37 protein-coding genes (1 of these 37 running past the window's edge) are annotated in these 57,671 nt (G+C 37.8%); 25 read left to right on the top strand and 12 right to left on the bottom strand.

What is annotated here, in order from left to right:
- The 15 genes from ACYPZI_RS07030 to ACYPZI_RS06960 form a co-directional block, all read left to right on the top strand.
- Window positions 1-629 carry the end of an MFS transporter gene (locus ACYPZI_RS07030; protein WP_459600015.1) on the top strand. Its footprint begins 640 nt before the window's first position, so only the last 629 of its 1,269 coding nucleotides appear in the window; its start codon lies off the left edge, out of view; the stop codon is at window positions 627-629.
- A 95-nt stretch (window positions 630-724) separates the two neighbouring features.
- A complete protein-coding gene (locus tag ACYPZI_RS07025; RefSeq protein WP_459600013.1) occupies window positions 725-2,848 on the top strand; it encodes a Tex family protein in 2,124 nt (707 codons plus the stop codon).
- Between the two features lie 279 nt (window positions 2,849-3,127).
- Window positions 3,128-4,651, top strand: a complete 1,524-nt coding sequence (purH, locus tag ACYPZI_RS07020) for a bifunctional phosphoribosylaminoimidazolecarboxamide formyltransferase/IMP cyclohydrolase (RefSeq protein ID WP_459600011.1) — start codon at window positions 3,128-3,130, stop codon at window positions 4,649-4,651.
- Between the two features lie 42 nt (window positions 4,652-4,693).
- Window positions 4,694-5,719, top strand: a complete 1,026-nt coding sequence (locus ACYPZI_RS07015; protein ID WP_459600009.1) for a rod shape-determining protein — start codon at window positions 4,694-4,696, stop codon at window positions 5,717-5,719.
- Window positions 5,720-5,789: 70 nt separating this feature from the next.
- The gene (mreC, locus tag ACYPZI_RS07010) at window positions 5,790-6,647 is read left to right on the top strand and encodes a rod shape-determining protein MreC (RefSeq protein WP_459600007.1); all 858 of its coding nucleotides are present in this window, start codon (window positions 5,790-5,792) and stop codon (window positions 6,645-6,647) included.
- Entirely contained in the window at window positions 6,634-7,161 is a 528-nt protein-coding gene (gene mreD, locus ACYPZI_RS07005) for a rod shape-determining protein MreD (RefSeq protein WP_459600005.1), read from the top strand. Before mreC ends, mreD begins: the two co-directional genes overlap by 14 nt.
- Window positions 7,143-9,098, top strand: coding sequence for a penicillin-binding protein 2 (mrdA, locus tag ACYPZI_RS07000; RefSeq protein ID WP_459600003.1), 1,956 nt, complete (start codon window positions 7,143-7,145; stop codon window positions 9,096-9,098). The genes mreD and mrdA overlap by 19 nt, the downstream gene beginning before the upstream one ends.
- Window positions 9,099-9,103: 5 nt before the next feature.
- Entirely contained in the window at window positions 9,104-10,561 is a 1,458-nt protein-coding gene (gene rodA / locus ACYPZI_RS06995) for a rod shape-determining protein RodA (protein WP_459600001.1), read from the top strand.
- Between the two features lie 43 nt (window positions 10,562-10,604).
- A complete protein-coding gene (locus ACYPZI_RS06990; RefSeq protein ID WP_459599999.1) occupies window positions 10,605-11,369 on the top strand; it encodes an exodeoxyribonuclease III in 765 nt (254 codons plus the stop codon).
- A gap of 273 nt (window positions 11,370-11,642) precedes the next feature.
- On the top strand, window positions 11,643-12,404 hold the full coding sequence (sufC, locus tag ACYPZI_RS06985; RefSeq protein ID WP_459599997.1) for a Fe-S cluster assembly ATPase SufC: 762 nt from the start codon (window positions 11,643-11,645) through the stop codon (window positions 12,402-12,404).
- Entirely contained in the window at window positions 12,401-13,741 is a 1,341-nt protein-coding gene (gene sufD, locus ACYPZI_RS06980) for a Fe-S cluster assembly protein SufD (RefSeq protein ID WP_459599995.1), read from the top strand. Before sufC ends, sufD begins: the two co-directional genes overlap by 4 nt.
- 91 nt (window positions 13,742-13,832) lie before the next feature.
- Window positions 13,833-15,047 (top strand): aminotransferase class V-fold PLP-dependent enzyme, encoded by a 1,215-nt coding sequence (locus ACYPZI_RS06975; protein ID WP_459599993.1) that lies wholly within the window; start codon window positions 13,833-13,835, stop codon window positions 15,045-15,047.
- A gap of 84 nt (window positions 15,048-15,131) precedes the next feature.
- Window positions 15,132-15,986 carry an outer membrane protein assembly factor BamD gene (locus ACYPZI_RS06970; protein ID WP_459599991.1) on the top strand — a complete coding sequence of 285 codons (855 nt, stop codon included), beginning with the start codon at window positions 15,132-15,134 and terminating at the stop codon, window positions 15,984-15,986.
- A 21-nt stretch (window positions 15,987-16,007) separates the two neighbouring features.
- The gene (locus tag ACYPZI_RS06965) at window positions 16,008-16,340 is read left to right on the top strand and encodes a DNA-directed RNA polymerase subunit omega (RefSeq protein WP_459599989.1); all 333 of its coding nucleotides are present in this window, start codon (window positions 16,008-16,010) and stop codon (window positions 16,338-16,340) included.
- Window positions 16,340-16,795: a DUF4293 domain-containing protein gene (locus ACYPZI_RS06960; protein WP_459599987.1), complete on the top strand. Its 456-nt coding sequence runs from the start codon at window positions 16,340-16,342 to the stop codon at window positions 16,793-16,795. The genes ACYPZI_RS06965 and ACYPZI_RS06960 overlap by 1 nt, the downstream gene beginning before the upstream one ends.
- A gap of 71 nt (window positions 16,796-16,866) precedes the next feature.
- Here the strand turns inward: ACYPZI_RS06960 and ACYPZI_RS06955 are convergent, their stop codons facing one another.
- From ACYPZI_RS06955 to ACYPZI_RS06915, 9 genes are all read right to left on the bottom strand, one after another.
- Window positions 16,867-19,188, bottom strand: a complete 2,322-nt coding sequence (locus ACYPZI_RS06955; RefSeq protein ID WP_459599985.1) for a beta-galactosidase — start codon at window positions 19,186-19,188, stop codon at window positions 16,867-16,869.
- 35 nt (window positions 19,189-19,223) lie between these two features.
- Window positions 19,224-20,660, bottom strand: a complete 1,437-nt coding sequence (locus ACYPZI_RS06950; RefSeq protein ID WP_459599983.1) for an arylsulfatase — start codon at window positions 20,658-20,660, stop codon at window positions 19,224-19,226.
- Between the two features lie 35 nt (window positions 20,661-20,695).
- Window positions 20,696-21,550, bottom strand: coding sequence for a hypothetical protein (locus ACYPZI_RS06945; protein ID WP_459599981.1), 855 nt, complete (start codon window positions 21,548-21,550; stop codon window positions 20,696-20,698).
- 16 nt (window positions 21,551-21,566) lie between these two features.
- On the bottom strand, window positions 21,567-24,704 hold the full coding sequence (locus ACYPZI_RS06940; protein ID WP_459599979.1) for a LamG-like jellyroll fold domain-containing protein: 3,138 nt from the start codon (window positions 24,702-24,704) through the stop codon (window positions 21,567-21,569).
- Between the two features lie 85 nt (window positions 24,705-24,789).
- Window positions 24,790-27,270, bottom strand: a complete 2,481-nt coding sequence (locus tag ACYPZI_RS06935) for a hypothetical protein (protein ID WP_459599977.1) — start codon at window positions 27,268-27,270, stop codon at window positions 24,790-24,792.
- Between the two features lie 18 nt (window positions 27,271-27,288).
- Window positions 27,289-29,010 (bottom strand): right-handed parallel beta-helix repeat-containing protein, encoded by a 1,722-nt coding sequence (locus ACYPZI_RS06930; RefSeq protein ID WP_459599975.1) that lies wholly within the window; start codon window positions 29,008-29,010, stop codon window positions 27,289-27,291.
- Window positions 29,011-29,024: 14 nt separating this feature from the next.
- On the bottom strand, window positions 29,025-30,827 hold the full coding sequence (locus tag ACYPZI_RS06925; protein ID WP_459599973.1) for a right-handed parallel beta-helix repeat-containing protein: 1,803 nt from the start codon (window positions 30,825-30,827) through the stop codon (window positions 29,025-29,027).
- 42 nt (window positions 30,828-30,869) lie between these two features.
- A complete protein-coding gene (locus tag ACYPZI_RS06920) occupies window positions 30,870-32,387 on the bottom strand; it encodes a sulfatase family protein (protein ID WP_459599971.1) in 1,518 nt (505 codons plus the stop codon).
- Window positions 32,380-35,034 (bottom strand): glycoside hydrolase family 2 TIM barrel-domain containing protein, encoded by a 2,655-nt coding sequence (locus tag ACYPZI_RS06915; RefSeq protein WP_459599969.1) that lies wholly within the window; start codon window positions 35,032-35,034, stop codon window positions 32,380-32,382. The genes ACYPZI_RS06920 and ACYPZI_RS06915 overlap by 8 nt, the downstream gene beginning before the upstream one ends.
- Window positions 35,035-35,469: 435 nt before the next feature.
- On the opposite strand from ACYPZI_RS06915, the gene ACYPZI_RS06910 reads away from it, so the two are divergent.
- From ACYPZI_RS06910 to ACYPZI_RS06895, 4 genes are all read left to right on the top strand, one after another.
- Window positions 35,470-38,598 carry a SusC/RagA family TonB-linked outer membrane protein gene (locus ACYPZI_RS06910; protein ID WP_459599967.1) on the top strand — a complete coding sequence of 1,043 codons (3,129 nt, stop codon included), beginning with the start codon at window positions 35,470-35,472 and terminating at the stop codon, window positions 38,596-38,598.
- Between the two features lie 10 nt (window positions 38,599-38,608).
- Complete coding sequence (locus ACYPZI_RS06905) at window positions 38,609-40,438, top strand: RagB/SusD family nutrient uptake outer membrane protein (protein ID WP_459599965.1); 1,830 nt, start codon at window positions 38,609-38,611, stop codon at window positions 40,436-40,438.
- Window positions 40,439-40,471: 33 nt separating this feature from the next.
- On the top strand, window positions 40,472-41,530 hold the full coding sequence (locus ACYPZI_RS06900; RefSeq protein WP_459599963.1) for a DUF5013 domain-containing protein: 1,059 nt from the start codon (window positions 40,472-40,474) through the stop codon (window positions 41,528-41,530).
- Between the two features lie 242 nt (window positions 41,531-41,772).
- The gene (locus tag ACYPZI_RS06895) at window positions 41,773-45,852 is read left to right on the top strand and encodes a hybrid sensor histidine kinase/response regulator transcription factor (RefSeq protein ID WP_459599961.1); all 4,080 of its coding nucleotides are present in this window, start codon (window positions 41,773-41,775) and stop codon (window positions 45,850-45,852) included.
- A 411-nt stretch (window positions 45,853-46,263) separates the two neighbouring features.
- Here ACYPZI_RS06895 and ACYPZI_RS06890 read toward each other — a convergent pair whose 3' ends face one another.
- Entirely contained in the window at window positions 46,264-46,839 is a 576-nt protein-coding gene (locus tag ACYPZI_RS06890) for a superoxide dismutase (protein ID WP_459599959.1), read from the bottom strand.
- A 359-nt stretch (window positions 46,840-47,198) separates the two neighbouring features.
- Here ACYPZI_RS06890 and ACYPZI_RS06885 point away from each other — a divergent pair, with 359 nt between their 5' ends.
- The gene (locus ACYPZI_RS06885) at window positions 47,199-48,077 is read left to right on the top strand and encodes a helix-turn-helix domain-containing protein (RefSeq protein WP_459599957.1); all 879 of its coding nucleotides are present in this window, start codon (window positions 47,199-47,201) and stop codon (window positions 48,075-48,077) included.
- A 2-nt stretch (window positions 48,078-48,079) separates the two neighbouring features.
- Window positions 48,080-48,562 (top strand): hypothetical protein, encoded by a 483-nt coding sequence (locus ACYPZI_RS06880; RefSeq protein WP_459599955.1) that lies wholly within the window; start codon window positions 48,080-48,082, stop codon window positions 48,560-48,562.
- Between the two features lie 54 nt (window positions 48,563-48,616).
- Here the strand turns inward: ACYPZI_RS06880 and ACYPZI_RS06875 are convergent, their stop codons facing one another.
- Window positions 48,617-50,299, bottom strand: coding sequence for a peptide MFS transporter (locus tag ACYPZI_RS06875; RefSeq protein ID WP_459599953.1), 1,683 nt, complete (start codon window positions 50,297-50,299; stop codon window positions 48,617-48,619).
- A gap of 110 nt (window positions 50,300-50,409) precedes the next feature.
- Complete coding sequence (locus tag ACYPZI_RS06870; RefSeq protein WP_459599951.1) at window positions 50,410-52,263, bottom strand: DNA topoisomerase IV subunit B; 1,854 nt, start codon at window positions 52,261-52,263, stop codon at window positions 50,410-50,412.
- Window positions 52,264-52,401: 138 nt separating this feature from the next.
- Here ACYPZI_RS06870 and ACYPZI_RS06865 point away from each other — a divergent pair, with 138 nt between their 5' ends.
- From ACYPZI_RS06865 to ACYPZI_RS06850, 4 genes are all read left to right on the top strand, one after another.
- Window positions 52,402-53,190: a cysteine hydrolase family protein gene (locus ACYPZI_RS06865; protein ID WP_459599949.1), complete on the top strand. Its 789-nt coding sequence runs from the start codon at window positions 52,402-52,404 to the stop codon at window positions 53,188-53,190.
- A gap of 94 nt (window positions 53,191-53,284) precedes the next feature.
- Window positions 53,285-55,441: a S9 family peptidase gene (locus tag ACYPZI_RS06860; RefSeq protein ID WP_459599947.1), complete on the top strand. Its 2,157-nt coding sequence runs from the start codon at window positions 53,285-53,287 to the stop codon at window positions 55,439-55,441.
- 82 nt (window positions 55,442-55,523) lie between these two features.
- Complete coding sequence (locus ACYPZI_RS06855; protein ID WP_459599945.1) at window positions 55,524-56,084, top strand: 5-formyltetrahydrofolate cyclo-ligase; 561 nt, start codon at window positions 55,524-55,526, stop codon at window positions 56,082-56,084.
- Window positions 56,085-56,220: 136 nt separating this feature from the next.
- Window positions 56,221-57,366 (top strand): hypothetical protein, encoded by a 1,146-nt coding sequence (locus ACYPZI_RS06850; protein WP_459599943.1) that lies wholly within the window; start codon window positions 56,221-56,223, stop codon window positions 57,364-57,366.
- Window positions 57,367-57,671: the final 305 nt, after the last annotated feature.

The following is a 57,671-nucleotide window of genomic DNA, read 5'->3' as shown; positions in this document are numbered from 1 at the left end:
TGTCGTTTCGTCATTTTATATTAGGCGCTGTTGGTATTTTTGTTTATGTAGGTGTAGAGGTAGGTATTCCGAACTTCTTGATTCTACTTGGTACCGAAAGCTTAAAAATTGATGCTGCTACCGCGGGATCTATTGCGGGGACATATTGGTTTTTGATGCTTATAGGTCGTCTTGTTGGCGCATCTGTAGCAGCGAAAGTTTCCAGTAAGTCTATGCTTACGGTAGTTTCATTGATTGGTATGGTGTTGGTGTTAGCTGCGATACTATTGCCAAGTACTCCGGTGGAAATGCCTGTTTTTAAGAGCGATATTTCATTTGGGTTAGCCGAAGTTCCTCTAGGAGTGGTGTTACTTGTTCTTTGCGGATTATGTACTTCTATCATGTGGGGAGGTATCTTTAATCTTGCAGTTGAAGGTTTAGGTAAATACACGAAGATGGCGGCAGGTATTTTTATGGTAATGGTATGTGGTGGTGGAGTTCTTCCTCTATTGCAAGGTGCTGTCGCTGATATGGGAGAAGGTGGTAACTATTTTGCCAGTTATTGGGTTGTCTTCGTTGGATTGGCTTACCTATTGTTCTATGCTTTGGTTGGAAGCAAAAACGTTAATAAAGACATTCCTGTTGAATAATCGTTTCAATATCATATAAAGAAAAGCCTGCTGATTTTTAGCAGGCTTTTCTTTTCTTTAGCTTATCTTTGTTAGTCCAATTATAAAACTAAACTATGACGATTATATCTTTAATATCATCAGCTTTAAATATTCGTGAATCACAAATAGGAAAAACCATAGAACTATTGGACTCAGGAGCGACGATCCCGTTTATCAGCCGTTACCGGAAAGAGGTGACAGGAGGGTTGGACGAAGTTCAGATAGCGGCAATCAAAGAGCAAAACGATAAGCTGAATGAATTGGTAAAACGAAGGGAAACAATTCTTAAATCGATAGATGAGCAAGAAAAATTAACTCCGGAGTTGAAATCCAGAATTGAAAATTGCTGGAATGCCTCGGAACTTGAAGATATTTACCTCCCTTATAAACCAAAACGGCAGACCCGAGCCGAAATAGCCCGTAAAAAAGGTTTAGAACCATTGGCTAATATTATCATGTTACAGCATCCAATAGATGTAGAAGCAAAAGCCCGGGCATTTGTAAAAGGAGACGTAAAGAATGCAAAAGATGCTATTGCCGGAGCTTGTGACATTATAGCCGAGAAGATAAATGAGGATGAATATGCCCGTAATGTTATACGTAACATATTTCAACGGGAGGCTGTAATAACATCTAAAGTAGTTAAAGGAAAGGAGGAAGAAGGAGATAAATATCGAGATTATTTTGACTTTTCCGAACGTCTGAGCAAGGCCACTTCCCATCGTATTCTGGCAATACGGAGAGGGGAATCGGAGGGCGTTTTACGTGTAAATATTTCGCCGGACGAAGATGCTGCTCTGGAGCGGTTAGACAAGCGTTTTCTCAAAGGAGATAACGACAATGAGGCTACAAATTATGTCGCCGATGCTATAGAAGATGCTTATAAACGATTACTCAAGCCATCTATTGAAACAGAGTTTGGAAATCTGTCGAAAGAAAAAGCAGATGAAGAGGCGATCAGGGTGTTTGCTGAGAACCTGCGTCAGTTGCTACTGGCTCCACCGTTAGGACAAAAAAGGGTTTTAGGTATTGATCCCGGTTATCGTACCGGATGCAAACTGGTATGCCTTGACGCCGAAGGGAATCTTATACATAACGAGACTATTTATCCGCATCCGCCACAGAATGAAACGTCTAAAGCCGGAAGTAAGGTCGTGAAACTAGTGACGACGTATAATATAGATGCCATAGCAATAGGAAATGGAACGGCCAGTCGTGAAACCGAACGTTTTATAACCAATTTGCGATATGAAAAATTAGTTCAGGTTTTTGTTGTCAGTGAAAATGGAGCATCTATATATTCGGCATCGAAAACAGCACGGGAGGAGTTCCCGAATTACGATGTTACAGTGAGAGGGGCAGTTTCTATCGGGCGTCGTTTGGTAGATCCACTGGCAGAGTTGGTGAAAATAGATCCGAAATCAATAGGAGTAGGGCAATATCAGCATGATGTAGATCAGTCAAAATTAAAAAAATCACTTGATTTGACTGTTGAAAGTTGTGTTAATCTGGTTGGCGTAAATGTAAATACAGCGAGTAAACACTTATTGACTTATGTCTCCGGATTAGGTACTGTTTTAGCTCAAAATATAGTAGATTACCGCACTGCGAATGGTGCGTTTAAATCGCGGAAAGAGTTAATGAAAGTTCCTCGTATGGGAGAAAAAGCTTTTGAACAATGCGCTGGCTTTCTTCGTATAACAGATGCGGATAATCCATTAGATAATTCGGCTGTTCATCCTGAAAGTTACCATATTGTAGAGGCTATGGCCAAAGAAATGAAATGTTCGGTAAAAGATCTGATTGATAATAAAGATTTGAAGAAATCATTAAAGCTGGATAAATATGTTACAGATAAGGTTGGACTGCCTACCCTGAATGATATAATGGAAGAATTGGATAAGCCTGGCCGGGATCCACGAAAAGGAATTAAAGTTTTTGAATTTGATCCGAATATACGTACCATAGAAGACCTGAGAGAGGGAATGATTCTACCTGGTATTGTGACTAATATAACCAATTTTGGATGTTTTGTTGATGTCGGCATTAAAGAAAATGGCTTGGTACACATATCTGAATTGACAGACAGGTTTATCTCCGATCCTACAGAAGTTGTTTCACTGCATCAGCATGTTGAAGTGAAAGTTTTATCGGTGGATTTATCCAGAAAAAGGGTGCAATTATCGATGAAGTCATAAAGTATAAAGATTTACATTCTATTTTTCTGTTTAGTTTTAAAGCCTCTGGAAAAGGGGCGTTATTAGTTATTCATATTTAGTATTACAAAATTGGGAATCAGGTATTAATCGATATAAAAAATATCTATCGGTTTTATCTGTAAAACTAAAATTTCGAGGAAAAGTCAAGTCCCTTTAGAATGTGATATTTTAAAGGAATAAATAATATTAAAAACGGCCTGTTATAATAATAGTTTTTATAACTTTGTTCCTCAAAAAAAGTCGGATAATTAACACATCATGTCTTCAGAGAAAAGAATTAAAACAGCTTTGGTTTCAGTTTATCATAAAGATGGGCTAGATCATATTCTAACGAAATTAAATAGTTCCGGGGTTAAATTTATATCAACTGGCGGAACGCGGAGTTTTATTGAATCATTAGGCTTTCCCTGCGAAGCAGTGGAGGATGTAACAGGATACCCTTCTATCTTGGGTGGACGGGTTAAAACCCTTCATCCCAAAATATTTGGAGGGATTCTTTGTCGCCGGGAACTCCCTGAAGATGCAAAGCAGATAAAAGCATATGATATACACGAAATAGATTTGGTTATAGTAGATCTCTATCCTTTTGAGGAAACAGTCGCTTCAGGTGCAAGTGAAGAAGATATTATCGAAAAAATAGATATAGGAGGTATTTCTTTGATTCGTGCTGCTGCCAAAAACTTCAAAGATGTAATAATCGTTGCCTCCAAACAACAATATCAACCATTGATGAACCTGTTGGAGAAAAAAAATGGTGTATCGGATATTTCAGACAGAAAGTTTTTCGCAAAAGAAGCGTTTGCAGTTTCCTCTTCATATGATTCGGCCATATTTAACCATATGGACAATAATAACGGTTCTGCATTCCGTCATGCTGAAGATAATGCTATGACTCTTCGCTATGGCGAAAATCCACACCAAAAAGGCACTTTTTATGGCGACTTTGGATCGATGTTTGATCAATTGCATGGCCGTGAAATTTCTTACAATAATTTGCTGGATATTGAAGCTGCTGTAAGTTTAATTAGCGAATTTGATGAAACAACTGTAGCTATACTAAAACATAATAATGCTTGTGGTATTGCATCCAGACCAACGGTTGTTGATGCTTGGAAAGATGCTTTAGCGGGTGATCCGGTTTCGGCTTTTGGTGGTATTATTATCAGCAACGCCAAAATAGATAAAGTTGCAGCTGAAGAAATTAATTCTATCTTTTTTGAGATAGTAATTGCACCGGAATATGATAAAGAAGCTCTTGAAATATTGGAACAAAAGAAAAATCGTATTATCTTAGTGCAAAAACAACAATTAGTCGCTGATAAGCAATTTCGCTCATTGTTGAATGGTGTTTTAGTACAAGATAAGGATTTGAGTATACAGTCGGCAACTGATTTGAAATTAGTTACTAACAGGCCTTTGCAGGGCACAGAAGAAGAAGATCTGCTCTTTGCAAATAAATTGGTAAAACATACAAAATCAAATGCTATTATCTTTGTTAAAAATAAGCAGTTGTGTGCGGGTGGTACAGGTCAGACATCCCGGGTGGATGCATTGAAACAAGCCATAGAGAAAGCAAATGAATTTGGCTTTGATCTTAAAGGAGCGGTTATGGCATCGGATGCCTTTTTCCCGTTTCCGGACTGTGTTGAAATAGCCGGTAATGCAGGTATTACGGCAGTTGTACAACCGGGTGGATCAATTAAGGATAGCTTGTCTGTCGAATATTGTAACGAACACAATATATCTATGGTAATGACGGGTGTACGCCACTTTAAACATTGATATTAATTTGTAAATAACTAAATACATAATATATAGTCGGATATGGGATTATTCTCTTTTACTCAAGAAATAGCGATGGATCTTGGCACTGCCAATACTATCATAATACATAACGACAAGATTGTCGTAGATCAGCCTTCCGTGGTGGCTTTAGAACGGAAAACAGGTAAAGTAATAGCTGTAGGAGAGCAGGCACGTCAGATGCATGGGAAAACTCACGAAGATATTCGTACGGTACGCCCACTAAAAGATGGTGTGATAGCAGATTTTACTTCAGCCGAACAGATGATTCGCGGATTGATAAAAATGTTCAACAACAAAAGTCGTTTGTTCTCTCCATCGTTGCGAATTGTTATTTGTATACCATCAGGCAGTACAGAAGTGGAAACCCGTGCAATACGTGACTCAGCCGAACATGCCGGAGGGCGTGATGTATATATGATATACGAACCGATGGCTGCGGCTTTGGGTATTGGACTTGATGTACAGGCTCCCGAAGGGAATATGATCGTCGATATAGGCGGTGGTACTACCGAAATTGCTGTTATTTCATTAGGAGGTATTGTCTCTAATAAGTCAATAAAGATAGCCGGAGATGATTTAACCGAGGATATACAGGAATATATGGGACGCCAGCATAATATAAAAGTAGGTGAACGTACTGCTGAGAATATAAAGATAGCAGTAGGTGCAGCTCTAACCGAACTTCCCGAAGAAGATGTTCCGGAAGACTTTATTGTACATGGTCCTAATAGAATGACATCATTACCAATGGATATTCCTATTTCTTATCAGGAAATGGCTCATTGCCTCGATAAGTCATTGTCAAAAATGGACTCGGCTATTCTAAGTGCTTTGGAACAAACACCGCCGGAATTATACGCTGATATCGTTCGTAATGGTATATACCTGACCGGTGGAGGCGCTTTATTGAGAGGATTAAGTAAACGATTCTACGATAGAATTGGTATACTTTTTCATGTGGCAGAAGATCCACTTCATGCAGTAGCTAAAGGAACCGGTATTGCATTGAAGAATATAGAAAAGTTTAACTTCCTGATGAGATAATTCCCTTCAGTTTATTAAACTTATAATGGAATTTATATTAGTATGGTTAATATAAATCGCAGATGAGATAATGCGTAACCTGATAAATTTTTTATTAAAAAACAGTTCATGGTTTGTTTTCATATTTCTTGAAATAATCTGTTTTTATTTTATCTTTAGTACTAACTCTTTTCAAAAGAGTATATATTTTAACTCTTCCAATGAAATCACTGGAAGAGTTCATGCTGTATCCAGTGGTATTCTCTCTTATTTTGGATTGAGAACTGAAAACGAAGAGTTATTGAGGAAAAATGGAGAACTACAATCTCAGGTAAAAAGACTTCAGGATTATCTGTACAGTATTGAAAAAGATTCTCTTAAAACAACAGCTTTTCTAAATGATTCGTTGGGAAATAAGAACTCCCAAGAGTATATTACAGCCAGAGTTGAAAGCAATAGTATTTCTCAGGTTTATAATTTTATAATTGTAAATAAGGGCAAAAATAGCGGAGTTAAGAACGATATGGGAGCTATTTCTTCACAAGGGATAGTTGGTGTCATTAGAGATGTTACTGATAATTACGCTGTTATCCAATCTGTGCTGAATCCAAACAGCCGTTTTAGTTGCAAAATATTGAGTTCAAATACAGCAGGTACACTTATCTGGGAAGCTGGTGATCCCAGGTACGTAAGTCTCACAGAATATCCCAAATATGAGAAAGTTGAAAAAGGGGATACTGTTGTGACCAGTGGGTTTTCTGATATTTTTCCGGAAGGTATTTTTGTGGGAATTGTAGAAGACTTTAAAAGCGAAACGAATGATAACTTTTACAATATAAAAGTGAAATTATCGACAGATTTTGGTGCATTGAAGAATGTTCAATTAATCAATATCAAAGACGAAGAGAGAAAAGAACTAGAGGAAAAAATAAAGAATGCTCAGAAGTAATACGCTAAAATATATTGCATTATTTATCATGCTTGTTCTGGTGCAAGTTTTGATATTAAATAGAATCTCTCTTTTTGGGTATGGAATCCCGTTTGTGTACATATATTTTGTATTAAAACTCCCATTAGGTTGCAATAGAGGTCTTGCCGCTTTTCTCGGATTTCTTATAGGGTTCATTATCGACCTTTTTTGTAATACTCCCGGATTAAACGCTGCGGCTACTACATTGATCGGATTTGTCAGCCGTCCGGTACAGAAACTGTTCTTTACAGTCGATGATTATAACGATCAGGTGCCGAGTATATCTTCCTTAGGATCTGCGTATGTAAAATATATGTTCTTACTGGTTTTGGTACACCATGTGTTTCTAATTTCCGTAGAGTCGTTTTCTTATTTCAATCCTCAGATACTTATACTGCGAATAGTTATTTCTGTATTATTGACATCGTTGCTTCTTTTTGCATTTGAAGGATTCTATTTAAAAAAGAAAAACTCATGGCGAGAAACAACTTAGATCTTTCAAAGAAGAAGTACGTGTTGGGAGCAATAGTTTGCGCTGTGGTTCTTATATATATCGTTCAGTTGTTTAACTTGCAGATACTGACTAGTGAATATAAGGATTCTGCTGATGGTAACGCTTTTTTTAACAGAGTCTTATACCCGGCCAGAGGGATAATCTCCGACCGGAACGATCGTATTCTCGTATATAATCAACCTACTTATGATATAGTTTATATACCCAAAGAAGTACATGATCTGGATACACTGGATTTTTGTAAAACATTGGGCATAACAAAGGAATATTTCAATAAACGGATTAGTGATATAAAAGATAGGCGGTTGAACCCCGGATACTCTACATATACCATGCAGACGTTTATGACGCAACTGACTATTCAGGAAAGTGGGTTATTGCAGGAAAAGCTATATAAATTCCCTGGATTTTTTATTCAAAAGAGAACGTTACGACAGTATAATTATCACAATGCGGGGCTTCTTCTTGGCTATGTTGCTGAAGTAAATAAGACCCAGATCGAAAATGACGGCTACTATATAAGGGGTGACTATGGAGGAAAATCGGGTATAGAATTATCCTATGAAAAGTATCTGCGTGGTGAAAAAGGAGTAGAGGTGCTATTGAGGGATGCTCATGGACGCATTCAGGGAAGATATGAGAATGGTAAAAATGATATAGCGCCTGTATCCGGTAAAAATCTTACTTTGTCCATTGATGTAGACTTGCAGGCTTACGGAGAATATCTCATGCAGAATAAGGTTGGTAGCATTGTCATGATAGAACCATCGACCGGGGAAATTCTTTGCATGGTTACATCTCCGACTTATGATCCGGCAATATTGTTAGGCCGCAATTTTGGGAAAAACTATAAAGATTTAGAGAATAATACCTTGAAACCTCTTTTAAATAGGGCTGTACAAGGGATGTATCCTCCGGGATCGACATTTAAAACAACACAAGGGTTAGTGTTCCTTCAAGAGGATATAATAACCGAAAATACGATGTATTCCTGTGCCGGAGGATATCCGCCGTTGGGAGGGCGACCAAAATGTCACGCGCATGGGTCTCCGCTATCTTTGATACCGGCAATAGCTACATCGTGTAACTCATACTTCTGCTATGGTCTTGCTAATATGCTTGGAAACCGCAAAAAATATAAAGATGTACAGACTGCTTTCGAAGTGTGGAAGAACCATATGGTTGATCAGGGGTTTGGCTATGCTTTAGGGGTAGATCTTCCATCCGAGAAAAGAGGGTTTATTCCGAACAGTAAAACCTATGATAAGGCATACCGAGGTAGTTGGAATGCATCAACAATCATATCTATTGCCATAGGGCAAGGTGAGGTGACTGCAACACCATTGCAGGTAGCTAACCTGGCTGCAACCATAGCAAACAGAGGACATTTTTATGTGCCGCATGTAGTTAGGGAAATACAGAATGCCCCTTTGGATTCCATTTACACGCATAAGCGTGATACAAAAATTAATAAAACACATTATGAGTCTATTGTAGAAGGAATGGCGCGTGCTGTTACAGGGGGTACTTGTCGTGGCGCGAATATACCGGATGTAGAGGTTTGCGGAAAAACAGGTACGGCTGAAAATCCTCACGGAAAAGACCATTCCATATTTATGGGTTTTGCGCCGAAGGATAATCCGAAAGTTGCTATTTTTGTAATTGTAGAAAATGCCGGATTTGGTGCCAGATTTGGTGTTCCTATAGGACGGTTGATGCTACAAAAATATCTTAAAGGAGAAGTTCCGGCAAGCGATAAGTATTTGGAAGAAAATATGGCTAATTCGGTAGTCCTGCCTCAAACATTTATGAACTGGAACAGGGCTTTAAGAAATTCAGAATTGCCTCTGCCTGCTCAGGTATCCACGATAGCACCTGATTCAGGAATAGAGCCGTTTACTCCGGTAGAAGAATAAATAGAATGTATCAAAGAGAGGAAGAATATATAAAAAAAAGTGTAGACTGGTTTACAATAGCATTGTATCTTATAATGGTATTGTTTGGCTGGTTTAGCATTTATGGTGCAAGTTACAATTACGAGCATGCCACCAGTATGTTCGACTTGTCAGGAAGAGCCGGGATGCAATTGGTTTGGATCGGGACATCATTGGCGCTTGGGTTCGTAATACTAAAATTGGATAGTAATTTATACGATATACTTGCCTATTACATATATGCCATATTTATATTACTTCTTATAGCCACTATATTTTTATCTACAGATATAAGGGGCTCAGGCTCATGGCTAAAAATAACAGATTCGATACAGATACAACCTGCCGAGTTTGCTAAATTTTCTGTTGCATTGGTGCTTGCTAAATTTATAAGTAGCTATAATTTTAAATTGCTGGCACCTAAGAATTTGCTGATTATTGCAGGGTTGATTTTATTGCCTATGCTCTTGATCGTTCTGCAAAATGAGACAGGTTCGGCTCTTGTATATTCAGTTTTCATTTTAATGTTATATAGAGAGGGATTACCCGGTATTATATTGTTTTTGGGTGGAACATTAATTGTATTTTTTATTATCGGACTAAAGTATTCATCTACAGACATAGGCGTTATTTCCACAGGGGAATTTATCACCATAATTCTGTCGATATTAATAAGCGCCGGATTTTTAATTAGTTTCCGTAAAGATTCGGGAACTGCCCGTAATATCGTTTTAGGACTCATATTAATTATGGGTATCGGGTATCTTGTTTCATTGTCAGGCGTTGCTGTCGATTTTGGTATACTAGCTCTTGTTGCTGTCGGTGCAATGTCTGTATATCTATTATTTTTGGCTAAAAAATACTGGTCGAAAGTATATTTATTGACAACTGTTTTTGCTATAAGCAGTGTTTTGCTAATAGGTTCTGTCGATTACATTTTTACTGACATTATGCAACCTCACCAGCAAATGCGTATCAAAGTAACGTTAGGGATGGAGGACGACCTTATGGGGGCAGGATATAACGTTAATCAGTCTAAGATCGCTATTGGCTCAGGAGGATTTCTGGGAAAAGGATACTTGAACGGGACGCAGACAAAGCTCAAGTATGTGCCGGAACAGGATACCGACTTTATTTTTTGCACAGTAGGGGAGGAACAGGGTTTTGCCGGTTCAGTATTTGTATTGTTGTTATTTTCGGCGTTAATCCTTCGTCTTATCTTTTTAGCTGAACGGCAAAAGAGTACTTTTGGACGTGTCTATGGGTATTGTGTGGCCTGTATTTTATTTTTTCATATGGCTATCAATATAGGTATGGTTATCGGTTTGACTCCGGTAATAGGCATTCCTTTGCCGTTTTTTAGCTATGGAGGTTCTTCTCTATGGGGCTTTACAATCCTGCTGTTTATTTTTTTGCGTATTGATATGGCAAGAAAGCGAAGGTGAAAATACAAAAATTATAAAACTAATTTAGAAAAAGAATTGAAAAATGAAGATAATATCATACAACGTTAATGGAATTCGTGCTGCTGTCAATAAAGGATTGTTTCAGTGGCTTGAAAAGGAATCTCCGGATATTTTTTGTTTGCAGGAAATAAAAGCAATAGAAGAACAAATCGATTTGATAACAATACAGTCGTTAGGATATAATTATTATTTCCATCCTGCCGAAAAGAAAGGTTATAGTGGAGTAGGTATTCTTACGAAACGTAAGCCTGATCTTGTAAAAGTAGGGATGGATATGCATATATACGACAGGGAAGGACGTGTGTTGCGTGCCGACTATGGGGATATGACTGTAATATGTGTTTATATCCCGTCCGGCACGATGGGAGATGCGCGTCAGGATGTGAAAATGAAATTTCTTGCAGACTTTTCTCTGTTTATTGATGATTTGCGAAAAGAAAGACCAAATATTTTGATCTGCGGAGATTATAATATTTGTCATAAACCGATTGATATAAATCATCCGGAGCGACACCTGAAAAGTTCAGGCTTTTTGCCTGAAGAACGCCAGTGGTTCGATGAATTTATTGCTACTGGTTTGATAGACACCTTTCGCGTTTATGACCAGAGTCCGGAAAAATATAGCTGGTGGAGTTATAGGGCGGGAGCCAGAGGCAAGAATCTGGGTTGGCGTATCGATTACCACATCATATCAGAACCTCTTAGGGAGCGCTTAAAAGGGGCGTCGATAATGGATGAGGTTGATTTCTCGGATCATTGTCCGGTGGTTGTGGAATTGGATTTTTAATGCTGAGTCTTTACTTTAATATTATATAAAACTAATAAACCTTAATCGAATGAAATACTATGTGGCAGATGAGATTTATATTTGGATAAATCAATAATTGCTTACAAGATATAGATTTAATAAATAACTAATAGCCTGTCATAAGCAGGCTATTTTCTTTTTTATTTACTATTTTTGTGATCTAAAGTCTTTTGGGCTTTTGAACATATGGTATATCTCAGTGTTAAAGTAAGGAGAATACCGGGATTTTATTTAAATAACATAAAATTTATAATGGCAAATTTATTAAACATAAAGAACTTACACGCTAATGTTGAAGGCAAGGAAATTTTGAAAGGATTGAATCTTGAAGTTAACGAAGGCGAAATTCATGCAATAATGGGACCTAATGGTGCAGGTAAGAGTACACTTGCTTCTGTATTGGTAGGAAATCCAAATTTTGAAGTTACAGAAGGTAAAGTAAACTTCAGAGGCCATGATCTTTTGGAAATGGACCCGGAAGACCGGGCACGGGAAGGTCTTTTCCTTAGTTTCCAATATCCTGTGGAAATACCGGGTGTAAGCATGACAAACTTTATGCGTGCGTCTCTTAACGAAATCCGCAAACATAGAGGTCAGGATCCGATTTCCGCATCTGATTTCCTTAAAATGATAAAAGAAAAAAGAGAATTGGTAGAATTGGATAAAGATCTTGCAGGGCGTTCTGTTAATGAAGGCTTTTCGGGAGGAGAGAAGAAACGTAACGAAATATTCCAGATGGCCATGTTGGAGCCAAAATTAGCGATCCTTGACGAAACAGATTCGGGGCTGGATATAGATGCTCTTCGCGTAGTTGCCGCGGGGGTTAATAAACTTAGAAGTAAAGACAAGGCAACCATTGTAATAACCCATTATCAGCGTTTGCTGGACTATATTAAGCCTGATTTTGTGCATGTACTGTACAAAGGGCGTATAGTGAAGAGTGCAGGCCCTGAACTGGCTTTAAAGCTGGAAGAAAATGGTTATGACTGGATAATTAAAGACTTTCAAGAATGATAGAACAACAATATATAGATATATTTAACCGGTACCGGGATACGATTGATTCTAAATCGGCGGCTGTGTTAAATAATCTTCGAGAAAAAGCCTTGGACGCTTTTCAAAGACAAGGTTTTCCTACAAAGAAATTGGAAGATTACCTTTATTTGGATGTTGCCGCCGAGTTTATGCCTGATTTTGGACTTAATCTGAACAGGGTGCCATTTGCAGGTAATCCTTATATGGCTTATAGATGTGAAATTCCAAATATGACTACAAATCTTTATTTTGTATTGAATGATTTGTTTCATGAAGAACATAAACCCAAAGTAGAATATCCTATAGGCGTATTTGTAGGTAGTTTCAAGCAATTTTCGGAACAAAATCCCGATGTCTTTGCAAAATACTATGGGCAAGCAGCTGATCTTTACAATAATGGTGTTGTCGCTTTCAATACTATGTTTGCTCAGGACGGCTTCGTTATATATGTTCCCAAAGGGGTTATAGTAGAGCAGCCGATACAGCTGATTAACATATTAAAAAGCGAATTTAACTATTTGGTAAATCGTCGCATTTTAATCATAGCGGAAGATGATGCTCAGGTTAAATTGTTGATTTGTGACCATACGGTTGACGAAACTCATTTTTTAGCTACGCAGGTGACAGAAATATTTGCCGGAAAGAATGCTATGGTCGATTATTATGATCTGGAAGAAAATTCGGATAAAGTAACTCGCCTTACCAATACATTTGTATATCAGGAAGAAGCATCCAATGTGCTGGTAAATAATATGACATTGAATACAGGTGTAAGCCGTAACAATTATCATGTTAAGCTAAGGGGAGAACATTCCGAAGCCTATGTTTGTGGCATGGTGATTGCCGATAGAAAACAATATGTAGATAATTTTGCTTTTCTGGATCATGCTAAACCACATTGTACCAGTACTCAGTTATTCAAATATGTATTACAGGATGAAGCTAAAGGCGCTTTTTGTGGAAGAATCCTGGTAGAAAAAGATGCCCAAAAGACACTGGCATATCAGTCGAATAATAACCTGTGCATATCACCTACAGCCCATATGTATGCCAAGCCACAGCTGGAAATATATGCTGATGATGTAAAGTGTTCTCATGGCTTGACTACAGGTCAGCTAGATGAAGAAGCATTGTTATATCTGCGTTCCCGGGGTATTGGTAAAGATGCTGCGCGTTTACTATTGATGCAGGCTTTTACAGCCGGTGTATTGGAGCATGTGCGTATTCCCCGATTACGAGACCGGTTGGCCGACTTAGTTGAAAAGCGATTTAAAGGCGAATCTGTACGGTGTGGAAACTGTGCCGTATGTAAATAAGTTTGTAGTTTTGAATTAAAAAGTTATGAGTTATAAGAGACAAGCATGAAAATGCTGTCGACTTTTGACTGTTAACTGCTAACTGTATAAAATGGATATAGACAAAATAAGATCCGATTTTCCTATCCTATCTACTACCGTTTACGGCAATCCCCTCGTATATTTAGATAATGGGGCGACTACTCAAAAGCCTAAGTGTGTTGTAGAAGAAATAGAAAAGATATACTACACCACGAATGCGAATGTGCACCGTGGTGTACATTATTTAAGCCAGAAAGCTACCGACCTGGCCGAAGAATCCCGTGTGGTAGTACAGCAATATATAAATGCAGAACATAGTAGGGAGGTAATCTTCACGAAAGGTACTACTGAATCGATCAATCTTGTAGCGCATAGCTTCTGTCAGCAATTTTGTAAAGAAGGCGATGAGATTATTATTTCAGCTATGGAACATCATGCGAATATCGTTTCGTGGCAGCTGCAAGAAACGATAAAGGGCATAAAGCTCAAAGTTATTCCGATAAATGAAAAAGGAGAGTTGATATTAGACGAAATGAAAAAACTCATTTCGTCTAAAACTCGTCTGGTTTCTATAACTCATGTGTCAAATGTACTTGGGACAGTAAATCCGATAGAGGAAATTATCGAAATTGCCCATGCCCACGATATTCCGGTATTGATTGACGCGGCACAGTCTGTACAGCATATGGTAATTGATGTGCAGAAACTGGATTGTGACTTTCTTGTTTTTTCAGGGCATAAAGTGTACGGGCCGAATGGAGTAGGGGTATTGTACGGTAAAGAAAAATGGCTGAATCAGATGCCTCCATATCAGGGAGGAGGAGAAATGATAGGTCATGTTTCATTCAAAGGTACTACATTTAATGAGCTTCCTTTCAAGTTTGAGGCAGGGACTCCCAACTATCCGGATGTGATTGCGCTTGCCAAAGCATTAAATTATATAAAAAATATTGGACTTGACTCAATAAAATCATATGAAGATGAGTTATTACAATATTGTTCTGACGAATTGTCTAAAATCGAGGGTATCCGCATATTTGGAACTTCAGAAAAGAAATGTAGCGTTATATCCTTTTTGGTAGGAAACATTCATCATTATGATATGGGAATGCTTTTGGATAAAATGGGAATTGCCGTTCGTACAGGGCATCATTGCGCACAACCACTTATGGAAGAGCTTGGTATAGAAGGTACAGTAAGAGTATCTATTGCATTCTACAATACAAAAAAAGAGGTAGATCGGCTTATAACAGGCATAAAGCGTGTAGTTGCGATGTTTGGCTGAAAATCTCAAAAATATATAATTGTAAAAGTTTATTTTTTAATTATAAAAGCTTTGTGTAAATTTGCAAACTAATTTTTATATAGAATGAGAATCAAAATTCTGTGTGCCTTATTATTAGCTATGTCATTAGCTTCGTGCGGGGAGTATAATAAAATATTGAAAAGCCGTGATGCCGAATTGAAATATACATATGCAAAGAAATATTTTGATGAAAAGAAGTACGGTAGATCAATAACATTGCTGGATGAGATTCTCTCGGCGTATACGCAAACTAGCAAGGAGCAAGAGATTATGTATCTCCTGGCTCAGTCTTACTTCTACGATAAAGATTATACTACAGCAACACAGTATTATACCAGATACTATAATAAATATCCTAAAGGTGATTATGCGGAATTAGCCCGGTATAATGCGGCATACGGACTGTATTTGGATTCTCCGGATGCCCGTCTGGATCAGACCAGTACAATAAAGAGCATACAGCAATTCCAGACATTCTTAGAGTATTTTCCTCAAAGTGCAAAAGCGCCAGAGGCTCAGGATCTGATGTTCAAATTGCAGGAAAAACTTGCATATAAAGAGTTTCTAGCTGCCCGCCTGTATTTTAATTTGGGTCTTTATAATAGGGATAACTATTACGAATCGTGTATAGTGACAGCTAAAGAAGCTCTTAAAAATTATCCGTTCTCTGAGTTTGCAGAAGAATTTCAGATGTTGATCGTAAGATCTAAATATGAATCGGCTGTATATAGTGTCGACCTGAAAAAGCAAGATCGTTATAGGGAATTGATCGATGAGCATTTCAACTATAAGAATATGTTTCCAAATGGTAAATACACAAAAGAATCGGAAGGATATTATCGTAAGGCTTTGAAGGAATTGGGTCAGGAAGTTGATGAAGCCACTAATGAAGCTGTAAAACAAGAATTGAAAAAATAATCAAATTATATACAAAAAACTATGGATTATAGAAAATCAAGTGCGGCAAGCAATACCGTTACAAGAGATATGATGAGCCTTTCGGAAGAAACAGGCAATGTATACGAAACTGTAAGAATTATTGGTAAACGCGCTAATCAGATTGCTGTGGAAATGAAACAGGATTTGGATAAGAAGTTGCAGGAGTTTGCCTCATATAACGACAATCTGGAAGAAGTATTTGAAAACAGAGAGCAGATTGAAATTTCCCGTTATTATGAGAAATTACCTAAACCGACTTTGATAGCTGCTCAAGAGTATACCGAAGGTAAGCTGTATTACAGAAATCCGAATAAGGATAAAGATAACTTCTAATGATACAACGGATTCAGTCTGTATATTTGCTCCTGGTTGCCTTATTAATGGCTGCAACCGTCTTTTGCCCTTTATTGGAACTGACAGGAGATGGTAAATTTGCATATACATTTTCATCGTTAGGGATTGGTCAGCTATTTACTGTGGAATATCCTACATGGGGTGTTGTGTTTTTTGCCGGACTGAGCGCTTTGTTCGCATTGGTCAATATATTCTTATATAAGAAAAGAAAATTACAGATGAAGATTGGAACATTGACTTCCTTGTTGATTTTGTTTTTTTATGTAACTTTTTACGTGTACTTCAATACTTATACCGCGAAATATGAACTAACGTTTTCTTCTCTTCAATTTGGATTGGTTTTACCCGTAATAGCTTTAATTTTTAATGTTTTAGCTATATTGAGGATTAAAAAAGATGAGAATTTAGTAAAATCATTAGACCGGATACGATAAAAGTTATTTTAAGATTAGATACAAAGCCTGATAATTATTATTTATCGGGCTTTTTTCATCCTAAGTCAGTCTTATTTTGTAGGGAAAGTCTTTGCATTCAAATATACTCTGTAATCTTTTATCATACCCGGTCTGTCGGCTTCAGCACGAGGCAAGTATGAGAATCCTGTAACTTTTACATTCTGCCCCATATCTACTACAATTTGGTGAGGATGTTTTGTTGATACCCCTGAATAACTCGTGTGCCAGAAAGTAGATTCCTGCAAATCGTAAACATTAGAAGCGACGTTGTTGGCAACATCTTTTTCTTCGCTGTCTGCATATATTATTTTCCATTGCTGACGAGATACAGGCTTACCATCACTTCCTAATACTTCCAGCTCGGCGATGGATGTATAATCGTCTCCACCATGGGAATTTAGTGCTTCGAGACAGAAAAAGCGAGCGTCGATTTCTTTACCAAATTTGACATGTTGCCATCCGTTTCCGGAAGCAAAAAAGCCTTTGTATACAGGCACCTCTCCCGATAGCATAAGACTTGCTTCGGGTCTGCGTGTAGCATATGTATTACTTTCTTTCAGCATATCCAGTATTGGTCGTCTCAATCCTTTCGTTACAGGTTGAGATGGTGCAGCCATATCTAGTACTATGATTTCATTTTCATCTTCTTTGAGCCAGCAGCCCGGCATGTACAGCGTTTGTTGAGGCCCTATTTCCCAGAAGCGACCAATAGCATATCCGTTTATCCAAACCATACCTTTACCCCAACTTGTCATATCGAAAAATGTATCTCCTACCTTGTCGAGAGTGAAAGTTCCTCTATAATATGCAGGTTTTTTAGGTGATTGTGGCTCTTTTTTATATTGCTTGTTCTTTGCAAATTCGTAATCGACAGGGATATTGTAGACTTTCCAGTTTTTCAGTTCTTTCATTTTGTCCTGTATACCGATTTCAACTTTTTCGGTAATTCCTTTCCAATCGTATATTCCTTTTCCAAAATTCATACGCCCCATTGCTTCTACAAGAATATCTAACTGAGCTCCTTCTTTTACAGGAGGTAATCTAATGCTGCTTTCCCCTTTTAACTGTGAGGCTATTTTTTCACCATTCAGAAATACTTGTACCCAATCGTGAGCTTTTGTAATTACCAGAGTCTGCTCTTGAGTAGAAGCTTGTAAAGTGGTGCGGTAAAGAATACTTCCCCACCCCTGATCGAAGAATTCCATCGATTGAACATTTTCGCTGATTTTTGCATCCGGCAAATTATCAAACAACGGTGCAACTTCACTTAGTTCGAACGAAGGAATTGCTATTGTTGGTATTGAATCAGGAATCTCGGCTAATACTTCCCCTTCTTGTAAATAGTTTTTCAGAAGATTGCGAACCTCATAGTATTTAGGCGTAATATTACCTGATTCTCCAATGGGCGCGTCATAGTCATAGGATGTACAAGTAGGAGAAAAATTTGGGAAATTCGCACCGCCCCAATGCCCAAAGCTTGTACCACCATGCGTCATATACAAACTGAAAGAGATGTTGCGATCGAGCATTTCTTTCATCCCATAAACTAAATCTTTTGCACTACGGGTTTCATGTTTAGCCCCCCAATGATCGAACCATCCCGACCAGAATTCACTACACATAAGCGGAGTGTTTGGTCGTAACTCCTGTAACCGTTTAAATTGTCCTTCAATATTAGCTCCTGTCCCAAAATTCATTGTCCATAGCAAATCGTCAAGAGCGTTGTTTTCAAAATTAGAACTCCAGTCGCATTGGAATAGAGGAATATCTGTAAATCCGGCTTCTTTTACTATATCTCTGATTTCCGCGACATAAGCCTTATCTGTTCCAAATGCTCCATACTCATTTTCAACCTGTACCATAATGATATTGCCGCCTCTGGTAATCTGCTGTTTAGCCAACTGCTTACCCACTTCGTTCAAAAATAGCTTGGCGCGCTCCATAAAGTAAGGGTCTTGTTCACGAAGTTTAATATCTTTCTTTTTCAGCAACCACCAAGGTAATCCTCCCATTTCCCATTCGGCGCACACATACGGTCCGGGGCGAATGATAACATACATACCGTTTTCTTGCGCCAGATGACAGAATTCGGCAATGTCTTTCTGCCCCGAAAAGTCGAACTTTCCTTCTTCCATTTCATGGTAGTTCCAGAATACGTATAAACAAATTGTGTTCATACCAAGAGCCTTGCAAGCTTTAATCCGATGATCCCAATATTCTTTTGGGATACGCGGATAGTGCATTTCCGCAGCCTTCACTACAAATGGTTTACCGTTCAACAGGAATGTTTTATCCCCTACCTCGAACGTGCCCTTGGGTGAGCAAGAGCTAAAAAGAATAATTAGACAAATGAAAGATAATAGTTGTTTCATGTTCTATAGTCTTAGATATAAACGATTAATTCAAATCAATTATCCACACCCTTTAATGGCCAATCGGAATTGTACGAATGAGCTTCTTCTATAATTGCTTTCAACTCGTCCGCTTTATCTGGATATATAACAGCCAGATTATGATTTTCAGAAGGGTCGGATGCTATATTGTATAATTCGTATACACCCCCATCTTTTGCAATATTTTGACGAATAAGTTTCCAATTACCTTTTCGAACAGCTTGTCGTCCTCCGTATTCGTGGAATTCGAAATAAAGATAATCATGATTAATCTGTTTACCGAATCCTAAAAATGTCGGCAAAAGACTTACGCCATCTGTACAAGGCTTAGGAACTTGTAGTATCTCTGCAAAGGTCGGCATCATGTCCCAAAATGCGCAGATAAAATTGTTACTCGTTCCTGCCTCTATTTTTCTTTTCCATGTAGCAATCATTGGCACACGGATACCTCCTTCATATAGATCGCGCTTATGACCTTTAAATAAACCGTTGCTATTGAAAAAGTCGGGATCGGCGCCACCTTCCGAATGAGGCCCATTATCGCTGGTAACAATGATCAGCGTATTGTCGTATAGGTCTAGGTCTTTCAGTTTCTGAACAATCTGCCCTACGTATACATCGAATCGGTAGACCATTGCTGCAGATGTTGCCCTAGGGTGCGTTTGCGAACAATATCCACCTTTTCTGAAAACTGTCCCGGAATCAATTCCTATGTATGGATGTTCTGTATATTGTCCTCTAAATTTTTGGATAATGCTGTCTTCGGGTACTATCAATTCGGCATGAGGCAAAATACATGGCACAAACAAAAAGAAAGGATTGTTATTGTTCCGATCGATAAAATCAAGACATTTTTCCTGAATGAGATCTTGTGAATAAACACCAAACTTTTCATCCTCATTTTCCGGCAATTCTATTCGTCGATTATTGTGCCAAAGGTGATCGGGATAATAATTATGAGCTAACAACTGACAATTGTACCCGAAAAAATCGTCGACATTTTGTTTATCAGGATCACCCCCCGAACCGGGTGAACCCAAGCCCCACTTCCCAAAAACACCTGTAGTATATCCTGCATCCTTAAATATTTTGAAAATGGTATTGGTTCCCTGTGGTATAGGAGACTGCCCTTCGGGCTTTATTTCTTTATTTCCCCTTATTGGTGTATGTCCCGAGTGCAGACCTGTGACCAAACTAGCACGAGAGGGAGCACTAACAGTTGTTCCGGAATAGCATTGGGTAAACTTCATTCCCTCAATAGCCAAACGATCTATATTTGGAGTTTGAAATTTTTCCTGTCCGTAACAGCTTAAATCTCCGTAACCCAGATCATCAGCAACAATAAATATGACATTCGGCTTTTTTGTTTTGCTGTTATCTTGTGCATGGCCGTTTATCTGTAGAAAAACGAGCAAAAAAACAGAGGAAGATAATGCAATGTGATTCTTCATGGTAGTTGATTGATAACTCTAATATACAATATATTTTACAGTCCAAAGGCCAGACTAACTTTAAATCCTATGTTTAGTGGTCGTATTTTCATATCTGTTATGCTCTCTGTTTTTTCATCTTGAGTATAATGAGATAGGATAGCACTATTTCTTATAAAGTTTTCGGGATCATTCGTATTGTATTCAATAAACGCTTTAGTCTCTTTCTCTTTATTTATGTCATTCAACCCATAGTCCATATATATACCTGTATATAAATACATATTACCGGTAAGATTCCATTTTGCTCCTAATTCGACAGACAGCATGTAAGCCATTTTCAGATCAATATCACCCTTTTCTTCTTGGTTAATAAATGTACCGAATCCAAGAAATTCTTGCTCAGTGTATTCAGTATTCTCAAATGCATAATAACCTGAATTTTCATATGTGGACTTGGTTACATTATATTTTCCACTGATGGGTATTCCTATTTTTCCTCCAATGGCTCCATAAAGTATTCCTTTATTATATTGTAGCATCAGTGGTATGGAAACGAATATAGAAGATTGCTTTTCTTCATAATCCGAGACTTTCGATCGGTATTCGAAATCGGAAGCTCCATCATTTGCTCTGCTGTTAGCAGACAAGGTGTTTATACTAAGTTTTGCATTACTTCCCGATAATTCGAGACCTGTTTTTACACCTAATTTTGATGTGAGAAAATATTGATAGCCTATGCCAAACATTCCCCCCGGCAATGATTTATGTACACCGATATTCGTCTTATAATTTAAAGACGACAATCCGCCTCCGGTATACACAGATATTTCCTGTTTTGTCTGGGCAACAAGCATAGTACTAAAAAATAGCCCGACAATTATTTTCAATATGTATTTTCTTAATTTCATATCTGATGTTAGATTTCTATTTAACAATTACTTTCAAATCAGTAGACAAATTATTGTCTTCTCCTAGCTTTAAGAAATATATACCCGATACAGATGGGAATGCAAGAGAAGTTGTTTTGCCTTCCACATTCTTTTGGCTCACTTTTAGTCCCGATATATTGTATATTTGTATCGGGCAGCCTTTTAATAAATCTTCATCCGATGTTATTTCCAAATAAACGGTTTCTCCTTTAGATACGACGTTTGGATATGCATAAATGGATTTATTCTGAAGTATAGGATTCCCTTCCCATGTGCGTAAGACTTCACCTTTATTTGTTGTCATCTGCGCATAATATGTGTCGTTCTCATTTAGCAAATCATTTTTTCTACTCCCTGCCGAGTAGTATTGCTTATCTCCTACTTCTGCCCCATTCTTGAACCATTTGTATGCAACGAATGTATAATTATCGTTATTGGCGGGATTGTTGATAACTGATAAAGTATTGTTCCATCGTTGTTTAACGACTGCTTCGAAATTGAAATACTTTTCAACGACTAAGGTATACTCCTGCACTTCGTTCTCTGGGGATGTTATTGTGAATTTAACCTCCTTTCGGGTAGGCTTTGCTATATTCACATCGAAATTTTCATTTATGCTTACAGTTGCATTCTCTATTGGAACTATCTTTACCGTAACTGTATTTCCCATATGATCTTTAGGTACAACGAAAGGCTCTTTTATATCGTGATGAGCTCCATTAATAATTATGTCTTCTAAAAAGCTATTCTCGTCGTCAGTAGCATCAAAGACCCCCCCTCTCAGTTTTGTCTGATTAGTAACTCCTATTTCTTTCGTCAGCGAGTTTAATCCTCTGTTGATAACAGCATTGCTATCCACTGTTATTACATCCACATTATTGAGATAAACAACAGTGTTCTGATCTATATTGAAATCACTGCCTGTATTATTAGGGGTAGGTATACCTGTTTTGTAAAACTGATTCCCTTTTATTTTGATATTTTGCGATGATGTGACAACAATATTTACACCCGATATATCGGAAAATCTATTGTTCTCTATACGAATGTTATTAAACTTTCCGGCAGTATCGATATTTCCTCCCCCCCCACTGGCTATAGATATGGAACCCGCCTGATTTGACCATGATGCCGGCATAAAATGTCCTGATCCTGAAATTGTATTATTTCTTATCACAATGTCTTCCATGGCGGTTATAGCATCTTCCGAATTTATTGTTACTCCGCTATGTCCTTCTTCTATAAGGTTGTTCTCTATTAACCCATGGCTAGCCTTCACAAGAACCCTGCCCGAACTTCTGAAATGATTATTTCTTAAGATAAAACTTTCACATCTTCTATTAGGAGAATACAATCGTGTACCTGTTGGCCACGGACATGCAGCTTTGAGTAGTATCGTAATGCCTGATTTACGGTCGATAACTGCATATTCTGAATTTAGTGATGTGCGAAGAGTGTCTCCTGCTTGCAATACAGCCGACATATCTCCATCCACTGTAATTCGATTATCGTTTACTGATGCTATCAGGAAACTACCATTCCATGTTACGCTCCACGAATCGTCTCCGGCATCTTTTACTACACATCCCTCTACCAAAGGCCCTTTTTTTAGCAGAGTATGTTGTATTGCATCCCACGAAGTACTTAGCATTCTCTCTTCTGTTGCACCCTCTGGTGTTGCACCCGGAACAACATTACAATTTTTCAGATGAGTGCCTCCGACTCCTTCCGACTCGAATATACCAAATCCGGGAGCAGAATGGATACTAACATCTTCAAGTACCATGCCACCCAAACAGTTGGATATGACCAAAGCATGCGGAGCACCATACTGACCTTCGGGACCAGTACTCATAGTCGCCATATCGCCGACTTTAGCCACTGATGGCAATTCCGGCTGAAAAACACGAACTATATTCCCCTCGCGCAATTCTGCCGTAGATTCCCATACAAACTTACTGCCCCTTTTGCGAAAGCGGGTTTTGGGATCGATCACATCTATACGGCTGTATGGTTTTAGAGGATAGCCTTCATGTATTTTTACATCAACGTAATTTGCTCCCACTGCAACAATATCCCCTTGTGTAAACGTTAAGGGATTGTAATCGATAGTCAAACCTTTTAACTTCACATTCTCGCAATTCTGAAACTCCAATGCTCTGATCTGAGTTTCACACAACATCGTCACTCCATCAGCGATTATTTCCAGATTCTTGGCATTCTTAATATTCAAGAATGGCGCAGGCCCTTTATATACACCCGGAGGGATAACTAAGCGAGTCTCGTTATTGTCAACTGCTGATTGAATCATTGCCTTAAGGTTGGCAATAGTAAATGGAGAAGGAGCTTCCACTCCTCTTATCAGATTTATTTCATTTATAGTCAATGCTCTTGAATAGATACGGTAATCTGCAATTGCCATATCTTGCATGTTTCGACCTATTTCCGGAGCATATTTCACTATCGTATTAATACTAAAGTCTGCTGACTGACTGACTGGATTGAAGCTTAACTCAACACCATTCAGATAGAGTTTTAGTCCTGTTTTGCGATCTCCGATTCCATCATATATTAATGCCAGATGGTGCCATGTTTCTTGCGGATGATTGCCGTCATTAAGCCATGCAACATTTCTATTTGCCCAATCGTTTCCGGCATTATTAATTGCATTCTCAAATTCTATACTGTGCCCTTTAAGCGCAATATTAAAACAGCCTCCTGTCTGATTCTCATCACCAGAAAGCAGTAAGTACTGACCAGTGTACTCCGGAGCAGATCTACCAATTTTAATCCATGCACAAACAGTACGAGCTGTATTTTCTCCAATACCCATCCAATGATTGTCCGCTGTGTTTGTTAACACAATATCTGCATCTCTAGCGGTAGGGAAATACAAATAATTTCGCGATTCTCCACCCATATCCGCAGTTCCCCATTGCAGGTTGTTCCAATCTTGCTGAATTCCCCATTTCATAGGGCGTAAATCTCGATTGTTTCCCGAATGGTCTTTCACATATTCGCTTCCTTCCTGGAAATCGAATTTGTAGTGCACTTCCAGATCAGATGTAATATCTTGAGCATTACAGAATAAAGCTGATCCAAATAAAAACAATAACATAAATATAATTCTCATGGCTTAGAATATTTAGAGTTAATTTAATCTTTTTTATATCAAACCTATCAAATGAGGCTGAAACAGTCTGTAGTGGCAAACTTAATTACCTATATCTAAATTCAGCACTTGCTTTACAATCCTTGTTAGCTACAATACGTATCCAACGTGCCTGGAAATTATCAGGAAAATCATACTTCAGCAATTCTCCTACTTTTACTGATATTTGCTTGTAGTTTATCCAACTACCATGACCAATAGGATTTACTTCCAGAGTAAAAACTACATCAGATGAATGATTGTGTGACAACACCAATTCTTTTTTATCGTAAAAACCAATCAAAAATGGATCTGATGCTATTCCTTCTTTTACTTGTGTATTTTTCCATGGACCTCCATATCCAACAGGTTTTCCCAAAGTCCATAGATCATCTATTGCACCTGCCCACACCATCGCTTTGCCATCAGCAGAACGTATTATATGCGAATTATTGTTAGCATCCGCGTTCAGTCCGCTTAACACGAGTAATCCTCTGTACGAAGCATAATCATGAATACGAAAGTTGTGAGACGATACCGGGCGTATTTTTGCAAACCCGTCTGCATTTTCGGCAGGTAGCTCATAGAATGTACCCATACAGCTAAATAAATCCCGCTCGGTTGCCACTTCGCGGCATATACGCAGAGAAGCAGAATTAGTCAAAGAGGCGTAAGCATCGCTACCTAAAGGCAAACGCCAACGACGGCCATTATCGTCAACTATTAAAACAGAAGATTCTTCTATAGAAACGACTTGCTTAGGGATTGCAAAACGGGAACGTATAAGCTGAGAGGTTTCATGATTTTCTTTCTTTATCAAGTTCATATCCCCATCTAGTTCATAATAACCCGATTCGGAATACTTCTCTCCTTCGAAAGTGCCTGCCAATATTCCCAATGTTCGCCTATCGTTTCCTAATCCGTACATCAACCCGCCAACCGATTGTTTATCGTTGACGTCGGACAATCCGGAGAAAATAGCCGAAGGTTCTGCATTGTTTGTTTTTCCTATATATGCAAACTCTAAAGAGATAACAGTATTTTTGTCTGATGTAGCACGAATCCATTCCCCTGTTTCATTTATTTCGAAATTTACAAATGCGGATTGCCCTGCCGGTACATTGATTGTCTTAAGCGGTTTCCATTGGTTATTACCTATTTTATCTACCTCAAAGGCTATATCTATATCATTATCTCCCGCATTACGAATCCATGCACATCGTTTTTCCCATCCGGCAAAAAGGTAAGGATCGGAAGGTTCGTTTCCTGCTATTTTATCATCGATCCAAACTGCCCCTGTTGCAGTGGTGTTGCCCAAACGGTCGGGCATATCAATATCGGTAAACCAAAGGTTGGAGTTTGATTGCCCCGGTCCTTCAATATCTCCTTTCACTTTACGCTTGTTCAAAAATTCCTTTTGTGCCGAATCGTCGCACCCGAATACTAGTTTATTGTCCCATCGGGTGAAGTCTCCTATAACTTTTAAATATGCCGAACGTGGGCGTATTCCCGCCGATTGCTTAGCAGAGAATGTCTCAGGAAAACGCCAAAACATACCATGCATGGTCATTAGATAGTCCGGCTTTTCGTCTGTACCTATGTGTCTTATTCGAGGCCATTCGGTATTCCATCCATGCGCGCCATCGTAGCTATAGCTGGCTTTGGGTAGCCTGAAAAATGTCCATTCCCCTCCGTTTCTGGTTCCAAGCAGAACGGAACGGGAGTCCCATCCTGTAACCCAGATCGGATCTGTCTCTGGATTTTTGTTTCCTCTGATGCCTCCAGGGCCGGTCACCTCTACAAACTGGTTGCGGCGTATCACTTCCCAGTCCTTTCCATCCCATTCGGCCAATACTCCCGAAGTAATATTGAAATTAGATAAAGCCTCTCCGCTTGCTTCTCCGTTGTTTGAATAGACAAGTACACCCTGCCCTGAATAAAGTCCTTTACCGTGCGCTCCGGGAAGCAAGTCGTTGAACATTGGCGATTTATCAGTATATTTTTTTTGAATTATATTCCCGTCTTCATAAAGAGTATTGACACTAAGATCATGTACATTGACCTCATAAAACCCTTCTTCCATCGTTCCAATGTAAATCTTATTCTCAGGATCGGTCAGATGTCGTGCATTTCCTGTATGTCTGCCCGCTGCAATATCGTAGGGGATCACTCTTACTTTTCCCAATGCATCTATTGCATAAGGCCCGATAAATAACTGATTGCTTTCTTTATGGATCAGCCGATTGGCCGGAGTTCCTCCTACACTTTCGGGACGTATTATTTTTTGCAGGTCGGGTGTTATTTCATACAATTTATCTGAAGAACCGAATGGCTTATGCGGCCCATAAGTAATAACCCAAAGACGATCGGCAAAGGGAACGACTGCGCCTGTTCCACATTCGCCTTCATCGTTATAATAAGCCAAATGCGGATATATACCACTATAAGAAAGCTTTGCAGGAGTGGTTTGCGATTTTAGAAGAAGACAGAAAGTCATACTCAATACGCCGACACTTAAAACTCTCAATACATTCATGTTGTTTTCCATGTATAAATCAAATTTAGCTCAAAATAGGTTTTGAGTATCACTCTCTACCTTCACATCTCTCGAATGCTCTATAACAAAGCTTTCAGCCTTAGTGTCGCTACATGGATAGTCTGTTGTTTTATTAATTGTATTGTTCTTGAAAACAACCCCATCCACCGAATACAGATTCAGAATCTCAGGAGTAAATATATTAAATTTATTATTTTCGATTAATATATTCCGATTGTAGTCTGATTCTGTTTTTTTGTCCTCGCTGATGCCGCTGGCAACCTGTATTACTGCATTTCCCCAAGTTCCGTAAAAGCAATTATCGAATGTGTTGTTTCTTACAATCAAGTCCCTTACGCCTGCTTGTTCGTACCAGAAACGGCAATCGCCTTCGAGTAATATAGCTGCGCCCGGAGTATGGAAATAATTGTCTTCTATAATTGTTTTTCCTCTCGACCCTAATAGTATGCCACGGGCACGGTTGCCTCTGATTATACAATTCTTAATAAGAACTTCAGGTTGTGTGTCTATCGTTGCTATTCCGTCTCCTTCTTTTATTTTATCAGATAATGTATTCTTAAATGTAACTTTGGTATATTCTTCATTTATACGTTCAGTTTTCAGTACTATATTATCCGCATAAGTATTAAGGCTCTCTGACTCTACAAATTCCATATTTCCCTCAGGAAGCACAAAGTCAACTCCGTATTGTTGCGGATGCACCATTCTTACCATCAGTTCTTTACCAGATAATATCTGATCTATCTGAGCATAAAGACCATGAATATTAGTGGCATCGTCTTTCTGGCTTTCAAATAAGCAGTTCGTCAAATTTATATAACCCGAACAGTTAACAAAATGGGTAGCATCGGCAGTTAGGCTTACTACTCTGCCCGAATTAGGTGTTGGACATACTTTTACACTATCTACGTTTATATTCTTACTCAACTGAGCTATAATACCCATACCTCCGCAATGATACATGTTGATATGCGAAAAATTAATATTCTCACTTTTCGTAATGTTGAAAGCCGGAACCAAACGATGAGCAGCGGCGAATGTCATCACATTTCCTTTTGTTGCTTTCAATCCCGGGTGATGCACTCTGACATATCCTTTTTCCAGTTCCTCTACCTTTGTGTAAGGTCCACTCCAATAATCTACTACTTTGTAGGCAGTTTCTTTCTTCTCCGGATCGAACTCCAATAGGCTATTCCATGGATAGATACGTTTTTCGTCATCGGTAAAGATCAGTACATTGTTTTCGACTTTATAAGGGAACGAATCGGAAAAGTAAACATCAACGCAATCGTCAGCTACAGCCACGATTTTACCTTCGGAATGGAAAGTCCGATGATAGTCTATGCTGAAATTTTTAAAGTTTATATTCTTTGCATTCTCTAACAAGAAGGGGGAAATGAATCCATGAAAAATGAATTCAGATCCTTGTCCGTCTATTTCGAAATCTTTCATGCCAGTGAGATCGAACGCAAACCGTTTCAGACTACCATCGTTATTGCTTATAAACAAATACTTTTCGGTAGCATAATCTGGCCAAAACTCGTATTTCCCTTTTGGAAAGATAAGCTTTTTTGCTTTTACCTTTTTACATTCTTTGATTGCCGCGAATATGCCCGGAGTAGCATCTTTTCCTTTAATAAAGTCCCCTGCATTAATGATAGTTTCTGTTTTTGTGCACGAAATCGCCATCACAAACAAAAACAATAAGAGGATACTATTCTTTACTTTCATCTGTTCTATTTTTTTTATTCGATTATGATGTTTATTACTTTGTCTTTTATTGTTACATCTGATTTTTTCATATGTTTTATTTTTACTATTTTTCCCTCAAAATCAGATGAATACTTATTGTTATTAATAAATACGTCCTTGCACCCGTCCAAGTAGAAACCCTCTACGCCGTAGAAAGGCGAATAACCGTAAGTCCGTACCACATTGTTATCCATAAATTGAAGATTCCCGACCGAGCGAGCGTAGAGTAGCACATGATCGAATGATCGGAATGTATTGTTATATATTTTAATGTTCTTATGATATGTATTTTCCTTCTCATTCCGAGGATGATGTGAAGGAGTGATAGCTATAACTCCGTCTCCCCATTTCGAGGTTAAACAATCATCAAAAGTGTTGTTTCGGATAACCGCATCATCACAAGCTCCCGATTCGAACCAATAATTATTATCACCTTCGATCAGAATTGCTGCACCTGCCGTCCTGAAATAGTTGTTCTCTATTATTACTTTTCCCGGTGTTGAAACAAGTATGCCTCTGGCTCTGTGCTTTTTCAGTATATTACAATTTTGTATGTGTACATCAGGCACCCAACTTTTATTTTCTAACACATCTCCTTCCGAAATACCGGAGGGTAGTTTTTCGGAGAAGCGTATATGATATCCAATCAGCTTATTATTCTCGTATTTTTCGGTAATGGTTTCTATTGTACGACTTTTTCCCCTTTGCATGGTTGTTTTGCCCACAATCCACATTTCATCTCCTTCCTTGATTGTATTTCTACTTGAGGCTTTACCGGATGGTGGAATTTCGATACTAAAATTGTCTATACATTTTTGTACGACGATGTTCATTCCATGCACATTTATAAAGTCGTCACCTTGACCGGTATGAGTGCAGTTGTCTACCTCTATCAAGCCTTTGCATGTATTGAAATGTGAAGCATCAGCTATCAGGCTAAAAACACGCCCTTTTTGGCTGTTCGCTGTCATATTCATATTCTTCATCGAAATATTTTCAGACCTGAAGCCTAAAATTCCATTACTGAGAGCATGATATATATTAATGTTCTCGAGGCTGATATTTTTGCTTTCGGATATCCCTATGCCATTTTTTATATACCTGCCATGCCACATAGTAATGTAAGTTCCTAACTCTGGTTTATAGTTCGGGGAATGATGAATGCGTATCAGTCCTTCTGAGACTTCTTCTGTTTTGTAGTCTTTGAAGAGGTTTTCGCCTAAAGGCATATCTAAAGTTTGATATACTATCTCCTGTTTTTCTTTATCATATAGGTTATGCCATTCAACTCCTTTTTTCCAATCTTCTCCTAGAAATAGTATTCTTTCATTTTCAATTACATAGGGGTATTGTTTTTTATCAATCTTAATATCAATACAGTTATTGTTGAGTGCTATTATTTGTCCTTGCGAGATAAATGGCCGTTCCCAATCCACAGAAAAGTTCTGCAACTTTATATTTTCAGATTCATGAATCTTTGCGATGCTCATATATCCATGAAAAATAAACTCTGAACCATCGCCTTCTATCGTTAGATTGTTAAGATTTTTTATAACAATTCCTATCTCTTGCTTTGCGTCACTGTCGATAAAGAAATGATAACTGCCTTTAGGGAAAACGAGGACATTTTCTTCTCCTACAGGAAAAGATTTCAAAGCTTCCCTTACAGTAGGTAAAACATTCTGTTTGCTATTTTTACCTACACCAAAATCAGTGATCAGCAACCTCTTAGCCGAAGCACTGATACTTAGAGATAAGGCAATAAGGATTACTATATGTCGTTTAACATATTCCATAATATAATTGTAATAATTAGTACAGATCTAGAATTTATTCTGTCATTTCTCTACTATTTTTCGTAGTAATGACGATAGCTCATTTGTTTTTTCAGGATATTTTTCTGCCAGATTTTTTCTTTCGCCGCTATCCTTTTTTACGTTATATAATTGTGGATTGGGATCGTTTCCCAATTCGGTTTTCGTTTGTTCGTTAAATACCCATCCGCTATTATTCGGCTCTATGTATTTCCACTCTCCGGCCAGCACAGACAATGTGCCGGTCAAAGATTGTTCTATTACATATTCTCTGCCTTTTTTATTTTTTCCTGTCCATGCTTCCCATTGGTTCAAACTATCAGGAGCGCTTCCGTTCGGAATATCTGCGTTTAGTAATCCGGCAAAAGAGGCAAGCATATCCACTTGCGACAATAATGCATCTGATACACCCTTCTTTATTCTCTCAGGCCAACTTACTATACATGGCACTCTCGTACCCGCTTCGAATGCACTATATTTACCGCCTCTATACCTTCCCCAAGGTTTATGTTCGCCAAGCAACTCTTCTGCTTTGTCTTTGTACCCGTCGTCTACAACAGGGCCGTTATCGCTTGTGATGATTAATATGGTGTTTTCCGTCAGATTATTCTTCTCCAACGTTTCCACTATTTGTCCCACAGTCCAATCGAATTGCAAGATAGCATCACCACGAGCTCCCATTCCACTTTTCCCTGCAAAGCGTGGATGTGGTACTCGGGGAACATGTATGTCATTCGTTCCAAAATACAGGAAGAATGGTGTATCTTTATTATTCTCTATAAATGCAACTGCCTTTTCAGTTATTCGATCGGCTATTTCTTCATCTTTCCACAAAGCGGATTTACCACCTTTCATGTATCCGATACGGCTAACTCCATTTACAATTGCCTGATTGTGTCCATGACTGGGATGAAGGGTTAAGAGTTCGGGATGCGTATATCCCAATAGCTCTCCTTCGAATGGTTTTGCATAGCTAACTTCTATGGGATCGTTCGTATCAAGATTTATTATCCGCTGGTTCTCCATATACACACATGGTACACGGTCGCCTGTTGCCGCCATAATGAAAGAATAATCGAATCCTATATCTTTTGGTCCCGGCGTCATATATCCGTTCCAGTCTTGTTGTCCATTCTCTCCAAGTCCCAGATGCCACTTCCCTACGGCCGCAGTTTTATAACCTGTATTCTGAAATAAGGCAGCTAATGTATACGTTCCGGCTTTGATGATCATAGGAGCATCGCCCGTAGCAATTCCCGTATTCGGTTTTCGCCATGCATATTCTCCGGTCAACAACGAATAGCGCGACGGAGTAGATGTGGCAGCGACAGAATGTGCGTTGGTAAATCTTACTCCCGATGCTGCAACTTTATCAACATTAGGAGTATGAATCGTCTCTGAGCCATTGCAGTTAATGTCACCATAACCTATGTCGTCAGCGTAGATGATAACTACATTAGGTTTTAATACACTAGATTGAGCTTGGCAATAGGGAATACTTATTGCCAAAACTCCAAATCCTGTCATTAACCTCTTATTCATTACCCAATCTACTTTTCAGTTCCATTACTTCCTGATCTCTACTAGTCAATTGTAGCTGAAGTGTATTTACCTGTTTTTCTAGTTCTTTGCAATCTGATGCAGATTTTGCTGTTGTCGAAATAGCCGTTTGAGTGCCTTTTGTTGCTGTCTGTGGTGCATAGTTTGCATCATAGAGCAGCGACATGTCAGCAGGGATAGACTCTATTTCTATTTCGTCTGATTCTAAGCCATAGCAATGAGCTTTGATCTTAATTTTACCTGCCGTTGTAGTTGCTTTTATAAATGCCGTTGCAACACCAAATTGCGTTTTCATCGGGTTAGCGTTGGTAGACGCATTTCCGATAATTTCGGCCGGTCCTTCCACTTCGAAGCGGATGTATTCCGATGCCAATACTTTGGTCACCCCTTTATTATCCACTATCATTGCCCTTATTGGAACAAAGTCTGAACCATCAGCCATTAATGCAATACGCGCATCGTCCAGCATCAATTTTATACCTGTTGTACGCTCAGGATATTTTTTCACTTGTGTACAGGCTACTTTACCATCTATCAAGCCTTCGGCCACCATTTCTATTTGATTGGTTCTATTTCTCCAGTTACTTGTAATTTCTCTGAAGTTGAACACATCTTTAAATGTTACGGGAGGATGTGGCATACCTTTATCTTTTTTGTCAGGCTTTTGTGTATCTATTACTTTTCCCATATAGGTCAATCGTACTTCCTCACAGTTTGTAAATACGACTACATCTTTTTCCGATTCCTGCGTCAACTCATTTGTGATATATATCATAGGTCCTGTTTTCAATCCTTCAATCTTAAAATTTGGATCGTATTGACTCTTGAATAAGTAGTAAGAATATTTTGGCATACGATACACATCAAGCAATCCTCCCCAGAACGGATCGGGATGATAGCCTCTCTGATGGTCTATTCCACACCATAATGTAGCGCCGATACGGTCAAGCGATGTACTGTATATTCCCGGTAGGTCTCTGGCGCGAGTCATTGCCTGATTCATCAATGCTTTTTCGCCCCATTCGCGTAATACTCTGGGTGTTGCATTCTGTGAATAAAAGTTGTCTACCTCTCCTCCATCGCCATATTCACGTGTGAGTGAATTTTTTCCATCTTGAGATGTTCCGTGATAATAGAAATCCAGTCCAGCCAGTTTAGCATGATCCACATCGGTACATGTAAATACTCCCGGATACGGGATTTCCGCATGTACGGCATTGTGCATTTCTGTCAACATCTCGATTGGCTGATCGTCTGTTTCATTCAGTCCCGTTTCCCAAAGGAGGACTGCCGGTCTGTTTCTGTCGCGACGTGCCATATTGTGAGAATCTTCGATTACTCTTTTTCGGAACAATGGGTTCTTATGGTTATAATATTGCCATCCCGGATTGGCTACAGTTACCAAAAGTCCGTATTCGTCACAAGCATCCATAAAAGCCGGATCGAGTGGATAGTGTGCTGCACGTACTACATTCGACCCCCCTTCGCGCAACAGAAGAGCATCGCGCCATTGGCCTGAATTTGGTAGTGCATTACCCACATATGCATAATCCTGATGACGGTTCACTCCCGAAAGTTTATGTCCAATGTATTTTTTGTTGACGAAGAAACCTTCTGCGCCTTTCATCTCAAACAAACGTATACCAAAACGCGTTCTGTACGAGTCTATAAGTTTACCTCCACTATACACCTCTGTCTTGATATAATGCAGATATGGATCGTCAGGATGCCACAAGTGTACATTATTTAATTTAAGATATTGAATTATTTGCGATTCGGCATTCTCCTTTACACTGACATTTTTTTCAAATACCTTAATAGTTTCTTTGTTCGCATTTTCTAATGTAGTCTTTATTTTAAAAGAACCACCTTTCCCTTTATTTTTTATTTCGGTTCTGACTTCAAGATCAGCGTTGTTTCCATTAACGTCTTTAGTAGCAACGAAAACTCCACCTCCGGCAATAGTATTACTCAATTCGGGGAAGGAAATGTACGTATTGTTAGTCTCTATCATATACACATCGCGATATATACCTCCCAAGTAAGTAAAATCGAGATAGTCCTGTTCTTTTCCAGGAGGATACGAATAATCATTGTTATTATCTGCTACAACAACTACTATATTGCTTCCGGCTTTGAGTTTTCCTGACAGATCGGCTGTAAAAGGGAGATATCCACCAAAGTGTTCTGTTATTTTCTCTCCATTCAGCCACACCTGAGCTTTTCCCATAACGGCTTCAAAATAGAGTGTGAAGTTCTTTGTTTCAAAATCCGCTAATGTGAACGATTTTCTATAAACAGCAACTCCCTGATAATTTCTCATACCCGAAGCATTTTCTCCGAGTATCTCTAATCCATGAGGCAAATTTGCTGTTTCCCAAGCTGAGTCGTCAAAATCTATTTTTTCTACTCCGGAAATATATCCTTTGATGAATTTCCAGCCCGGATTGAAATTATGTACTTTCCGAGGACTTCCATCTATTGTATGAAAACCTGCTGTTGAATATTCGGGAATTTTATGTTGTGCATAGCCTGAGCTAAACCAGATATTGCACAGTAAGAATACTGCTGAGATTAATAAAACTTTCTGAAAGTTGTTTCTTGAAATCATAATTTTGTGATTTTTCATGAATAATAGCTTTTAGCTTGATTCCTCTAATATCTAAAATATTTTCGATGTTACAATGTTAGTTTATTAAGCGCTTTAGAGGCATACAATTTGTAACAAAAAGCATCCAATTCGTTCGATCCTTATCTAGTTATACCTTTCATGCTTATCTTTGAAAGACATAGTTTAAACAGATATGCATGAAAAATATAAGTAAAGCAAACGACGCAAAATGAATGTTTTTTGTTACAAATAGAATGATGCATTGATAATAGAAGGGATACATTTGTTTACGATGATCATCTGTTTTTTTTATTACCTAAATTTATGAATATGAAACAACCCTATTTCTCTCAATAGTAACCAAACCATAAATATAACTTCCAATTTGTTTATGCGGAAATGTCAAAAAAGAAGACATATTATATGTTAACCCAAAAACAATTATAAGAAATCATGAAAAACGATTTTTACACAAAAAAAAATATTAAACAAACACCACTGTGGGGTATATTGTTTGTTGTGTTGTTATTAATTACTTCCATAACCAACAATCAGGTTCTCGCTGCAGATTCGCCTCTTCAGGAGATTCTAATTAAAGGTACTGTCAAAGACGCTCATGGCGAACCTCTAATCGGAGTAATTATACAAATAAAAGGAGAAACCGGAGGAACTGTAACAGATATTGACGGAAAATTCTCGATAAATGCACCGGGTAGAAACTCTGTTTTGGTAGTATCCTACATGGGATTCAAATCTCAAGAAATCACGATTGGCGATAGAACTATATTTGACATCGTTTTGAGTGAAGATGCTAAACATCTGGAAGAAGTAGTCGTTGTCGGATACGGGGTGCAAAAGAAAGGCTCGGTGACTAGCGCTATATCTACTGTAAATGTGGCAGATTTGAAGGTTGCAGCACCTCGTTCGATCAATAATATCCTTGCGGGCAAAGTATCCGGAATTGTTTCTGTACAACGAAGCGGAGAACCCGGAAAAGATGATGCACAGTTCTGGATACGCGGTATTAGCACACACGGAGCAGGTAATGAACCGTTAGTTCTGGTAGATGGAGTAGAGCGTTCGCTGAGCAATGTAGAACCCGAAGATATTGAAAATTTCTCGGTGCTAAAAGATGCTTCTGCGACCTCGATATATGGTATTAAAGGAGCTAATGGTGTGATATTGGTGACAACCCGCCGAGGAAAGACAGGTGCAGCATCCATCAATTTTAAATTTGAAACAGGGATGCAGCAACCCATAGCAAAACCTCAATTTGTTGATGCTCCAACCTATTTGGAACTATTGAACGAAGCTAATTTAGCCTCCAACCCTAATTATGTAACTCCATATACTCCAGAGGTTATCGAAAAACATAGATCGGGAGAAGATCCATGGTTATACCCAAATGTAGATTGGATGAAATTGATGATGAAAGATCATGCGTCAAGCCAACGTTTTACCGTAAATGCCACCGGAGGAACAGAGAAGGCCAGATATTATATAGCCGGGAGCTATTATGGAGAAACTGGAATATGGAATTACGACAAGTCGAAAAGCTATGATTCCGAAACTAGGCTAAGACGTGTGAACTTCCGTTCCAATACCGACTTGATGCTAACCAAAAGATTAGAACTTAGCTTAGGTTTAGGAGGTTATTTAATGCTTGGAAATAGCCCGGGTGAAGACAATTCAGGAAATTTATGGTATCATACGATGCTTGCCAGACCAGCTAAATATGCGCCTACAGCGCCAAACCCTGAAGATCCGCGCGAAACTGCTTATTTAGGATCAGGGGGTGCCGGAGACTTTAACCCATATGCTCTTTTGGTTAATAGTGGGTATACTGATAAATGGGCGAATACACTTCAAACGGATGTAAACCTTAAATTTGATGCTTCCGATGTTTTAAAAGGATTAAAAGCAGGAATGATGTTCTCATACGATGCTTACTCTTACAATAATGTGAAAAGAAATAAATCAGATGATGCATGGGTAGTTAAGGGAAGAGATGCTAACGGAGAACTTATTCTCGAGAAAACATACAGTGGATCGAAAGAATTAGGCTATACAAAGTCTGCGGGTGGTAACAGACGTGTTTATTTTCAATCAAATTTAAATTACGATCAGACTTTTAACGAAGATCACGGAGTGAGTGGCTTAATTCTATTTAATATGCAGGATTATCAAGATGGAGATGCAGCTTCATCTATAATGGGTTTGCCGTATAGAACAACAGGTCTTGTCGGACGTGCTACTTACAACTATAAGAACAGATATTTTATTGAAGCCAATGTTGCTTACAATGGCTCGGAAAACTTTAAAAGCGGAGATCGTTTCGGATTGTTCCCGTCCATCTCATTAGGTTGGATCATTTCGGACGAATCTTTTTTCCAAAATATGATTAGTGATAAAATAATCAATTATTTGAAATTTAGAGGGTCATATGGTGTGAAAGGGAATGACCGAGTCGGAGGACGACGTTTTGCATACTTGACAACTACCGGAGGTGGATATGGTTCATATATACTTGGAAAAGACGTGAATAATAATTGGTATAGTATAGGTGAAGATGAATGGGGGGCAGACCTTACTTGGGAAAAAGAAGCTGAAACGAACTTAGGAATAGAAGTCAGATTCTTAGATGGATTTTATATACAAGCAGACTTTTTTAAACGTCACCGCGAGAATATTTTTCAGGCACGCAACTCAATGCCTGCTATCATAGGTGTCGCTAAACGTCCTTATGCTAATATCGGAGAGTTTGAAAATAAAGGTATAGATGCGACATTTGAGTATAATCGCATAATTGGAGACCTGCAAGTCTCTTTTAAAGCGAACTATACATTTGCTCGGAATAACTTATTGAATAACGATGAGCCTGATTATAAATATACATACCAAAACAGAAAAGGGAAACGACTGAACCAGCCATTTGGGCTGGTTGCAGAAGGCTTATTTACTTCACAAGAAGATATAGCCAGTTCTCCTACTCAAACGTTTGGGGCAGTACGTGTAGGTGATATCAAGTATAAAGATATTAATGGAGATGGAGTAGTTGACACTTACGATGAAGTAGCGATTGGTAATCCAGATATTCCGGAAACTGTTTATGGATTTGGAGTTTCTTTAGGTTACAAAGGTTTTGATGCATCTATATTTTTCCAAGGAGCGGCCAATATGGATTTCATGCTTGGTGGTGATGGTTTCTTCCCTTTTACCCGAGGCGAAACTCAGGGTAATGTCACAAAATGGGCTACAGACCGATGGACAGAAGAGAATCCTCGTCAAGATGCATTATTTCCTAGGTTGAGTTCGGGCGATAATCCTAACAACTATAGAAATTCTACATGGTGGCAGCGAAGCGCCAATTATTTGCGCATAAAAACAGCAGAAGTAGGCTACACCTTTCCAAAGACGATGACAAAAAAAGTAGGAGTATCAGCTTTCAGAATATACGTTTCAGGGTTGAATCTACACACATTCAGTAGTTTCAAATATTGGGATCCAGAACTGGGCAATGGTAGTGGCGCGGCTTATCCGTTGTCACGGACTCTTACTGCCGGTATAAATGTTAACTTTTAAATCTAAAGCAATGAATAATATAAGAAAAATAATAATCGCTGTCGTTATAGGGTTAATAGTTATTCCCTTTTCATCATGCGACGGGTATCTGGACAAAAAACCGGACGATATGCTAACATTAGACGATATATTCAAGTCTCGACCACGTTCCCAGTCTTATTTAAGTAGTATCTATAGCTTTATTCCCGATGAGCTAGAGCTGCAAAATAACTATAACATGATGGGGATATGCGACGAAGGAGACTTCATTTGGGCTGCATCATGGGCCAGACAAATAAATATAGGCAACTGGAATCCGGGGAGTGGCTATTATAATAAATGGGATAATTTTTATAAAGGTATACGTTCTGCGTCTGTATTTATCAATAAGATAGATGAAAATGATGACCCCACTCTGGAACCAATGGTTAGAGCTAGTTGGAAACAGGAAGCAAAAGCCTTAAGAGCAATCTATTACTTCTATTTACTTCGGCAGTATGGCCCAATAATAATTATGCCAAACGACCCGATGGATGTAAATTCAACAAATGAGCAATTGCAAATACCTAGAAGTTCGTTCGAAACATGTGTAGAATATATCCTAAATGAGTTTAATGAAGTAATTCAAAGTGCAGACCTACCTGATACTTTCGAAAACGATAAAGATAAAGGAAGAATAGATAAACGCACAGTAATGGCATTTAAAGCAAGACTTTTGCTCTTGTATGCAAGTCCATTTTGGAATGGCAATTCGGATTTCGCCGGATTTAAAAATGTGGATGGATCGGCGTTGGTTAGTACAACTAGAGATGAATCTCGTTGGAAAGACGCGGCTGATGCAAACAAAGCACTGATAGATAAAGTTCTGAATGGAAAAGGTATTGATGATGGTTTGTTCAAAAAAGGAACAAGTGGAACAGGTCACGATCCGTATGTATCTTATAGAGATCTTTTTCTCGATAGATGGAATAGTGAGATTATTTACGCCCGTCCGGTAATGGCTTCATCCAACGCTAATAATGGTTGGGAGCGCCACTGTGCTCCACGTATAGTAAACGGATGGAATGGAGTAGGCGTTTCGCAGCAGATGGTAGATTCATACTTTATGGCTAATGGAGATAAATATGATCCTTCGGCAGAAGATCTTACTAAATTCTCGACAGCAGCAGACAAATATACCAAAACAGGGATAAACATGATGTATGTAAACCGCGAACCAAGATTCTATGTATCTATTATTTATAATGGAGCAGACTGGATTTATAAAGAAGATGGACAGCCGGCAAAAACCGTAGAGTTATTCTTTAAGGGGAACTGCGGCAAGGGTGGTTCTCACGACCATAGTGCTACAGGATATTTGTGTTCGAAGAATATCAGTCCAAATTCGGATCTAGCAAACTGGACTGGAGCTCTTAGGTCGTTGGTAATGGTAAGATTAGGAGAGATTTACTTAAATTATGCTGAAGCGCTGAACGAATCTCAAGATAATCAGACTGTGAGAAATGAGGCTGCATTGTATATTGACGCTATTCGCAAAAGAGCAGGAATACCAGTATTAACTACTGACAAGAAGGCGTCCCAGGCGACTATGAGAACAGCTATCAGGGATGAACGAAGAGTAGAGCTTGCTTTCGAAAACTTTAGAGCATGGGATACTCGCAGATGGAAAATTGCAGAACAAACAGATGGCTCTCCTTTAATGGGAATGAATGTTGATGCCGGAGAAAGTTTGAATGATGCGACTTTTTATAAGAGGACAATTATAGAGAAACGTACTTTCCCTAAAAAATTCTATTTGTGGCCTATACCGGAGGATGAAACAATCAGGAATAGAGCATGTGTACAAAATCCTGGTTGGTAAATGATAATTTGTGATATTTATAAATTAAAGATTATGAAAAAATATATATTAATATTAGCTGGGGTATCCGCACTTTTATCTGTTCCCTTTTTTACTTCTTGTGATGTTGATACATTAGAGGATGTTGAAAAAATAGAGCAAACTGTCAGCTTGGTACAAGTAGAAGAAGGAACTGTAATGCTAAAAACAGATAATGTTATCGCAGACAAAGAAAATCTTATGTTTAAAAAAGCATTTGGTCTGGCTCTGTCTGGGTTTGATGAAAATATAGGCTTTAGCGCAGATTTGGTTTTAGACTACAATGACATTCCCGAAGGGAGTGTCGGTCTCAATGCCGGAGATTGCTTTCTAACAGCAACAGAAAATGGGATTGATAAAATAACAAATCTTAATGTGCCCGCAGGCAATAAGAGTAAAGCGTTTTATTTAAGTATTAAGAAAGAGGCGTTAGATGCCAATGAAGGGGAAATAATTGCCGTAAAATTAAAAGTTCGCAACTTGGATAACTATAAGCTTAACTCGTTAGATTCTGTTTATATAACAATGAATACAGCCGACTTTGGAAATAAGCAAATAGATGTAACAGATAGATATTTTCTAAACCCCACATTTACACGAAAAGAAGGTACTACCACACGCTTTGCAAATTTGCAAGATTGGATTGCAAATGCAGCTGTCACTGAGTCTAGACCAGAAGGAGCAGGATATGATCAGAATTGTGGTTACATGGGAATAGAAAGATGGGGTTCATGGGATAATCCTATTATAAATGGAAAAATTTACCAGTCATTTGAACTAATAGAAGGAAAATATCGCCTTGAGGTGGAGATGAAAAAAACAGCGCCAGAGAAAGATACCTATTGGATGGTAGCTGAAGGGAATGGGTTGCCGGACAACACAGGCGTTTCTGGCGCAATTGCATCAGTGGAGGTCGTTTCCGATTTCAATAATAAAACACTTCCTCTAGAATTTTCCATCGATCGGAAAAAACAAGTATCTATAGGTATCTTGATAAACATAGATAAACAGACAGAACGAATAATACAGGCGTCGAAGATCAAACTATTCAAACTGGAAAGCTTTTTCGATTAATTACAAATAAACTTCTTAGCGCTTTTAACAATACAGACATTATAGATTTAACAAATAATCTGTGATGTCTGTATTTTATATTATTAAATTTATGAACCTAATAAATCTAATTGAAAATAAAATTGCGAATACAACCTAATATTATAAGTTCTGTTTACAGTAGATACCCATATGTAAGGGTAGTTGTTTGTTGGATTTGCGCTATACTATTCGCTATCCCGTTTTTTTCCGTTGAAAGAATAGTGGCACAAAACAATCCTCATTTCAATTATCTGACAGTAAATAATGGACTTTCCCAAAATTCCATTACATCCATAATCCAAGATTCGAAAGGTTTGATATGGATTGCAAGCTATGACGGTCTAAATCGTTTTGACGGTTTCTCTACTATTGTGAAACGACACGAATCTAAAAACAAAAATAGCCTCACAGAAAACCGGATCTTATGTATGACCGAGTATAAAAATGGTAATATATGGATAGGAACAGACGGAGGAGGAATTAATGTTTATGATCCCGGTAATGATAATTTTTATCATTATACAGTTCAGAATGGAGCTATACCCAATAATACTATCTATTGTATCGTTTCTGATACATCAGGCAATATGTGGGTAGGTACAGAAAAAGGATTGTTGAGAGCAAACCTCAATAATAATACCATAATTTTTGATTATTTTGATGATTGGGGCATTATATCCAAGTTATTATGTGATAAAGCTGGGAATATTTGGGTGGCATCAGAAAAAGGATTGTATGTAATACCTTCTACTCATGCAACAACAGGGAAAACGAGTGGCGCTATAGAAATTACCCAGATTCAAAACCCATATATAACAGCATTATTTTGTGATCATCTGGATAATGTATGGATAGCATCATATAATTCGTTGTTTAAGATAAAGAATTTCAAACACACTAATAAGAATATAGAAATCAGTAATTTATACGACTCCATATTCAAAGATGCAAGACCAGTAATAAGAGATATTGTAGAAGATAAGGATAATAATATCTGGTTTGGAACGGAGAACTCAGGACTATTTAAATTCTCGGTAGCGGAATCCGGGATTCTGCACAATACAAATTATTATCATACAGATAAGCCTTTTTGTAATATCAGCGACAATAGTATTCGCGCCTTATTTGTTGATAAAACTAATATCCTTTGGATTGGATTCCATAAAAGGGGTGTAAACTACACAGACATTTGTGGAAAAAACTTCCATTTATTACACGAGCTATGCTTACCCGAAATGAATGAACTTGGATATAAAAGCAAGTTTGTTTCATCATTTATATGCGACTCACATGATAATATATGGATTGTTACAGAGTCTGAAGGAGTATATCTATATAACTATAAGTCGAAGCAAATGCAATATCTGAATAATTTTCAAGGATACAAATCGGTGGGATCTGTTCTTGAAACCTTCAAAAAAGAAGTATGGATGGGTGGAGAAAGTTGTTTATACTTCATCACCGAAGCATATGCTGATCAGAAAAAAAATCTGCCTAAAAGAATAGCACTAGAGTCTCCTGTTGGTATTGTTCGCACTCTTTGCGAAGATAGCAATGGCGATATATGGTTCGGCTCGTTGACGGGAAAAGGATTGTATCGTTATAATCCACAGAAAGGTTCTTTCAAGTTATATGATATTGAAAATAAGATACCATCCGAAAAAATATTCTATTTACTAGCTGAAAGGAATATGCCTGTAATCTGGGTTGGTACATTAGATGGAGGTTTGGCTAAGATAAAATATAGCGATTTTGAGAATGATATTGAAACTGAGGTCTATACCACCGAAGGGGCACACACTCTCAACAGTAACCACATTTGGAATATATACAAAGACAAATCGGAAAGAATATGGATAGGAACAGATGCCGGATTAAATAAAATCGTATGTGACAAATCGGGGAATATACTTTCTATTTCATCTATAGACATACCTACTCTCAATGGAATCAAGGTAATGGCTATAACAGAAGATATGGATGGCAATTTGTGGCTCAATTGTAGTCAAGGACTTTATTTTTTCAATCCTCAGACTAACGAAACACAAGTGTATACATATCAAGATGGTTTGCAGAGCAATACATTTACCGAAGCATCAGTCATTACAAAAGATGGATGGATATATGCCGGAGGAATAAATGGCGTTAATTATTTTCATCCTTCTCAGATTAAGCAAAATCCTTACAAGAGCGATGTTGCTATTGTAAATTTGCGTATACATGGTAAGATCATAAGACCGGGTGAGGTATTTGGCAATAAACAAGTTTTGGACCAGGATATCAATCAAACTAAAGAGCTTGTTCTGGATTATAAAAATAATAGTTTTATGTTCGAATTTGTAGGAATCCATTATGCGATACCAAACAAAAATCAATTTCAATTCAAATTGGAAGGCTTTGACGAAAATTGGGTGCATACAACATCTGCTCTTCGAATAGCAGCATATTCAAATCTTCCTCCGGGAAACTATACTTTCAAAATAAAAGCGTCAAACAATGATGGTGTATGGTCTAATAATATTAAAGAGGTTAAGATAACAATTCTGCCTCCCCCTTGGAAAACAGTCTGGGCATATATCCTATATATGCTAGCGATATTAAGCTTATCTTATTTTATTATCCATTATCTGTTGACAAAGCAAAGGTTTAAGAATGAATTATATCTGGAGCGTGTAGAAAAAGAAAAAATGCAAGAACTGAACGAAATGAAGATGAGGTTTTTCACCAATATAACTCATGAATTTCGAACCCCTCTTATGCTCATTATTTCTCCTCTCAGAGACCTTATGTCCGATATAAGGAAGCAAAATAATCATGTGCAATTGCGTTTACAGATAATATCCCGAAATGCACAACGTTTGCTAGGTCTTATCAATCAAACTTTGGACTTGCGAAAGATTTCGTCAGATACAATGTCATTGCTTATAACAAGAAATAGTTTGCATGTTCAAGTAGAAAACATGATTGATTCATTCGAGCTTTTGGCTATCGATAGGGATGTAACTATTAGGTTTGAGAATGAATTGCCCACAGATATACAATGGTATGATAAATATAAAATAGATAAAGTCCTATTTAATATAATCTCCAATGCTTTTAAGTATACACCTAAAAAAGGAATAATTGACATACATATTCACCAAATGGACGATAATGATGGCATTGAGTATGCAATTGTTTCGATAAAAGATACAGGAAAAGGAATCCCCGCAAGTGAGCTAGATAAAATATTCGAGATGTTTTATCAGGCAAAAAACTCCACAATAGAAGGAACCGGCATAGGCCTATCGTATGTAAAGAGTTTGTTGAATATACATAAGGGGGATATATATGTCGAAAGTAAAGAAGGCCAAGGTACTTGCTTTACATTTAAATTTTCTGTCAGCAAAGAAGCATATAGCGAAGAACAAATTAATGACACAATCAATCCTGACTATGATAATCAGTTTATATTGCCAATTATAGATGATAGCGTGAATAATGAAATAACTGTAAGTGAAGAAATCTATACAGTAGAACGAAATCAGAATGGTGACAAAGGAAAAACAATATTGCTTGTGGAAGATAATATTGATCTGAGGATGTATATAAAAGACTGTTTGATAAAATACTATAACATAATAGAAACATCGGATGGGGTTGCCGGCCTCAAGTCGGCAAAAAAGCATCAGCCCGATTTGATAATATCAGATATAATGATGCCATTTATGGATGGGATAGAACTTTGTAAGACATTAAAAGCAGATATACATACACGCCACATTCCGATATTCTTACATAGTATAAAGTCAGATGAAATTACTCTCAAAGAGGCAATGGAGGCAGGAGCGGAAGATCTTATCTATAAACCGTACAATTACCTTGTACTGATTAAGAAAATAAGAAACTTCTTTAGAACGAGAGAACACCTTGTTTCACGTACCCAAGCCGAAATCATCCTCGAACCGGCCGAAGTAAATATCCCATCTTCTGACGAAGAATTAATGTTGCGAGTATCAAAAATAATTGAAGAAAACCTCTCCAATCCTGAATTTGGCGTAGAAATTTTGGCTGAAATGCTAAATATGTCTCGTATGCAATTACACAGAAGGATAGTTATGATAACAGGAATGCAGACGTCATCACTCATACGTGATTTTCGGTTACAACGGGCTTCTCAATTGCTAAAATCGGGAGAAAAACGGATTTCGGAAGTTATGTGGGAAACAGGCTTTAATAATCATACTCGTTTCAATAAATACTTCAAAAAGAAATATGGTTTGAATGTGAAAGACTATATAAGAAAGACGGATAACCACTAGCTAATAAAGTTGTATAATTCCAAATGAATATGTTATGCACTGGTTATCAATAGGATATTATTAAATTTTATTAATCTGCTGGTATATCGTATCTTTGTCACTTTTAGTTAAAAAGTTATGAGTTGTTGACTGTTGACTGTAGAAGTTTGTTACTTTTTAGTTAAAAGTTACTAGTAGACGAGATACGAGGTACAAGTTGTTTACTGTTTACTGACTACTAACTACTGCTAACTGAAGTTTGTTACATTTTAGTTAAAAAGATACGAGTTGTTCACTTACTACTTACTACTTACTACTTACTACAGGACGCGTGTCTGGACAGAGCAGATCATATACACGAGAGGCCGGAAGATTTTTCTTCCGACCTCTCGTGGCTATGAGAGGTTCATATATTTATGAACCCACGTTTGATTAATAGCGAGCTTCTACTGCGCTCCAATCTATAATTTTCCACAACTCAGCTAAGTGGTCGGCACGACGGTTCTGGTAATCCAAATAATATGAATGTTCCCATACGTCGAATCCAAGAAGTGGAGTTAACTCTTTTGTAATAGGGTTGCCTGCGTTTGCTTCTTTTGTTATTTGCAATTTGCCTGCGCTATCTTTAGCCAGCCATACCCATCCTGAACCGAATAGACCAACACCTGCTGCATTAAATTCTTTCTTGAAGTTTTCGAACGAACCGAAAGCGGCATTGATTGCTTCAGCTAATTTTCCTTTAGGTTCACCTCCTCCGTTAGGACTGAATGAAAGGAAATAGATGTTATGGTTCAGAGTTTGTCCTGCATTGTTGAAAATTGCCCCGTCACTTTCTTTTACTATTGTTTCCAAATCGGCATTTTCAAACTTTGTACCTTGAATAAGGTTATTCAGGTTTGTAATATATGCTTGAAGATGTTTTCCATAATGGAATTCAATAGTCTGTTGACTGATAACTGGTTCTAAAGCATTTGTTGCATATGGCAACTTTGGTAATTCAAATTTCATAGCTTTTGTTTTTTGATTGTTATTATTAGAATTTATATTTTGTGCATATATCGAACTTAGAAGTAGTCCGGATAGCATTATACATGTTAAATATATTTTTTTCATACCTTACGTTTTTTATTAGATACTGTAAATTTAACAATTTTGATTCAATATTTGTTTATAAAGTGATCAATATTCCTCATCAATTGTTTTTAATCTCATATTGTTAGAATCTATAATGTAGAATGTGTGATTTATAATATATATGAATAAATATTTGGAATATTATTATAAGACTACCTGAGATGCTGTTTTTAAAGCAAAGCCATAATTTATTCTCAAATAATATGTATTTTTGCTTAAAATAAATAGAACAAATGTTTTTCCTAGATGCATCATCCATATTATCCGAAGTTATAGAAGAAAATCACCAGCTAATTCCTGTCATTAACAGATTTGGGATAAAGCTGGGATTGGGTGACCAAACTATTGGTGAGATATGTTTATCTGCCAGGATAAACAGTGATTTCTTCTTGGTTATTCTGAATACTTTCCTAAATGAAGAATATTTTCCGGAGAAGAAACTTCAGAAGTTCGATATCGAGCTTGTTGTAAATTATATTAAACAGACTGATGCTTATTTGATTCATGCACAATTGCACAATTTGGAAAAACATTTGAAAGCATTCCTGTCGATGAGTGATCCGAACAACTCTCAATTAAAGTTGATAAACCGTTTATTTGATGAGTTTAAGGGTGAACTGATAGGACAGATAGAACAGGGAATGGTAAAAGGGAATGCATCCCTGGCATTGCTTACCGATCTTAAAAGTATAATTATAAAGCATATATCGGGGAACTTCAATGAGAATATGTGTTATGCTGTTATTTTTACCATTGATAGTTTTCAAAAGGATTTGGAAAAACATAACCGGATCAGAGAAAAGATATTAAGGCCGATGGTTGAAGACCTTTCAGAATCGGGATTAGAAGATTTTCAGGAGTTAATTGCCGTCAGCCATGCCCTTAGAGAGAACAGAACCCAGCCATTATCGCAGCGTGAATTAGATGTACTGCGTCTTGTCGCTTTGGGGTTTTTAAACAAGGAGGTTGCCGACAAGCTCAATATAAGCTTGAATACGGTATTATCCCACCGGAAGAATATAACGGCTAAGCTAGGGATTAAAACCGTTTCGGGACTCATCTTTTATTGTATTACACGCGGCTATATATCAGCAGACGAAATAGAATTATAGATATGCATAAATTAAACAGGTACATCTCCATAGAGATGGTGTTCGCGATACTCCTTATTATTGCCTTCTTTTTACCTTGGCTTGACTGGGGGCTTCTCAAAAAAACAGGATGGGATATTCCCGGTTTTCAGCAGGGGGTGACTAAAACCACTAATTTTATTAAATTCTTTTCAAAGAATAAAGAATCTGAATATACTGCTTATGTGGTTTTTTCAATACCATTCTTAAGTGTGATTGTCTGCCTGTTATGGATATGGTTGAAGCGAAAAGCGGCTCGTTTCTTTTTACTGATCACAGGTATTCTGGGTGTCGCTATATCGATTAATTTGTTCTACAAATTGCCTAAAGCCGGTAGCGGGGTATATTTACTATGTGGAGTATCCGTTTTGTCTGTTATATATTGTATATCGATGTTGCGAAAAAAGAAAAAGCCGGAGGAAGTAACTGATGGCGATGGATCAGATGGTACAAATGTCGAGGTATAAAATAAAAAACACCGGATTTTTCCGGTGTTTTTTTATTAGTTTTAGACGAATCTACTATTTCGCAACTTTTTCTAAACGTTTCATTATTGAGAATATGAATCCGGCTGCAACTAAGCATAAAACGACCAAAATTCCCCAGACTAACCATAATTGCATACCTCCCCACAAATATCCGATTATTGCTACAGCATAGTTGCCGACAGCAGTAGCGGCTAGCCATCCTCCTTGCATCATACCTTTGTATTGGGGTGGAGCTACTCTTGAAACAAAAGATAAACCCATCGGACTTAAAAAGAGCTCAGCGATAGTAAGAGTGAAGTACGTTCCAATCAGGAGATTAGGTGTAACCATATTGTAGCCACCTGTCGCTTCCACTTCACTAGGGGTAGGGAGCCCGAATGAACCCATTGACATAATAACAAAGCCAATAGCAGCTATAAGCATGCCATATCCGATTTTTCGAGGTGCAGACGGTTCTTTTCCTTTCTTGCCAAGATATGAGAAAAGCCCAACCGAAAGTGGTGTTAAAATAATAATAAAGAATGGATTGAATTGTTGAAAACGTTGAGGTGTGATACCCAAGAGTTCAGGCATGCCATTATAAAGCAAATACCCTCCGACTGCCGCTATAATAAATGCGCCCCCACCTATTGATTTACCTTTTATAGTAGTAGATGTTATCAAAGAAAACAAACCGTAGAACCCGATAATAGCCATCAACATTGTAGGTAATCCAAAACTGAATCTGTCAAACCCGCTGACAGTATCGACTGTATAGTCACGGGCGAAAAATGTGAGAGTCAATCCGTTTTGATGGAAGGCCATCCAGAAGAAGATAACAACAGCAAAAACAAGACAAAGAGCTATTATGCGCTCTTTAGTTTCAGCAGGGGATAAAGTTTCTACCGTTTTGGTTCCTGCTGCTTCGTCTGCTGCCATTTGTTGACGGGCAGTCACATCTGCTTTCTTGTATGTCTTTCTAAACAGGATAAAAATAAACAATGAAAAAACCAAAGAAACGCAAGCAACAGCAAATCCGTAATTGTATGATTCTGACAATTTATCTATATACATCTGTCCAAAATCACCTAAATTAGCACTAGCTCCTGGTATTTGAGCATCTGCTGCTCTGGTGAGTGCTTCCAAACCTTTTTCGTTGATAGTTCCATTTGCAAATTGGTGCGAAAGGGAAGGTATTACCGAATTATATGTCAGTCCCGATTTAGACAGAAAGTGATTCGTTACAGCCTCTGCTGCGCTAGGAGCAAAAAAAGCACCAATGTTGATACACATATAAAAAATACTGTATGCCAAATCTCGTTTTGAGCTATATTTAGGATCATCGTACATATTTCCTAACAAAGCTTGAAGGTTTCCTTTAAAAAAGCCTGTTCCCAATGCAATTAAGGCCAAAGCTCCAAACATCATTGCTTTTCCTGTGGCATTAACTCCTGTTGGCACAGCCAATAATAGATAACCACCGAACATGATAACTATTCCCAGTATTATTGTCTTACCATATCCAAGAAAACGGTCAGCAACAATACCTCCTAATAGTGGAAGGAAATAAACAAAAGCTAAGAAAATTGCAAAGATATTACTTGTGTCAGCACTATTGTATCCAAATTTTGCTTGGATAAATAAAACAAAAATTGCCAACATAGTATAATAGCCAAATCGTTCGCCCATATTGGCTATAGACAAAATTACTAGACCTTTAGGATGGTTTTTAAACATAAGGTTAAAATTTAATTAATATTATAGTTGTTTAATTTCTGTAATTTGTACAAAAGTAAGAAAACCTGTTATATAACTATATCTATCTGACTATATTTAATAACATATTATTAGTCTTCTTCCACTACCAGATTGTCGATGATAAACTCCTGACGCTCAGGAGTATTTTTCCCCATATAGAAGTTTAGCATATTTGTCACCAGGTCTTCCTTTTTCATCGATACACGGTCGAGCCTGATATCCTTACCTATAAAATACTGAAACTCATCAGGTGATATTTCACCTAACCCTTTAAAGCGGGTTATCTCAGGATTTACACCTAACTTATTAATAGCGTTTATGCGTTCTTCTTCTGTATAACAATATATTGTCTCTTTCTTATTGCGCACACGGAATAACGGTGTTTGAAGAATATATACGTGATTTTTCTTTATCAGATCGGGAAAGAATTGCAGGAAGAAAGTCAGTAATAACAATCTAATGTGCATACCGTCCGTATCAGCGTCAGTTGCTATAATGATCTTATTGTAGCGCAAGCCATCCAACCCGTCTTCTATATTTAATGCAGCCTGCAACAGATTGAACTCTTCATTTTCGTATACGATCTTTTTTGTCAGCCCAAAACTGTTGAGTGGTTTACCTCTTAGGCTGAATACTGCTTGCAAGTTAGGGTTACGGCTTTTGGTTATAGAACCACTGGCCGAATCTCCCTCGGTGATAAAGATGCTGGTGTCATCCAAATTATCACCCTTAGTCTCGTTATAATGTATTCGGCAGTCACGAAGTTTTTTATTATGCAGGTTTGCTTTCTTCGCACGTTCACGTGCAAGTTTTGTAACACCTGCTATAGCTTTGCGTTCTTTCTCCGATTCCAGTATTTTCTTCAATAAAGCATCGGATGTTTCAGCATGCTTATGCAGATAGTTATCTAGTTCCTTTTTAAGGAAGTCCCCTATGAATTTTTGAACAGAAGGACCGCCGGGACCCATATCTTTCGATCCCAATTTGGTTTTTGTTTGTGACTCAAAAACAGGCTCTTCAACTTTTATACTAATGGCAGCTACAATACCGCTGCGTATATCGGCATAATCGAAGTTTTTATTATAAAACTCTTTTATAACACGTGAAAGTGACTCACGGAAAGCTGACTGGTGCGTCCCACCTTGAGTAGTATGTTGACCATTTACAAAAGAATAATATTCTTCTCCGTATTGGTCTGTATGAGTAACGACAACCTCTATATCAGCATCTTTTATATGGATAATCGGATATAGGGGTTCGGAGGTCATGTTTTCGTTCAGGAGATCAACAAGGCCATTTTTCGAAAAGAATTTTTTACCGTTGTATATTATCGTAAGCCCTGTATTCAGGAACACATAATTTTTCAATAGACTTTCTACATAGTCATCACGAAAAACATAATTTGTGAAGATAGTATCGTCCGGAATAAATTCTATTGAAGTACCATTTTCGGATGTCGTCGGTTGAATGCTGCTTTCCTGAGTAACAATAGCTCTGCTATATTCTACAGCAGAGGTTTGTCCGTCACGAAAACTTTGTATTGCAAAATGCTTGGATAAGGCATTAACCGCTTTTATACCCACACCGTTCAAACCGACGGATTTTTTAAATGCTTTGGAATCATATTTGGCTCCGGTATTCATCTTGGAAGAGACATCTTTCACTTTCCCTAGCGGAACCCCACGCCCGTGGTCGCGTACTTTTACTCTACCTTCTTCTATTGTAACATCGATAGTCTTTCCAAATCCCATCATATATTCATCGATGGAATTATCTAAAACCTCTTTAAGTAAAACGTATATACCGTCATCGGCAGATGAACCGTCTCCCAGCTTACCAATATACATCCCGGGGCGGCGGCGGATGTGTTCTTGCCAATCGAGGGTTTTTATATCATCATCTGAATAATTTATTTCGGGTAGATCTATCTTCTCTTCTTCCATATATTACTGCTCCATAAATTGAGTTGTAAAAATATAAAAAAATAACCGGAACTGAAAGCCCCGATTCGTAGCTGTTTTGCATATTTTATGCTTCTGGTATTTTTTTTGTAGATTTGCTTAGTGTAAACTGTGAAAATTATGAATAAACAAATAGCCATATTGGGGATAGACCTGCAACGCGATTTTACAATACCTTCGGGTGCTTTATTTGTACAGAACGCCGATGTAGACGTGGTGAGGATCGCTGATTTTATCCGTAGGAACAATCAGGAAATAAGCTATATTGCATTAACTCTGGATTCTCATCAACCTATACATATTGCGCATCAATATTACTGGAAAAATGAAAAAGGTGAATTTCCTGAATTATTTTCAGTGATCAGTGCCGGTGATGTGAAAACGGGAAAATGGAAACCTCAATATAATGAAGAACGGGCTTTACTCTACTTAGAACGGCTTGAAGCGAAAGGAGAAGTCTGTACAGTATGGCCAATGCATTGTATTTTGGGTACTGTAAACTGGGCTATAGATGGGATTATTACAGATGCCCTTGCTGAGTGGGCAATAAAGAATGGTAAAGCATACGAATTGTTTTATAAAGGATATTCTCAAAGCACAGAACATTACAGTATATTCAAAGCCGCAGTAGAATGGGAGGGAGACCCTGAAACACAATTAAATACAAAATTGCTTGGAAAGCTGAATCTGTACGATGAAATATTATTAGTCGGCGAAGCTGCTGACTACTGTGTGGCCAATTCTCTAAATGATATATTGGATGAATGCGATGAACTGGCAAAAAAGACAGTTGTATTGACTGACTGTATGTCTTGGATTAATCCTGATAACGAAAAAGCAAAAGCTATTTTTAAGAAAGCAAAAAAGCAAGAAGTGCGGTTTTGTACTTCGGGGGAATATAATTTTTAAATTAAGATCTGATATGAGAAACAAAATATATAAAACTTAAAGGAGGAATCTCCCGCCGAAAATTGATATATTTGTCATAAAATAAATAAAAGACATGAGACATTTTTTAGGTTTATTATTCGCTTTACTGTTTTTTTCTATACAGGGGTACGGACAACGTCTGGAATTGAGAGATATTACAGCCGGCAAATATTCTGCACGGGGTGTTCAGCCTGTTACATCATCATCCGACGGGGAATCATACTTTCAGGCTGATAAAGAAAACAGAATGATTATAAAATACTCCTATAAAACAGGGTTGCCTACGGATACGGTTTTTGATGTAAGAAAAGCCCGAGAATGTACATTGGGCTCTTTTCAAGGTTTCGTAATGAGCCCCGATGAAAAACGACTGTTAGTTTATAACGATTATGAACCAATTTATAGGCATTCGTTCAGAGCCAATTACTATTATTATGATATACGCCGCAATTTAGTTAAGAAATTAACGGAGAACAAAGAAAAACAATCCATCCCTACATTCTCCCGCGATGGACGGATGCTTGCATATGTGATAAATAACAATATCTGGCTAGCCAAATTTGATTTCGAAACAGAATCACAAATTACCAGAGATGGTGAATTTGGCAAAATTATAAACGGAGCTACCGATTGGGTATACGAAGAAGAATATCGTACGGTTCGCCTTATGGATTTTTCTGAAGATGGGCGCTTATTGGCATTCGTACGTTTCGATGAAACGAACGTTCCTGAATATTCTATGCAAATGTACAAAAACGACCTATATCCAACTCTTCTCTCTTTCAAATATCCGAAAGCAGGAGAACAGAATTCGAAGGTGACATGCAATGTGTTCGACGTAGATGCCAAAACTATCCGGAAAATGAATATCCCCGGCGATATTGAATATATACCACAAATAGAGTTCTTGCCTAAAGGAGACGATCTTGCCATTTTTACTTTAAACCGCAATCAGAATATATTCAATTTATATCTGGCAAATGCACGGTCGGCAGTCTGCCGCTCCATTCTGAAGGAAGAAAGCGACTATTATGTCGATTCGGATTTGATGAGTTCTATTCGGTTTTTCGACAATCAGTTTGTATATCTTAGTGAGAAAAGTGGTTTTTCTCACATATATCTATATGACAACAATGGAATATTACAAAAACAGCTTACATCAGGGAACTACGATGTAACCGATCTTCTGTCTGTCGATCCGTTTACAAAAACAGTCTTTTATCAGGCTGCCGAAGAAAGCCCTTTACAACGTGCCATCTATAAAATAGATATGATTAAAGGTCTCAAAACAAAACTTTCTGTTAATCAAGGTACAAACACGGCTACATTCAGTAATAACGGAAAGTACTATATTAATGGTTATACCAATACCAAAACGCCGCGGGTGACCACCGTACACGATGCTACAGGTAAACAGCTACGAGTATTGGAAGATAATGCAAATTTGAAAAAAGCACTCGCCGGATTGAGTTTACCCACAAAAGAATTTATTACGGTGAAGTCAGCAGACGGCAGAGACCTGAACGCCTATATAATGAAGCCGGCTGACTTTAATTCTTCACACAAATATCCGCTAGTAATGGTACAATATAGCGGCCCTAACTCTCAGACAGTACAAGACAGCTATGGCATGGATTGGACAGACTATCTGACCACACAAGGCTTTATCGTAGCAGCAGTCGACGGACGGGGAACCGGCGCCAGAGGACAAGAGTTTCGTAAATGTACATATATGAATCTTGGCATATATGAATCGGACGATCAGGTCGCTGCCGCCAAATATTTTGCATCTCTACCATATATAGATGGCAGTAAAATAGCAATCTGGGGCTGGAGTTATGGCGGTTATAATGTACTGATGAGTATGAGTCGCGGAAATGGCGTATTTAAAGCCGGTGTGGCAATCGCACCTGTAACAAACTGGAAATTCTATGATAGCGTTTACACCGAGCGGTTCATGCGTACACCACAACAAAATGCCTCCGGTTACGATGCAGGTTCACCTATAAGCTTAGCCAACAAACTGGAAGGCAGTTTATTGTTGATACATGGATCAGCCGACGATAATGTCCATTTCCAGAATACAATGAATTATGCAAATGCTTTAGTTACGGCGAATAAACAATTCGATATGTTTGTATTCCCCGACAAAGATCATTCGATAAGAGGAGCTTCAACAAGAGCTTACTTGTATGAAAAAGTCATTAAATTTCTGAAAACAAATATGTGAAAAAGGAGGTGTCTCAAAAGCGAGATGCCTTCTTTTTTTATTTCTATGTTTTTTAATATATTTGAAGATATTTCAAGAAAAAATGAAGAAGATAGCAATACAAAAAAGCAACATCAGAAAAGAAATCGTTCACCTGAAAAAACTATACAGTATAAAGCAACTACAGAGCCGATCCGATGAAGTCTTATCCACATTAGAGATAACAGGTGCTTTTCAAAATGCCAAAACAATTTTTATATATAATAGTCTCAGCGATGAAGTTCAAACCCTTGACTTTATAGACAGATGGAAAGGTCAGAAGAACTTCTATCTGCCTGTGGTAGTCAAGGATGATATTGTATTCAGGGCGTATACTTCATCTACTGAATTTCAGCAATCTTCTTTTAATATATCAGAACCTATTGGTACAGATTTTACTGATTTCAAAAAAGTCGATCTGGTTATCGTACCAGGTGTCGCTTTCGATCGCAAGATGAATAGATTGGGGCGTGGGAAAGGCTATTACGATCGTTTTCTATCGAAGATCTCTGCCCCCAAAATTGGAATATGTTTCGATTTCCAATTATTGGATAAAATACCCGCGGAATCTACAGATATAAAAATGGACTATATTGTTTCTGAAAATGAACTAATTTGGAAATAATAAAACACAGAATGAGAGCTTATCTTCTATAAAAAGTTAAAAAAGAAAGAACTATATACTCTCCATAAACACAACTAAATAAAAATATTATCTTTGCGCGGAATATGAAAGGCATTCATCTATTACAATTCAAAATATGTCTGTAATAATTAAAGAAGTTAAAGAAAATAACAAATCCTTAAAAAAGGCCTTTGTAAAATTCCCTATAAAGGATTTATATAAAAATTCCCATTACTATGTGCCAGCTCTGATTCTTGATGAATTGAGCACTCTGGATACAAAAAAAAATCCGGCATTTGACTTTTGCGAAATGCAATTATTCCTAGCTTATAGAAATAATAAAATAGTAGGCAGAATAGCAGCTATTATCAATCATAAAGCAAATGATACATGGAATAAAAAGCAAGGGCGTTTTTCCTTTGTCGACTTCATCGATGATAATGAGGTTGTAGATGCCTTATTTACTGCTGCGGAAAAATGGCTAAAAGACAAAGGAATGGAGACGATAACCGGTCCGCTTGGTTTTACCGATCTCGATCCTGAAGGCTTATTGATAGAAGGGTTCGACAAGGTATCCACGATGGCTACTAAATACAGTTATCCGTACTATGTAACTCAAATAGAACGACTAGGTTTTGTGAAAGACGCCGACTGGAGAGAATTTCGCATACCCGTTCCGGCCGGAATTCCGGAAAGGCATCAGCGTATAGCAAATATGATTGCTCAACGTTACGGATTAAAGCTACTTAAATTTCAAAGTTTAAAACAAATCACGCCATATATAACCAAACTATTTAACTGCCTGAACGAAGCATACAAGCCTCTATATGGATTTTCATCTCTTACCCGGCGACAGATCGACCATTACGTAAAGATGTATGTACCGCTTTTGAGATGGGATGTTGTTCAAATAATTATAAAAGAAGAGACAGATGAAGTTGTTGGTTTTGGTGTATCAATGCCCAGCCTGTCTGAAGCATTAATTAAGTGTCGTGGCAAATTATTCCCGTTCGGATGGTTCCATTTGCTAAAAGCGTTGAAAGGCAAGAAAAATAAAGTCGTAGACTTAATGATTATGGGTATATTGCCCGAATATCAAGGAAAAGGCTTAAATGCAATGATTTTTTGTGACTTCATCCCTTCGGCTCATAAATCCGGATTTAGTTTCGCGGAATCTAACCCTGAACTTGAAATGAATAACAAAATGGTTTCTTTATGGGATGGCTTTGATGCCGAAAATCATAAAGTACGCAGGGCATATATCAAAGAAATAAAGAAATAAAATCAAAATATTTTTTACTATTGAGGACTTCATTAATTGATGTCCTCTTTTATTAAAAAAGTATTTAGTCGTCCCTTAAAAAGTATTCACACTTCTGATTATCAGTAAAATAACATTTAAAATAATTGTTTAAATCTGCAAGAATTCATATCTTTGTGGTATAATTCTTGCAGATTTATATGCTACAATACAGTAAAAAAGATAATCAGAGAAGTTTATTTTTCTCCTTATCAGATACATTAGATCAGCATCATCCGCTTTATATTTTAGCAGATAAAGTGGATTGGGCAATGTTTGAGTATGAA

Source organism: Dysgonomonas reticulitermitis, from assembly GCF_054601275.1.
Note: the sequence above shows the minus strand (reverse complement) of the source record. Positions and strands in the feature narration are given on the sequence as shown.

Bases quoted from the DNA above. Each gene is read 5' to 3' on its own strand.
- ACYPZI_RS06875 (WP_459599953.1), bottom strand. From the start codon at position 50,299: ATGTTTAAAAACCATCCTAAAGGTCTAGTAATTTTGTCTATAGCCAAT.
- ACYPZI_RS06870 (WP_459599951.1), bottom strand. From the start codon at position 52,263: ATGGAAGAAGAGAAGATAGATCTACCCGAAATAAATTATTCAGATGAT.
- ACYPZI_RS06935 (WP_459599977.1), bottom strand. From the start codon at position 27,270: ATGGAAAACAACATGAATGTATTGAGAGTTTTAAGTGTCGGCGTATTG.
- ACYPZI_RS06860 (WP_459599947.1), top strand. From the start codon at position 53,285: ATGAGACATTTTTTAGGTTTATTATTCGCTTTACTGTTTTTTTCTATA.
- purH (WP_459600011.1), top strand. From the start codon at position 3,128: ATGTCTTCAGAGAAAAGAATTAAAACAGCTTTGGTTTCAGTTTATCAT.
- ACYPZI_RS06855 (WP_459599945.1), top strand. From the start codon at position 55,524: ATGAAGAAGATAGCAATACAAAAAAGCAACATCAGAAAAGAAATCGTT.
- ACYPZI_RS06970 (WP_459599991.1), top strand. From the start codon at position 15,132: ATGAGAATCAAAATTCTGTGTGCCTTATTATTAGCTATGTCATTAGCT.
- ACYPZI_RS06910 (WP_459599967.1), top strand. From the start codon at position 35,470: ATGAAAAACGATTTTTACACAAAAAAAAATATTAAACAAACACCACTG.
- ACYPZI_RS06850 (WP_459599943.1), top strand. From the start codon at position 56,221: ATGTCTGTAATAATTAAAGAAGTTAAAGAAAATAACAAATCCTTAAAA.
- ACYPZI_RS06965 (WP_459599989.1), top strand. From the start codon at position 16,008: ATGGATTATAGAAAATCAAGTGCGGCAAGCAATACCGTTACAAGAGAT.
- ACYPZI_RS06945 (WP_459599981.1), bottom strand. From the start codon at position 21,550: ATGAAATTAAGAAAATACATATTGAAAATAATTGTCGGGCTATTTTTT.
- ACYPZI_RS06915 (WP_459599969.1), bottom strand. From the start codon at position 35,034: ATGAAAAATCACAAAATTATGATTTCAAGAAACAACTTTCAGAAAGTT.
- ACYPZI_RS06880 (WP_459599955.1), top strand. From the start codon at position 48,080: ATGCATAAATTAAACAGGTACATCTCCATAGAGATGGTGTTCGCGATA.
- sufD (WP_459599995.1), top strand. From the start codon at position 12,401: ATGATAGAACAACAATATATAGATATATTTAACCGGTACCGGGATACG.
- ACYPZI_RS06960 (WP_459599987.1), top strand. From the start codon at position 16,340: ATGATACAACGGATTCAGTCTGTATATTTGCTCCTGGTTGCCTTATTA.
- ACYPZI_RS06885 (WP_459599957.1), top strand. From the start codon at position 47,199: ATGTTTTTCCTAGATGCATCATCCATATTATCCGAAGTTATAGAAGAA.
- sufC (WP_459599997.1), top strand. From the start codon at position 11,643: ATGGCAAATTTATTAAACATAAAGAACTTACACGCTAATGTTGAAGGC.
- ACYPZI_RS07015 (WP_459600009.1), top strand. From the start codon at position 4,694: ATGGGATTATTCTCTTTTACTCAAGAAATAGCGATGGATCTTGGCACT.
- ACYPZI_RS06890 (WP_459599959.1), bottom strand. From the start codon at position 46,839: ATGAAATTTGAATTACCAAAGTTGCCATATGCAACAAATGCTTTAGAA.
- ACYPZI_RS06905 (WP_459599965.1), top strand. From the start codon at position 38,609: ATGAATAATATAAGAAAAATAATAATCGCTGTCGTTATAGGGTTAATA.
- ACYPZI_RS06950 (WP_459599983.1), bottom strand. From the start codon at position 20,660: ATGAAGAATCACATTGCATTATCTTCCTCTGTTTTTTTGCTCGTTTTT.
- mrdA (WP_459600003.1), top strand. From the start codon at position 7,143: ATGGCGAGAAACAACTTAGATCTTTCAAAGAAGAAGTACGTGTTGGGA.
- ACYPZI_RS06930 (WP_459599975.1), bottom strand. From the start codon at position 29,010: ATGAAAGTAAAGAATAGTATCCTCTTATTGTTTTTGTTTGTGATGGCG.
- mreD (WP_459600005.1), top strand. From the start codon at position 6,634: ATGCTCAGAAGTAATACGCTAAAATATATTGCATTATTTATCATGCTT.
- mreC (WP_459600007.1), top strand. From the start codon at position 5,790: ATGCGTAACCTGATAAATTTTTTATTAAAAAACAGTTCATGGTTTGTT.
- ACYPZI_RS06975 (WP_459599993.1), top strand. From the start codon at position 13,833: ATGGATATAGACAAAATAAGATCCGATTTTCCTATCCTATCTACTACC.
- ACYPZI_RS07025 (WP_459600013.1), top strand. From the start codon at position 725: ATGACGATTATATCTTTAATATCATCAGCTTTAAATATTCGTGAATCA.
- ACYPZI_RS06990 (WP_459599999.1), top strand. From the start codon at position 10,605: ATGAAGATAATATCATACAACGTTAATGGAATTCGTGCTGCTGTCAAT.
- rodA (WP_459600001.1), top strand. From the start codon at position 9,104: ATGTATCAAAGAGAGGAAGAATATATAAAAAAAAGTGTAGACTGGTTT.
- ACYPZI_RS06900 (WP_459599963.1), top strand. From the start codon at position 40,472: ATGAAAAAATATATATTAATATTAGCTGGGGTATCCGCACTTTTATCT.
- ACYPZI_RS06955 (WP_459599985.1), bottom strand. From the start codon at position 19,188: ATGAAACAACTATTATCTTTCATTTGTCTAATTATTCTTTTTAGCTCT.
- ACYPZI_RS06940 (WP_459599979.1), bottom strand. From the start codon at position 24,704: ATGAGAATTATATTTATGTTATTGTTTTTATTTGGATCAGCTTTATTC.
- ACYPZI_RS06925 (WP_459599973.1), bottom strand. From the start codon at position 30,827: ATGGAATATGTTAAACGACATATAGTAATCCTTATTGCCTTATCTCTA.
- ACYPZI_RS06920 (WP_459599971.1), bottom strand. From the start codon at position 32,387: ATGAATAAGAGGTTAATGACAGGATTTGGAGTTTTGGCAATAAGTATT.
- ACYPZI_RS06865 (WP_459599949.1), top strand. From the start codon at position 52,402: ATGAATAAACAAATAGCCATATTGGGGATAGACCTGCAACGCGATTTT.